This is a genomic window from Mesorhizobium sp. M0848, assembly GCF_040319805.1.
Taxonomy (GTDB): Bacteria; Pseudomonadota; Alphaproteobacteria; order Rhizobiales; family Rhizobiaceae; genus Mesorhizobium.
In genome coordinates, this window is the sequence record NZ_JAMYOM010000016.1 from 113,136 (window position 1) to 167,834 (window position 54,699).

Here is a 54,699-nt window from a genome sequence, read left to right on the forward strand (position 1 = left end):
GGTCGGTGAACAGCGTCTTGCCGAAGCGGCCCTCATTGTGGGCTATGAGGTGGGAGGCGGCCCCCAGTATGTGCGCGGTCGAGCGGTAGTTGCGCTCCAGCCGGATGATGGTGGCGCCGGGAAAATCCTTGTCGAAGCGCAGGATGTTGTCGACCTCGGCGCCGCGCCAGCCATAGATGGATTGGTCGTCATCGCCGACGCAGCATATATTCACGCTCACGGGCTGTTCCGCGCCTGCCGGCGCGGGCCCTCCGCGGGGGCCTCGCAACGGCTCGGACGGACGGTCGTCCTTGCGGCCTTCGGCCGATTGGAGATTAGTCGCCGAAGGCTTGCGCCCGGCATCCGGCCTTTGCGCCAGGAGCCGCAGCCACATGTACTGGGCGGTGTTGGTGTCCTGGTACTCGTCGACGAGGATGTATTTGAAGCGCTTATGGTATTCCTTGAGCACGTCCGGATTGGCGCGGAAGATGCGGATCGGGTGGCAGAGCAGGTCGCCGAAATCGCATGCGTTCAGCGTCTTCAGCCGCTCCTGATAGGCCTTGTAGAGCTCGCGGCCCTTGCCGTTGGCGAAGGCGCGCGCATCGCCCTCGGCGATGTCGGCCGGGCCTTGCCCCTTGTTCTTCCAGCCGTCGATCATCTGGGCGAACTGCTTGGCCGGCCAGCGCTTGTCGTCCAGACCTTCGGCCTGGATCAGCTGCTTGATCAGCCGCACGACGTCGTCGGTGTCGAGGATGGTGAAATCGGAGCGCAAACCGGCGAGTTCAGCATGGCGGCGAAGCAGCTTCACTCCAATCGAGTGGAAGGTGCCGAGCCATGGCATGCCCTCGACATTGCCTTCGCCGATCAGCACGCCGATGCGGATCTTCATCTCGCGCGCGGCCTTGTTGGTAAAGGTCACCGCGAGGATCTGCGACGGGAACGCCTTGCCGGTGGCGAGGATGTGAGCGATGCGCGTGGTGAGCACGCGGGTCTTGCCGGTGCCGGCTCCGGCCAGCACCAGAACCGGGCCTTCGGTGGTTTCCACCGCCAGCCGTTGCTCGGGGTTCAGCCCCTTGAGATAGTCGGGCGCGTTGTTGTGGCCGCTGCGGGCAGCCATGGCGCGCGCGGCGATGCCCGACGGGGCCGTGGGCCGCGCATTGGGTTCGTCGAAAAAGGGCATGTCTTCGGAAAAGCCGGACATTGCCCCGAATGTAGTGATTCGGTGGGGAAAGACCAGAACTGTCTACGTTTTGTTCCGCTAAAGTGCCCGATTGCTGCCCCGCGCTCCCACTGCGGTCGATGTTATTCCAATTGCGATGGACCATTACCGCCTGCGCTTGAGGCCCGTGCTTGACAGGCGGGACCGTCAGGAGAAAGTTGTGCTTCGGGCAGCGACGCAATGCCGGGTTGCCATGGCCGCGCCGCGAAGCGCAACAGTCGAAGGAGTATCATCTTGGCTGTCACCATCACATCCCTCATTCTTTTCCTCATCGGCCTGGCACTCGGCGGCGGCGGCATCCGCCTGGCGATGCTGGGCGGCAGCTGGTACTATGTCGTTGCCGGCCTTGCCTTCCTGATCGCCGCCTGGCTGCTCTACCGGCGCCGGTCCACCGCACTGTGGCTCTACGCGGTGATCGTGCTCGGCACGTTGGCCTGGGCGGTCTGGGAAACCGGCTTCGACTGGTGGGAACTTGGACCGCGCGGCGGCATCATCGTGCTTCTCGCTTTGTGGCTGCTGACGCCGTGGGCGAGGCGGGGTCTTGTCGGCCCTGACGCACGCGCGCCGCTGATCCTTGCCGTGCTGGCCTCGCTGGCCGTCGCCGGTTATTCGATGACTTCAGATCCGAAGGACATTGCCGGCGAACTTGGCACTGACAAGGTGGTCGCCAACGCCAATCTTGGCAATGATGTGCCGGCCGGCGAGTGGCACTATTACGGACGTACGCAGTTCGGCCAGCGCTATTCGCCGCTCGACCAGATCACACCGGACAATGTCGCCAAGCTGCAGCCTGCCTGGACCTACCAGACCGGCGACGTGAAGGGTCCGGACGATGTCGGCGAGACCACCTATCAGGTGACGCCGCTGAAGATCGGCGACACGCTCTACATCTGCACGCCGCACAATTTCGCCATCGCCATCGATGCCGCGAGCGGCAAGGAGAAATGGCGCTTCGATCCCAAGGTCAAGCTCGACAAGGACCGCCAGCACCAGACCTGCCGCGGCGTGGCCTATTATGCCGATGCCGCCGGCGCCGCCGGGCAGCCCTGTGCGACCCGCGTCTACCTGCCGACCTCGGACGCGCGGCTGATCGCGCTCGACGCCGCCAACGGGCAGGTCTGCCCGGCTTTCGCCGAGGGCGGCACGCTGAACCTTCTGACCAACATGCCCTATCCGAAGTCGGGCTATTACTACTCGACCTCGGCCCCGCTGATATCAGGCGGCAAGATCATTGTCGGCGGCGCGGTCAACGACAATTATTCGACGCAGGAGCCGTCCGGTGTCATCCGCGCCTACGACGCTGCCACCGGCGCGCTGGTGTGGAACTGGGATTCCGGCAATCCGGACCAGACGACGCCGCTGCCGGCCGGCCAGACCTATACCGCCAACTCGCCCAACATGTGGTCGACGCCGAGCGCCGACGAGAAGCTCGGCCTGCTCTACGTGCCGCTCGGCAACCAGACGCCGGACCAGCTCGGCGCCGGGCGCAGTTCCAATGTCGAGAAGTTCTCGTCGTCGATCACCGCGCTCGACCTCAACACCGGTCAGGTGCGATGGGTGCGGCAGACCGTGCACCACGATCTCTGGGACATGGACGTACCGGCACAGCCGAGCCTGATCGACATCACCAAACCCGACGGCACGGTGGTGCCGGCGCTGGTCGGACCGACCAAGCAGGGCGACCTCTATGTGCTCGACCGCCGCACCGGCGAGCCGGTCATTGCGGTCAACGAAGTGCCGGCGCCGGGCGGCGCGATCGAAGGCGACCACACATCGCCGACGCAGCCGGTCTCCGATCTCACCTTCATGCCGAAGCCGCTCACCGGCGCCGACATGTGGGGCCTAACCATGTTCGACCAGTTGGCCTGCCGGATCGAATTCCAGGGCCTGCGCTATGAGGGTCGCTATACGCCGCCTTCCGTCCAGGGGTCGCTGATCTACCCCGGCAACTTCGGCACCTTCAACTGGGGCGGCGTCGCCGTCGATCCGGTCCGGCAGGTGCTGTTCGGCATGCCGACCTACCTGGCGTTCAAATCGCAGTTGATCCCGCGCGATCAGGTGCCGCCGCCGGACGAAGGGCGCGGCAGCGAGCAGGGGCTGAACCGCAACGAGGGCGCGCCCTATGCGGTGGTGATGGGACCGTTCCTGTCGCCGCTCGGCATTCCTTGCCAGGCGCCGCCCTGGGGCTATGTCGCCGGCGCCGATCTCAGGACCGGCAAGATCGCCTACAAGCACCGCAACGGCACCGTCTACGATATGACGCCGCTGCCGCTGCCCCTGAAAGTCGGGGTGCCGGGCATCGGCGGGCCGATGATCACGGCTGGCGGCGTCGCCTTCCTGGGGGCCGCGGTCGACGACTATCTGCGCGCCTACGACCTGACATCGGGCAAGCAGCTGTGGCAGGCGCGGCTGCCGGCCGGCGGGCAATCGACGCCGATGACCTATACGGTCGCCGACGGCCGCCAGTTCGTGGTCATTGTCGCCGGCGGCCACGGTTCGGTCGGCACCAAGCCTGGGGACTATGTGATGGCCTACGCGCTGCCGAAGTAGGCGACAGGGTAACGCGATCTTTCAGAGGTCGCGCCGCCCCTCATCTGTGCCGGTGTCTTTCCCCGTATAGTGACGGGGAGAAGTGCCCGACTGGGCGATGAGGGGCGGCAAATCTTCCGATCGACCCGTTGTCGATCAGCCAATCCCTAGATGACCCTTCAGGCTGGGCACCGAGCCGAGCACCTTGTTGGTCAGGTCGGGGCCGGCGGCGGCTTCGGCCTGCTGGATCAGCGTTGCACCGGCCTTCTGGATTTGCGCCATATCGAGCCCGGATGCTTTGAGCGCGGCGATGCCGTTGATCAGCGCGCCGGCCTTCTCGCCGAGAACGCCGCCAAGCGCGCCCTGCAACGACGACAGAAAACCGCCACCGCCGGCCGGAGCGGCGGCCATGACGTCATATTGATGGGCGAGGTCGTCGGCGCCGGGGATCTTGGCGAAGAACGCCGAGGCGCTTGTGCCTTCCGCCTCGTGTTCGAGCACCGAGAAAATGGTGCCGACGACTTTCTCCGTCGTCGCCTGGTCGAGGCCGGCCTTCTGCGAAACGGTGTTGACGATGTCCTGGACGTTCATAGCGTCACCTCAACCCTGGTTTTTCGTGTTGCGGTTCCGCTCAGCGCGGACCCTGATCAACGATCGTCTGCCTGCGTTCAGAACCATCGAGCACAGGGCCAAAGCGACGGCCGCCGCAAGGACGAGCGCGCTGGCGAGGATCGGGGAAGGCATGGTCATGGTCATCGCTTCCTTCTGGGTTTGACGTGTAGGCACGCGGTCAAGATACCGTCGATAGCCACCTTCCCTCACGATTGTGGCAGCGCCAGCAGGATTTATCGCCAATGACCAAAAAGTGATGACACGGCCGTGCATGGCACCGGCTTTACTGCCGGGACGCGGCCAGCGGCCTACGCCCTGAGGCAATCGGCGGCCGCGATGAGTGCTCGACTGGACCATGCCGGCTTGGTCCCTATGTAGCTGGCAATTAAAGCCCGAAGCAGAGGACCCGATCCATGACGAAACCCGACGCCAAGCCCGCCATCACCCAGGCGATGATCGACGCCTATGACGAATATACGCATCTGACGCTCGATCGCCGCCGGTTCATGGAGCAGTTGACCCGGCTTGCCGGATCGGGTGCGGCGGCCGCCGCGATCGCCCCGCTTCTGGCGGCAAATTCGGCGCAAGCGGCTGTTGTCGCCGACAACGATCCGCGGGTGAAGGGCGAGGACATCAGCTATCCCGGCGGCAGCGGCGAAATGAAGGGCTATCTGGTCAAGCCGGTGGACAAGGCGGGCAAGCTCGGCACGGTGATCGTCGTGCATGAGAACAGGGGGCTCAACCCGCATATCCGCGATGTGACGCGACGCGTGGCGCTGGAGGGGTTCGTGGCGCTGGCGCCGGATTTTCTGTCGCCGCTCGGCGGAACACCAACCGATGAAGACAAGGCGCGCGACATGTTCGCCAAGCTCGATCCGGCGCAGACCATCGCCGACGGTGTCGCGACCGTCGCTTTCCTCAAGAGCGACAAGGACGGCAACGGCAAGGTCGGCGCCATCGGCTTCTGCTGGGGTAGCGGCACGGTCAACATGCTGGCCATCAACGCCCCCGATCTCAGTGCCGGCGTTGCCTATTACGGCATGCAGCCGAAGGCCGCCGATATGTCCAAGATCAAGGCGGCCTTGCTGCTGCACTATGGCGGACTGGACGAGCGCATCAATGCCGGCATCGACGCCTTCAAGAAGGAACTCGACGCGGCGCATGTCGAATACACGGTCTATGTCTATGAAGGCGCCAACCATGCCTTCAACAACGACACGTCGGCAGCGCGCTACGACAAGAAGGCGGCCGACCTGGCCTGGGGCAGAACGATCGCCTTCCTCAAGCAGAAACTGGCATAGGGGCGTCCGTCTAATCCGTGTTCGCCGGCTTGTGGAAGGCGACGCCGGCGGCCACAAGCGCAATGCCGAGGCAATCGGTAAAGCTTGGAATCTGGCGCAGCACGACGACGCCGATCAGCGTCGCGGTGACGGGCAGCAGCGACAGCATCAGCGCGAAGCTCGCGCGTGGCAGCCGCGACATGGCGAGCTGGTCGCAGATGTAGGGGATAACCGACGAGCAGATGCCGACGCCGATGGCGGCGAGCAGCAGCGGCGGCGAGAAAAAGGCCGGCAGCGCATCGGTGAAGCCGATCGGCAGCACGACCACGAAAGCGATCGCCATGGCGGCACCCAGGCCGGCAATGCCGCTGCCTGCGCCCGAAGCGGCGACGCGGTGGCCGAGCACGATGTAGCCGACAAACAGCGCGCCGTTGAGGAAGGCCCAGAACAGCCCGATGGGATCATCGGACCATCTGACGTCGATGAGCAGCAAGGTGCCGGTCACCGCGACGGCAAGGGCGGCAAGATTGCGCGAGCTCCTGAGGCCGACCACCGCGACCCCGATGGTGCCGACGAATTCGATCGCCGCCACCAGCGAGATAGGCAGGCGGTCGAGCGCCAGGTAGAACGAACAGTTCATCACCGCCAGACAGGCGCCGAAGGCCAGCAACAGCAGCCTTGTCGAGCGATCGGCGCGGGCGAAGCTTCGCCATGGACGGGTCAGGGGTGCGAAGATGAGTGCTGCCGTGGCGATGCGCAGCCACGCCATGCCGAGCACGCCGACATGCGGGAAAAGCAGCACGGCGAAAGCCGGCCCGAGATAGTGGAAGACGGCGCTGACGCCGAACCAGACATGCGGCGGCAATTTTTCCGTCAGCCTGGCGAGGGTGGGATTGCCGGGGGCAGGGTCTGCTGTAAGAGCTTGCGTTTGATCATCCATCGGATCAGTATCGCAGGCATATTTGCCGGTTTATATGAGTGATGATGGGCTCGTCTGGCGAGAGTTCTCTCGGAAGCAAGGAATTTCCTATGAAGCGCCTTCGAACTGAAAGTGCCGATCTCGATGCCGCCGACATGAAGATCCTGCGTCTGCTGGAGAAGGACGCGCGCACCAGCACGGCGGAGCTGGCACGCTCGGTTGGCCTGTCGGCGCCGAGCGTGGCAGAGCGCATCAAGCGGCTGCAGGAAAGTGGCGTCATCGAGGCCTATTCGGTCAGGATCAACCCGGCGGCACTCGGCCTGCCGCTGTCGGCATGGCTGCGCATCCGGCCGGTGCCGGGGCAACTGGCCGTCGTGGCCGAGATCATCCGCGAACTGCCGGAGATCGTGCAATGCGATCGCGTGACCGGAGAGGATTGTTTCGTCGCGCTGGCGCATGTCGGCTCGGTGGCCGACCTCGAGCGGGTGATCGACCGCATTATTCCTTATGCGATGACCAATACGGCGATCATCCAGTCGTCGCCGGTGGTGGCGCGCTCGGCCCTGGCGGCATTGAGGCGCCAGGCTTGACGTACAGGGAGAGGACCTATGCGTGGCCGCGCTTCATGCGCGCCTGCTTCAGGATGGCGCGCCAGCGGATCATGTCGAACGGGATCGGCTCGTTGTTGTTGGCGATGTGGAAGATCTCGTTGTTGACGTTCTTGAGCGAGCGCCAGAAATCATAGTCGGTGATGCGCGGATCGGCAGCCAGCCTGTCCACCTCGACCTTGATGTCGGTTTTCATGCACTTTCCTCGAACCGGCGCCGCGCCGCCCGTGTCGCTACCTCGATGCGGATCGTTTTCGACCGACCCGCTGAGTCGCGCAACGGCTCAAATGGCTTGTTCCCGTTAAAACCTTGGTAAGGTTAACGTGGCCGCCAAGCCGCTTCAAGCACTGGTGTCGGTGGATTTGAAGGTCCCGCGATTTTGGGTTGCAGGTGTGGCTTTGAGGTCCGATCGTCGCCCTATTTGCGTTTGATGCCGATCGAGCGGCCGGCCCGTTCCGGCATCGGCAGTGCCGAATGGGCGGCGCGCATGGCTTCGACCCTGGCCAGCACATCGGTGGGGAAGGGCGCCACCTTCGGCCCGGACATGTCGACATGCAGCGACAGCGATTCGGACGTCGCGGCCAGCCAGCCGTCGACATGGCGGATTTCCTGATAGGCCCGCAGCCGCTTGTCGTCGTGGTCGATGAGTTGGAAAGAGACCGTGACCTTATGCTCGAGATGCAGCTCCTGCACGTAGCAGACATGGACTTCGGCCGTGTAGATGGTGAGGCGACGATCCCTGGCATAGTTCGGTCCCATGCCCATTGCCTCGAAGGCGTCGTCCGAGCAGCGGTCGAACAGCACGTTGTAATAGGCCATGTTGAGATGGCCGTTGTAGTCGATCCAGTCCTTCTCGATGTCCATGGGTTTTGAGACGAAGGGAGTGGGGATGGGCATCGAAACTTCCTTGTTCTGGTGCTGGACAGAGCGTGGCTCCGGAGACTACGCATCCATAGACGCATAACAAGCGTGGACGCTGGTCCATTCGCGGAGGAATTCATGGCTCTGAGCGACCTCAACCCGGTCGAACGCAACGAGGAGGGCATCGCCGCCGTGCTAGGCATCCTCAAGCAGCAGCTTGGCGAGCGATTCCAGACCGGCCAGGCGACCCGCTCGCAGCATGCCCACACCACCACCTATATTCCGACGCAGGCGCCGGACGGCGTCGCGTTTCCCGAGACGGCCGCCGAGGTGCAGGAGATCGTGCGGGCCTGTGCCGCGCACCGCGTGCCGGTGATCGCCTTCGGCGTCGGCTCCTCGCTGGAGGGTCACACCAACGCACCGGGCGGCGGCATATCGGTCGACACGTCGCGCATGAACCGCATCCTGGCGGTCAATCCGCAGGACCTCGACTGTACGGTCGAACCCGGCGTCACCCGCGAGGACCTTAATCGGCATCTGCGCGACACCGGCCTGTTCTTTCCGATCGATCCGGGCGCCAATGCCTCGCTCGGCGGCATGGCGGCGACGCGGGCGTCCGGCACCAATGCCGTGCGCTACGGCACGATGCGCGAGAACGTGCTGTCACTGACCGCCGTGATGGCCGACGGCGAGACGGTGACGACCGGCAAGCGCGCGAAAAAGAGCTCGGCCGGCTATGATCTGACGCGGCTGCTGGTCGGCTCGGAAGGCACGCTCGGCATCATCACCTCGCTGACGCTGAAGCTGCAAGGCATCCCGCAGGCGATCTCTGGCGGCGTCTGCCCGTTTCCGAGCGTCGAGGCGGCCTGCAACGCGGTCATCGCGACGATCCAGATGGGCATCCCGGTGGCGCGCATCGAACTGGTCAACGCGCTGCAGATGCGGGCGATGAAGAACTATTCGAAGCTCGACTATCCCGAAAGCCCGTGCCTGTTCGTCGAGTTTCACGGCAGCGATGCCGGCGTTGCCGAACAGGCCGAGACCTTTGGCATGATCGCGGAGGAGAATGGCGGCGGGCCGTTCCTATGGACCAGCGTCGCCGAGGAGCGCACAAAACTGTGGAAGGCCAGGCACGACGCCTACTGGTCGTCGCTGACACTGCGGCCGGGCGCCAAGGGGCTGTCGACCGATGTCTGCGTGCCGATCTCGCGCTTTGCCGAATGCGTCATGGAAACCGAAGCCGACATAGCCGAGATGGGTCTGATCGCGCCGATCGTCGGCCACGCCGGCGACGGCAATTTTCACGTGCTGGTGCTGATGGATGTCAACGATCCCAAGGAGATCGCATTGTCGGAAAAGTTCGTCGCGCGGCTCAACATGCGGGCGATCGCCATGGACGGCACCTGCACCGGCGAGCACGGCATAGGCCAGGGAAAGATCGGCTTCCTGCGCCATGAACTCGGCCACGGCGTCGACATCATGCGCACGATCAAGCAGGCCCTGGATCCGCTTGATATCATGAACCCGGGCAAGGTTTTGCCGGGGGACTAGGCGAATCCTCCAGCGCAAGGCCGCAGGCGGCTCGTCTTGACCATGCCACCATTCGGGCCGAGACTTCGCCGAGCAGCGAGGCCTGAAACAGACAGGCGTGCCAGCGGAGGAGAAGCGTCATGGCGATTTCACGCAAGGAAGAGGCGCGGGCGCTGAGCGCCGACGAACAGGAATTGGTGGAGAAATCGCACCATCCTTCGGTGCAGGAGCTTTCCGACGCCGATCTTGCCGGTCTGGTCAAGCTGTTGCGGGACCGGCGCGACAAGGCGCAGACCGAGGCGCATCGGCGCCGCCGCGAAATGCGGGGCAAGGGAGCGCCGAAAGGTGCTGCGCCCTCAAAGTCCGATGGCGGTTCGCAGGTAAAGCTGGCGGTGCTGGCCATGGCGATGCGGCGGCTGAATGGCGAGGCCGAGCGGCGCCGGCAACTGGCGGCCAGCGTTTCGCTGGTTGGGAATGCGCGCAAGGTGCTGGCCATGAAGCAAAATGCGCCGGCGGACGGTCCCGCGCTCAATTCGCGGACGGCTCACAAGGGCATGCGCGCCGTGGCTAGCAAGCGGGCGCCGAAGCTGGTCCGGCCGGCGGAACTCGGCCGGCAGCGCAAGGCGGGCAAGGTGGCACAAGCGAAGCGCGACGCACGCTGATCTTCGCCGATAGAGGCCGTCAGCCGTTCTTTACCGGGCGGCGGGAAGCTTCTCCTGCGCGCCCTCGACAAGCGCCTGCAGCATGGGGCGGGTTGGCGCGAAGAACGTTGTGCCGGTCTGCGGCGTCGAGAAATCGAGCAGGCGGTCGTAGGCGCCCGGCGGGTCGCCGATATACATGCGCTGCAGCATCTTCTCGATCACCCAAAGATATCTGGAATAGCCGATGAAATAGGTGCCGAACTCGTTTTGTCCGGGCCTGCCGAACGGCATGTTGTCGCGCAATATGTCGTACTCGTTGCCATCGGCATCCTCGATGGTGGCCAGCGACTTGTGTGATTTGCGCGGCGCGTCGTCATCGTCGATTTCGATGTTGTCGATCTTGGTGCGGCCGATGATTTCTTCCTGGAGAGGCGTCGGCGTCCGCCCCCATGCCTGGAGATCGTGCAGGTACTTCTGGACGACGACATAGCTGCCGCCAGCGAAGTCGGCGTCTTCATCGCCGACGAGCGCAGAGGCGGGCAAATCGAGGCCGGTCGGGTTGGCGGTGCCGTCGATGAAGCCGAGCAGGTCGCGCGCATCGAAATAGCGAAAGCCGGAAACCTCGTCGACGACGCTCACGCCGTCGCCGAGATTGTCGAGCAGAATGCGCTCGAACTCGAAGCACATGTCGGGGCGTTCGGAGCGGATGTGGAAGAGAAGATCGCCAGCGGTCGAGGGCGCCGAATGAACGGATCCCTTGATCGGCGCAAACGGTTTCAGTTCCAGCGGCCGCCGATCTGGAGAAAGACGATCCCAGAGATCGCGGCCGATGCCGGCAATGCACGAAAGCCGCCCGGAAAGATCGCGGAACCCGACGGTTTTGACGAGATCGTCGAGCCCACCAAGCACGGAGGCCACCTTGGCGAGCGCGGTCTGCTCGCCGGCGACGGTGACGACAAGAAAGACCGCCGAAAGCGACAGCGGAGCGTCGACGCTTTGCGCGTCGATCGGCACGCGATCCCAGTTCTTCCCAGACATCCGAATTCTCCGCTTTGCGAGGATTTGTTTCAGATCATCCGGGATCGCGCAACACTGGATGAATTGCCTCTTTATCGACACGCGGATGCGGGTAGAGTGCGGCAGAATTTCAATCAACCCATTCGGAGCTGATGCTCGCACGCCTGTTCGTGATCTTTGGTGGCCTGTTCGTGCTGGTGCTATGTGCGGCGCTGGTGGTGCCGTATTTTGTCGACTGGACAGGCTACCGCGCCCAATTCGAGCGCGAGGCGAGCGCCATTCTCGGCCGCAAGGTGACTGTGCAGGGCGACGCCACGGCAAGGTTGTTGCCGTTCCCCTCGGTGACCTTCTCGAATGTCGCTGTCGCCGGCGGCCCCAATGGCCAGCCGGCCATGACCGTCGAGACGTTTTCGATGGATGCGGAACTGGCGCCCTTCCTGCGTGGCGAAGTGCTGATCTTCGACATGCGGCTGGTGCGGCCGAAAGCGACCATCGACATCGCCAACAATGGCACGGTCGACTGGGCGATGCGGCCGTCCTCGCCCTTCGACCTCAACCAGATCTCGATCGAGAAGCTGACGGTGACGGAAGGGCAGATCGAACTGCGCCATGCCGCCGGCGGGCGCAGCCATCTGTTTTCCGAGATCAATTCAACTATCTCGGCCAAATCGCTGGCCGGGCCATGGCGCATGGACGGCACGCTGCGGCTGGACGGGTTGCGCACCGCGGTCACCGCGTCCACCGGCAAGGCTGAAGGCAACGGGCAGATGCGGCTGCGGCTGAAGGCCGATCCGGACGCCTATCCGCTGGTCATCGAAGCCGACGGCAATGCTGGCATTGTCAATGGCGCTGCCGTCTATTCCGGCCAATTCAAAATCTCCGGTGCGGACAAGAACAGCGCCGAGCTGCGCAGCACCGACGGTGAGACGGTGAAGGTTTCCGCCGGCAAGCCCGATCCGGGCTTTCGGCTGAACGGCAAGTTTTCGCTCGACCACCAGAAGTTGGGCGTCGACGAATTCCGCTTCGAGACCGGGCCGCTCGACAACCCCTACACCGCCGATGGCAAGGCTTCTGTCGATCTCGGGCTGAAACCGAGTTTCGCCATCGAGGCCAATGGCGCGCAGGTGCAGTTCGACGAGGCGGTGGGCGCCGAGGCCGGCGCCGGCCTGACGCTGGACCAGCGCATCGCGGCGTTTGAGCAGGCGCTGCTCGACATGCCGAAGCCGACTATCCCCGGCACCGTCGAGGTCAAGCTGCCGGCGGTGGTGGCCGGCGACACCACGGTGCGCGACGTGCATCTTTCCGCCGAGCCGGTCGATGGCGGCTGGTCGGTGAAATCTCTTGCCGCGACCTTGCCCGGCCGCACCACGCTGGAAGCCGATGGCATGCTCGTGCTCAATTTGGAGGGTCATTTCGGCTTCAACGGCTCGCTGCTGCTGGCCGTGGCGCAACCCTCCGGCTTTGCCGCCTGGCTGTCGAAGGATGTCGACGAGGCGATCCGCCGTCTGCCTGCCGCCGGCTTCAAGGCCAAGGTCGACCTCTCGCAGAAGCGCCAGGCCTTCAGCGATCTCGAATTGATCCTGGGTAAGGCGAGGTTTTCCGGCCGCATCGATTCCAGCCAGCCCGACGATGCCAAGCCCTCAGTGCTGATGCGTCTCGAAGGGGGCGACCTCGATGTCGACGGGCTGGCGGCCTTCGCCTCGATCTTCGTCAGCGACAAGGGCGCCAATCGCTTTGCCGACCGCGACCTCGATTTCCAGATCAAGGCAGGGCCGGTCAACGCTGGCGGGTTGACCGCGGATACCGTCGACACGGCGCTCAGGCTGCGCGACGGGCTGCTCGAAATCGACCGGCTGTCGGTGGGCGGGCTGGCCGGCGCCTCGATCAGCGCCACCGGCAGGATCAAGGATTTCCCGGCGAGCCCGACCGGCAAGCTCGATGCGTCGGTGGTTGCCGTCGACCTGAAGCCGCTGGTCGACGTCGCCGCCCAGCACTATCCCGACAGTGCCGTGCTGAAAGGGCTGGCGAGCCGCGCCGCTGCCTATCCCGAGCTGTTCCAGGATGCGCGTGTCGACCTGGTGGCGAGTGCGGCCGACAATGGCGACGGCACCACCGGCCTGGCGGTGAGCGGACAAGGCAAGGCCGGCGGCTCGGCCTTTTCCGCATCGCTGTCGGGGAAGGGGGTGGTGGACAAGCTTCTCGAAGCGCCGGTGGCGCTTACCTTCAACGCCAAGAACCCTGACGCCACCGCGCTGCTGGCCCTTTACGGCCTGCCGGCGCTGCCGCTCGGCATGCTGGGCGAGGCAAGCACCGACATTCAGGCCAAGGGAACGCTGGGTGGCGGCCTGGCGACGAATTTCAGCCTTGCCGGCAACGACTTCAAGGCTGGTTTCGAAGGCACGATCGCCGATACGCCGCAGGGCTTCGCCGCCAAGGGCAAGCTCAGCCTCGATGCCGCCGACATCGAGCCATGGCTGATGACGTCAGGCATCGGTCTGCCCGGCATGGGGGCGGGCATGTCGACGTCGCTCGCCGCGCAGGGCGACTATGGCAACGGTCTGCTGGTGCTGGACGAACTCAGCGGCGCCATCAACGAAGCGGCGGTGTCCGGCGACGTCAATATCGATGTAAAGAACGGCGTGCCGCATCTGGCTGGGGCGCTGGCGCTCGACGAACTCGACCTCGATCCCATGGCGGTGGCGCTGTTCGGCGATTCCGCCTTTCTTGCCGACAAAGACGGGACCGACAAGGATGGGGCAGGCAAGGGTGGCGTGTGGCCGGCGACACCGTTCAGCCAGAAATCCAGCCTGCCTTTCACCGCCGACCTCGACCTGACCACGGCAGCACTTGCCGCCGGGCGGTTCGCCACGGCCTATGACGCCGCTTTTTCGCTCAAGCTCGACCAGGAAGGCATCCGCGTTTCGGATCTCAAGGCGAAATTGCTTGGCGGGGCGCTCAGCGGCCTGTTCGAGCTGAAGAACAATGACGGCACCGGGCTGTTCACTGGCCAGATGAAACTGGCGGGCGCCGATCTGGCGACCGTGCTGCCGGATGCCGGCATCAGCGGCATCGGCGACTTCTCGACAGCGCTGTCAAGCAGCGGCAAATCGGTCGAAGGGATGGTGGCCGCCTTATCAGGCTCCGGCACTGCGGCGTTGAAGGGCGTGAAAGTTGCTGGCGTCAATCCAGATGCGTTCAGTGCGTTCCTCGTCAAGGCGGATGCGATCGGGCGTGACATCGATGCGGCCAAGACTGCCGGCTTCGCGCCTGACATCGCCGCTGATGGCAGTCTAGCCGCCAAGGACACCGACATAGCCTTCACGGTTGCCGGCGGCACGCTGCGGGCGCCGCCGGTCAGCCTGGAAAATCCGGCGGCTACCTTGTCCGCCGACGTCACGGCGGATCTCAACGCGGCCACGGTGTCGGCCAAGGGTGCGATCACCTATCGGCCTGGCGACGAGGCGCTGGTCGGCTCCGAGCCGGTCGTGAATTTCACCGCCGAGGGGCCGTTCGGCGCGGTAAAACGAGCATTCGACAGTGAGCCGCTGGCGCAGTTCCTGACCCAACGCGCGCTGGAAAAGGAACAGCAGCGCGTCGAGGCGATGCAGGCCGCGCTGCTCGAAAAGCAGCGGCTTCGGCGCGAGGTCCGCTACTACGCGGCGCTGCAGGATGCTCGCGACAAGGCGGCCGAAGAACTGCGCAAGCAGCAGGAAGCGGCGCGGCTGAAAGCCGAGGCGGACGCCAAGGTAAAGGCGGAAGCGGATGCCCAGGCCAAGGCTGAGGCGGACGCAAAGGCCAAGGCCGATGCCGATGCGAAGGCGGCTGCCGAAAAGCAGGCCGCCGACGAGGCGGCCAAAGCGCAGGCCGAGCAGGAGCGGCAGAAGGCGGAAGAGGCGGTGCGCATCGCGGCGCAGGAAAAGGCAAGGCTCGAGGCCGAGCGCAAGGCCGCGCGCCAGGCTCCCAAGGTGGAGCGTGCGCCGCTGCCGCAGGCCAACGACAATCCGCCGCCGACCAAGCCGAAGTCCAATCCGTTCACGATCGACAATCTGCTGAAGTCGCTGCAGTAGGCCAAACGCCTTCCTGACCGGCGATCCGCAGATTCAGAGGACGAGCAGTTGCGCGCTCTCTGCCGCATAGCGGGCGTGGCGAAAATCCCGGATGGTCAATAGTTTGCTGTCCTGCCAGGCCAGCAGGATGAAATAGGAAGGCCGCGCCGCCGGATCATCGCTGTCACGGACGAGCACTGCTGGCCTGTCTTCGACGAAGCCCGGCACGAAACGCCAATCCTGCACCCGGGAATAGTTGCCGAAATAGGTACCCACTTCCTTGCGGCCATTGAGCCGTGTCCTGGCCACCAGCTCCAGCCGGACTTCATCCGCCAGCATGTCGCGCACCGCGTCGAAGTCGCGGGCATTGAAGCGATCGATGTAAGCATTGAGCAGCAGACGCTCCGCCGCACTCAGTCTCGGAACAGGACGGTCGTCCGGTTCGTCCGCAAGATCGCGCAGCCGGTGGCGACCACGATGGAGCGCCGCCTTGACCGCGGGAATGCTGGTGTCGAGCGTGGCGCTGATTTCCTGCAACGAATAGCCCAGAACGTCCATCATGATGACGCTACTTCGCTGCGCGACGGGAAGGCGCATGAAGGTATGCAGGCCGGCCGCCGCTGTCTGGCGATCGACGGTGGGGTTTGCAGGGTCGACGATCATGTCCGGGTCCGCATCGGAAAAGTCCCTTTCACGGGCTCGCCGGCGCAGAAAGTCGAGCGCAGCATTGTGGGCAATGCGAAACAGCCAGCCCTCCGGATTGGCGATCGGGCCGGCGTTGGGCAGCGCCTCGAACGCCTTGGTCAGGGCTTCCTGCAGCACGTCCTCACCGTCGATGACCGAGCCCGTCATGCGGGCGCAGTAGCCGTGCAGCTTGGGGCGCATCTCACCAAACAGGCGATCAAAAGGCTCGCGGATCTGGCCGGGAATGTTCATGCGCCTCTGATCGCCATTACTGGTCGAGCATACGGTAGCTGCCCACCACAGTCATTTCCTCGCGTTGCGGACGCTCGATCAAGCGATCCCTGATGCCATTCTGAAAGGCCTCGAATGCCGTCAGCCCGGTGATGATGTCGGCATGGGCTTCGGTTTCCGTCTCGACCAGATGCACAAAGGTCCCGTCGTCGGACCGCCACGTCATGTAGCGAACGCCGTCCGGCGATTTTTCCCGCAACTCCTGGAACACGGCCTTGACCAGCCGTTCGTTCTCGTCGGCCCGTTCCGGTTTCGTCTTGTATCGTATCAAATGGCGTTTCATCGTGGTCATTCCTCTTTGTTGCCTTGCGCCCTGCGGGCCGCTCATTTCCGAGACGTTGCGGCGAACCAAAAGGATTCGGGCTGCCGGCAAAATAGTTCGACCCGATCCCGTGCAACCCCCGGAACGTCACGCATGGTCCCGATCGAGCAGCCGCCGCAGCATCGGTTCGATGCGTGACAGCTCGTCGAGATGCGCCGCCGACAGCTCGGCCAGACAATCGTCGGCGCGCTCGGTCAGTTGCAGCAGCACGCGACGGTGGTCGTCCTTGTCCTGATCCCTTGTGACCAGCCCCGCCTCGCCGAGGCGGTTGACCAGTTCGACGGCGCTGTGGTGGCGGATACGCAGGCGTTCCGCGAGATCGCCAACCGTCACCGGGCCGCCGCCGGGGAATCCCTTGATCGCAAGCAGCGCCTGATGCTGGCGCGGGGTCAGGCCGGCGTCTTCCGCCTGGACCTGGCTGAATTCGAGGAAGCGGCGGATCAGGTAGCGAAACTCCGATAGCCGCTGGTAATCGGCTTGGCTGATGGCGGGGCGTGATTTTTGTGGCTGCGACATATCAGACATGTGTTCGTTTTCCGGCGAAAGCTCAAACGGATTTCGGGCGAAACCGGCTTGAATATTTATATCGTGTTACGATACATATCCACCAACAAGCCCGGCTGGCCGCTTCGACCGTGCCGCATCTCAGACATACGGCGCGCCGCCAGGAAGCAAACTGCCATGAAGACCCCTCACTCGAACCCGGAGCATCTGCGCGATTTCACCACGGATGCCAGGGTGCTGTTCGTCGCCGCCATTGCCGTGGTGGTGGCGACAGCTGGACTGGTTGCCGGCATCGCGCTTTTGAAGCTGATCCGGCTGGCCACCAACATCGCCTATTTTGGCCAGTTCACGCTCGCCGATCTGAAGCTCGAGGACACGCCGCTGGGCTATGCCTCCGTCATCGTCCCTGTGATCGGTGCGCTGATCATCGGCCTGATGGCGCGCTTCGGCAGCGAGAAGATCCGCGGTCACGGCATTCCCGAAGCCATAGAGGCGATTCTGCTCGGGCGTTCCAGACTCGACGCCAAGGTGGCGATCCTGAAGCCGCTGTCGTCGGCGATCTCGATCGGCTCCGGCGGACCGTTCGGCGCCGAGGGCCCGATCATCATGACCGGCGGCGCGATCGGTTCGCTGATCGCGCAGATGCTGCCGGTCAGCGACAACGAACGCAAGACGCTGCTGGTGGCCGGTGCTGCGGCGGGCATGACCACGGTGTTCGGAACCCCGATCGCCGCCATCATGCTTGCGGTCGAACTGCTGCTTTTCGAATGGACCCCGCGCAGCTTCATCCCGGTGGCGGTCGCGGCTGTTATCGCCGAGGTGGAGCGCACCATGCTGCATCTGCCCGGACCGATCTTTCCGTTTCAGGGCGGCATGGAGGTGTCCTTTGTCGGCCTTGCCGGCTGGGTGGCGATCGGCGTTTGTGCAGGACTTTTGTCGGGGCTGCTGACGCAGATGGTCTATGCCTGCGAGGACGGTTTTCAGAAGCTGCCGATCCACTGGATGTGGTGGCCGATGCTTGGCGGACTGGTGGTCGGCATCGGCGGGCTGATCGAGCCGCACGCGCTCGGCGTCGGCTATGACAACATCACTGACATGCTGGACGGCCGCACCGTCGCGACGGCAGCACTCCTCCTGCTGGTGGTGAAGGCGATCATCTGGTCGGTAGCGCTCGGCTCGGGAACGTCGGGAGGTGTGCTGGCGCCGCTGTTGATCATGGGCGGGGCCATGGGCGCTGTGCTCGCCGGCGTTCTGCCTGCCGCGGATCCGGGTTTCTGGGCGCTGCTGGCGATGGCCGCCACGATGGGCGGCACGATGCGTGCGCCGCTGACCGCCACGTTCTTCGCCGTCGAACTGACCGGCAACACGCATATGCTGGTGCCGCTGATTGCTGCCTGCGCTGCGGCGCACGCCGTCACCGTGCTTCTGATGAAGCGATCGATCCTGACCGAAAAGATCGCCAGAAGGGGACATCATCTGGTTCGCGAATACCGCGTCGACCCTTTCGCCCTGACCAGGGTGCGCGAGGTGATGACGTCACAAGTCGAAAGCGTGCCGGCGACGATGACGCTGCATGGCGCGGCAGCGTTCCTGACAGCGCCGGAAACACGGCATCCGAGTTTCCCGGTGGTCGATGAGCGCGGCCATGTGCTGGGCCTCATCGATCCGCCGGCGATATTGCGCTGGAGACGCGCCGGCACGCACCGCACCACCACGCTTGGCGAACTGCTGGCCGGCAGCAAGGTGACGCTGGCCTATCCGGACGAATATCTCGAAGGCCTCTCCGACAAACTGCTGCTGGCCAACGTCTCTCATCTGCCCGTCGTCACTCGCGAAGGCTCGTTGCTGGTCGGCTATGTCGGCTGGAAGGATTTGATGCGCGTGCGGTCCAGGAAACAGGCCGAGGAGCGCGAGCGTTCGACCTTGCTTGGCTTCGGCACCAGACACACGAAAAAGAACGACGCCGTCGAAAGCCTTTAGATTCTCTCTGCGTGCTTCGCCCATTCCAGCACATGGAGCCTCAACGCCGAGGACAGGTTGGTGTCGCGGGGCCTTGTCTCGTCGACTTCGGCGACAAGAGCGGCGAGCGTCAGCTTTCTGGTCGCCGCGATCGCGACGAGGTCGTCATAGAAGGGCTTTTCAAGCGAGTAGCTGGTGCGGTGGCCGCGAATGGTCACGGAACGCTTTTCGACCGGGCTCATTGACGGTCGGGGTCGCCGAGCTTTTCACGACGATGCCCGGCAACGAATTTTTCGCTCTTGTCGGCGACGCTGCGGTCGCGTTCTTTTTCGGCCTTGGAGCGACCGTACAGTGCCCGGTTCTGTTCGGCGACGCGCACTTTCTCGTCCCGCGCCTTTTGCTTGCGGGCCTGGCGGAGATTGACGATTTCGGCCATGCCGCCGGTCTATTTCTTACGGAAGGCGTCGAGCGAGACTACTTCGGCGCCCTTGGTGCTGGCGTCCGCAGCTACGGGCTTCTTCTCCGCCTCGGCGGCGGCCTTCTTCTCGGCCTTCGGTTTTTTCTCGGAGACGATGGTCAACGGCTCCGGAGTTGGCGCAGCCGGTTCCTCGGCTGCCGCGCCATCCGTCTTGACGTCGAATTCGAGCTCGAAATTGACCGACGGATCATAGAAGCCGCGCACGGCCGAGAACGGGATTTCGAGTTTTTCCGGCACATCGGAAAAGGACAGGCCAACCTCGAAGCCGGTGTCGGTCACCTTCAGGTCCCAATACTGGAACTGGATGACGATGGTCATCTGCTCGGGATAGCGCTCGCGCAGCCGCGAAGACACGCGTACGCCCGGCGCGCCGGTCAGGAAGGTGATGAAGAAGTGGTGGTTGCCGGGGAGGCCGGTGCGCGCGACCTCGGCCAGGACCTTGCGCATGACGCCGCGCAACGCCTCCTGGGCCAGAATGTCGTAGCGGATGTGGTCGTCGGCCATGTGGCGGTCGGGTTCCGTTGAATCGTCCGCATAGCTGTAATCAAGCTTGAGGGCGGCGTAAACCGCATATAGATCACCCTCGCGCGGAAGCGAAGACTATTGCCAGCGATTTGATCGCTCAGGCGCTGGCGAGCGCGCTTTGCTTTTCGGACGATGCCGCGGACCGGCGCTTGCCGAAGGCGCGCAGGAAGGTGCGCACGCCATTGGTCGCGGATTGCAGCACCTCGTCCTCGCGCGGCGAGCCGCCAAGCATGAAGGTGGTCTGCAGTTCGGCGTTGACGAGGCCAAGAAACTGGCGTGCCGCCACGTCGGGATCCTCGATCGTGAGATAGCCGCCATAGGCGAGGCGGGCGAAGCGGGCGGCGATTGCCGGCCATGTCCTGCCCGGACCCTGTTCGCGCCATTCGGCAAACAGTTCGGGATAGCGCTCGCCTTCGGTCTGGATCAGCTTGCGCAGGAATTTTCCGTCGCGGTTGCAGATGCAATTCTGGTTCAAGCGCACGGCAAAGCCGATCAGATCGGCTTCGAGATCCCCCGGCTGGTCGGGGAAGGTGGCAATGGTGGCGAAGATGCCGGCATTGCAGCGTTCGGTGAGGTCGCGGACCACGGCGACGAACAGTTTCTCCTTGTCGCCATGATGGTTGTAGATCGTCTGGCGCGAAACGCCGGCTTCGGCCGCGATCAGATCGATGTTGGCGCCGGCGAAACCTTCGCGGCAAAACACGGCAGCCGCGGAATCGACAATCGAGAGGCGCTTGGCCTCATGGCCGCGTGGCGGGAAAATGTCAGGAGAAACGTGCAGCTTCATAAAAAACTATATAGAGGTGATTGACGATTTAGACAAGAGTGTCTAAATTTGTGGACACAAGATAAAGAGATTTCGCGCGAGAGAGACGAATGGAATTCGCTCTTGAGGTGTCGGAATCTCACGGGATGGAACGTCCTAGGTTAGACGTCGCCTGGCGGCGGCAACCAGATTTGAAAGAAGCCTTTATCATGAGTCCCAAATTCCTCCGCATCGCGGTCGTGCTCGGCTTGTTGTCCGCCATCGGCCCGTTCGCCATCGACATGTATCTGCCCGCGCTGCCGTCGATCGGCGCGGATCTGCATGCCAGCACCGCTGCGGTGCAGATGAGCCTGTTGATCTTCTTCCTGTCGATGGGGTTTGGCCAGATCGTCGTCGGGCCGATTTCCGACATGGTCGGCCGCAAGCTGCCGCTTTATGGCGGCCTTGCGCTGTTCATGGTCGGCGGCATCGGTTCGGCAATGGCGCCGACCATCGAATGGCTGATCGCTTTCCGTTTCCTGCAAGGGCTTGGCGCCAGCGCCGGCATGGCCGTTCCGCGCGCCATCGTGCGCGACCTGCACACCGGTAATGAGGCCGCCAAGCTGATGTCCTTGCTGATGCTGGTGTTTTCGGTGTCGCCGATCCTGGCGCCGCTGACCGGCAGCGTGGTCATCGAGAATTTCGGCTGGCGCGCCGTGTTCTGGACGGTGACGGGCGCGGCTCTGCTGGCCACCATCCTTCTGGCGACTTCGCTCAAGGAGACGCGGCCGGTGGAAGATCGCGCCGGGTCCTCCTTCGGCACAGCGCTGTCGGCCTACCGCTTCCTGATGGGTGATCGCAACTTCCTTGGTCTGACGGCGATCGCCGGCTTCGGCATTGCCAGCTTCTTCGTCTATCTGTCGAGTTCGTCGTTCATCCTGATCGACCATTACGGGCTGTCGCCTTCGGTCTACAGCGTGTTCTTCTCGATCAACGCGGTCGCCTTCATCGGCATGTCGCAGATGACGGGGCTGCTGGCCGAGCGCTTCGGCCTGAGGCGCGTGGTGCGCGTCGCGGTGACCGGCTATGCGACGACGATGGTGGTGCTGTTCGCGGTGATGGCGACGGGTATCGACCGGCTCGACGTGATGGCGGCGCTGCTGTTCGTCGGCTACGGCTTCCTCGGCCTGGTCATCCCGACCACCTCGGTGCTGGCCATGGAAGAACATGGCGAGATCGCCGGTACGGCGTCGGCGCTGATGGGCACGCTGCATTTCGCCATCGGTGCGCTCGCCATGGGTGTCGCAGGCGTGTTCTTCGACGGTACGCCGCTGCCGATGGTGGCCGGCATCACGCTGTGTGCGGTGATTTCCTTCACGCTGGCCAAGGTCACGCTCGGCCGCTCGCGCGAGGTTGCCGAGGCACCGGCGGAATAAGCAAACAAATCCCAATCCTGCCTCGATCAGCACGAAGCGCATCCGCTCCTCGACCGTCGCCAAAGGCAGCGGGACGAGTTCATAGCCCAACTCCCTGTAAACGCCGACCAGCGCATGGTGGGTACGCTCGGCCTCCTCAAGCGTCTGCTTTCTCTCCTCATCCTGCGCGAAGATCTCCGGCCAAAGCGGGGCGACGAAGACGCGCTGATGATAGCGGAAGCGCTTGGCTGCGGCGCGGGCGTGTTCGGGTAGCGGCAGGCCGCTCAGCCTGAGGTAAGCGCGTCCGGAACGCCGCGATCGAAAAAAACAGGACGCCCGGTCTGTTTTCGCGCAATTTGATACGAGCGCATCTCCCATGCCAGCATCAACTCGGCGAACAGGGCGCGATCACGCCAGGGCAAAGCGGATCCGCCAATGGCGGACTGGTCGCGGATAATGCCGCGCCCGGCTTCCACCGAGGTGGCAAAGCCTGCGTGGCGCAGGGCTTCGATCAGGGTGGTCTTGCCGGATCCGGGACCACCGGTCAGCACGAAGAATCGATCGGAATCGTTTTGCATGTTTTGTCCATAGAGACGGGCACGCGGCGGTGCGCCTTCGCGGCTCATAGCCGTTGGACGGACCGGCCAGCGGGAGCTGCCGTTGTGCGTAGCGCATGTTGAGGAGGGGAGAAGTGGAGGTTTCTGTTGCCAGGTACCTCCGAACCCCGCCTAGAAGTGCGAACCTCTAGGGCTTGATTTGAAGCTGTCGCACCGCTTACGCGGCGAGACGTGCTTCCGCATAGTTGTCATTTGCAACTACAGGTTTAGCCCGATGACGGTGGTACCATGCCGGGCAAAAGTACGATCTTTACACCTTCGTCGATCCTATTTCGCCCCCAGCAAAAACCGCTCTGTCATCAGCAGCGGCTTTTGGTGGAGGCGCCGGGTACCGCCCCCGGGTCCGAACGGCTTATTTCATCGCCCATTTATCGCCATAGTCGGTCAAGCCGACAAACCGAATATAGGGGGCCATCGCAAGAAATGGAAGGCCGCAATGGCACTTTGTCCCCCTGACAAAACCGCAAGTCCAAAGGGTTGACTTGGGCGCGGTCTCAACCGAAGCTTTGCCCCGGTGAGGAGTTACCGACCTAGCGCACATGTTGCAGCAGCGCGCCACAGCCCTCATCGATCGGATCCGTGGCGCCGACGAGGGGAATTTTGATGGCCGACTATCTTGCAGACGTGAAGAAATACGATGCCGGCGCCAGTGCTGATGCGGTTGAAAAGATCGTCAAGCACCTGGGCATCGCGCTCAGGAACCGCGATTCCTCGCTGGTATCCTGCACCGACCCGAAGGAACTCGGGCGTGTCAGGGACAACTGGGTCGCCAAGAAGCTCGGCATCAGCGATGCAGCGAAGGCCGATGCATCCATCGAGAAGACTTGCAAGGCAATGGCTGCCGACAACACCAAGAGCCGGGTGACTTTCTACTACCTCGTCGCGAAGGACCTGGGCAAGCTCGGCTCCCTCTGACGACCGCGCTTCAATTCGCAGGGCTGGCGCGGTCCATGCGCCAGCCCTGATGTTGTTGGGGACTGGCGGGCTTCGGGCAGGGCTTGCGCTGCTTTGTGGTGTTCGATTGCCTGTCCGTAAGCTATGATGGCTGGACAACCGAATCGAGCCGGAACCGATGCGCCAGTATCTCGACCTCCTGCAGCACGTGCTGGACAACGGCGCCGATCGCGGCGACCGCACCGGCACCGGAACCCGCTCCGTCTTCGGCTACCAGATGCGTTTCGACCTGGCGCGCGGCTTTCCCGTCACCACGACCAAGAAGTTGCATCTCAAGTCGATCATCCATGAGCTTCTGTGGTTCCTGGCCGGCGATACCAACATCAAATACCTCACCGACCATGGCGTTTCGATCTGGGACGAATGGGCCGACGAGAATGGCGATCTCGGCCCGGTCTACGGCAAGCAGTGGCGTTCCTGGCCGGATGGCCATGGCGGCTCGATCGATCAGATCGCGAATCTCCTCAAGGAGATACGCAAAAACCCTCAATCGCGGCGGCTGATCGTTTCGGCATGGAATCCAGCCGAGGTGGAAGCGATGGCGCTGCCACCCTGCCACTGCCTGTTCCAGTTCTACGTTTCGGAAGGGCGGCTCTCCTGTCAGCTTTACCAGCGGTCGGCCGATATCTTTCTCGGCGTGCCGTTCAACATCGCGTCCTATGCCCTGCTGACCCTGATGGTGGCGCAGGTCACCGGGCTGAAACCCGGCGATTTCGTCCACACGCTTGGCGATGCGCATCTCTACTCGAACCATTTCGAGCAGGCGCGCGAACAGCTGCGGCGCACGCCGAGGGCGCTGCCGACGATGTGGATCAACCCCGAGGTGAAGGACCTGTTCGCCTTCCGCTTCGAGGATTTCCGGCTGGAAAACTACGTCGCCGATGCATCGATCAAGGCGCCGATAGCGGTATGACGCTAGAGCGGACCGCGCTTCAAGCCATAGCCAATGCGAAGCTGCAAGACGCAGAACTTTTGTTTCAGAACGAACGCTATTCGAATGCTTACTATCTTTTCGGGTACGCTGCGGAAATTGCCATCAAGTCACGAATTTCGCGGCTTTTTCAGCCGGATACCATTCCTGATAAGAAATTCGTCCAAGACATTTACAGCCATGACCTCAACCGGCTTGTGGCGTTGGCTGGCTTGTCTGTGGATCTTACCGAAAGCCGGACGGCGTCGCCTGTATTCGATGGCCATTGGTCGGCGGTCTCAGATTGGAATGAAGCTTCGCGTTACGATATGATAGATGTGTTCGAGGCGACGGCCATGCGAAACGCGATGGTCGACGAAGAGCAAGGAATATTCAGATGGCTTCAGGATCGTTGGTAAGGATCGACATCGACGCCGGCATCAACCTAATTCGTGCTCTTGATGAAAAGGGATTCGGAGTTGCAGCTGCACTATGGTTGTACAACAGTGACGTCGACAATTGGCGCATGATTATCGCCTATCGCGGCCCACGAAAGGATCTCGAAAAAAAATATCTCGATGCGGCAACCATTGCTGCTGACTGGCGCAAGGCACGTCCACAAGAGCCTATTTTAGATCTTAGCAAGGTGAAGATCACATCAGCGGACGACCGGCTCATCGCCGGCTTGGGTATCGCCATGCGGGTTGATGGTCTAGGTGAGGTGCGATTTTCTCACAACACCATCAATGGCATCTATGTCGAAGATGCCTTGATCCATAGGCTTGCGGCCTAAGCCCAATAAATTAGGACAGGCCCTAGTCGATGCCTACCATCACGTCCGAGGCCTTGACCACGGCATAGGCCTGCTTGCCCTTTTCGAGCTTGAGATCGGCGACGGCCTCGTTGGTGATCGAGGTGGTGACGATGGCCGCCGCCAACGCCGATCATGACATGCGAGGTGGTGGCTCCCTTCCAAGGTTTCTTTGCCGGTCTTACCGAACAATCGGTGTCGTACAGACGCTTTCAGGAGGCGCCAGGCCTTCCCTTGTTATATTCATGCGGATATATCGGTTGGGAGGCTTCGGGCCGCCAGAATTCAATCAGGGAGAGTTTCCATGACGCGAAAAGGTTTTGGATCAAGGGCGATCGCCATTGGGGGTTTTGCGGTCATGTTGATGGCGGCGGTGCCTGCAGCACATGCTGAAGACAAGGTGGTGGTGTTTGCCGCGGCCAGCCTCAAGGACGCGCTCGACGCCGTGAACAAGGCCTGCGAGGCCGATGTCGGCGAGGCGGCGACTGTCTCTTATGCCGCGAGCTCGGCGCTGGCCAAACAGATCGAGGGCGGGGCGCCTGCCGACGTCTTCATCTCGGCCGACGTCGACTGGATGAGATATCTCTCCGACAAGAAGCTGACCAAGCCGGACACCGAAGTGAAGCTGCTGGGCAATCAGATCGTGCTGGTGGCGCCGAAGGACTCGGCGGTCGACACCAGGATCGAGAAGGGTTTTGACCTCGCCAAGCTGATCGGCGACGGCAAGCTCGCCATGGGCGATTTCAAGGCGGTGCCGGCCGGCAAATACGGCAAGGCCGCACTTGAATCGCTCGGCGTCTGGTCCACGGTCGAAGGCAAGGTGGCGCAGGCCGAAAACGTGCGCGCGGCGCTGAAGCTGGTTTCGACGGGCGAAGCCGCCCTTGGCATTGTCTATGCCACCGACGCGCATGCCGAAAAGGGCGTCAAGGTGGTCGGCACCTTCCCGGAGGATTCGCATCCGTCGATCATCTATCCGATTGCCCAGACCGCCGATTCGAAGGACAAGGACACGCCGGCTTTCCTGAAATGCCTGCAGTCGGCCAAGGCGGCCGCGCTGTTCAAGGATCAGGGATTTACCGTGCTCGCGCCGAGCAACTGAGTTCCAGGGGCTTCATCTGACATTATGAACTGGCTGCTGGACCTCACTCCCGACGAATGGAATGCGGTCCGGCTGTCCATCAAGGTGGCAACGGTGGCGATGCTCGCCAGCCTGCCGCCAGGCATCTTGGTTGCGCTGCTGCTTGCCCGGGGACAGTTCTGGGGCAAGACCGTTCTCAACGGGCTGGTGCATCTGCCGCTGATCCTGCCGCCCGTGGTGACCGGCTACCTGCTGCTGCTCACCTTCGGCCGGCGTGGCCCGGCCGGCGCTTTCCTGGCAGAGCATTTCGGCATTGTCTTCTCCTTCCGCTGGACAGGTGCGGCGCTGGCCTGCGGCGTCATGGGCTTTCCGCTGATGGTGCGGGCGATCCGATTGTCGATCGAGGCGGTGGACCGCAAGATGGAAGCGGCGGCGGGAACGCTCGGCGCCAATTCGCTCTGGGTTTTTGCCACCATCACGCTGCCGTTGATCCTGCCCGGGCTGATCGCCGGCGCCATCCTCGCCTTCGCCAAGGCGATGGGCGAGTTCGGCGCCACCATCACCTTCGTCTCCAACATTCCCAATGAGACGCAGACATTGCCGTCGGCGATCTACACATTCACGCAGGTGCCGGGTGGCGATGAAGGGGCGCTCCGCCTGACGCTGATCTCCATCGTCATCTCCATGGCCGCGCTGGTGGCCTCGGAGGTGCTGGCGCGGCGTGTCGGCCGGCGACTGGACATCGAATGAGCGTTCTCGTCGACATCAGTCATCGGCTCGGCGGTTTCGCCATCGACGCCCGCTTCGAAAGCGCTGGGCGGCTGACGGCGCTGTTCGGAGCGTCTGGGTCGGGCAAGACGACGCTGATCGACATGATTGCCGGGCTGATCCGGCCCGACAAGGGACGCATCGAGGTCGACGGCCGTGTGCTGGTCGATACCGGTGCCGGCATTTTCGTGCCGAAGCACAAGCGCCGCATCGGCATGGTGTTCCAGGATGCGCGGCTGTTTCCGCATTTGAGCGTTGCCGGCAATCTTCGCTACGGCCGCTGGTTCACGCCGCCGGCGGAGCGCTACGCCGATATCGATGCCGTCGTCGACCTGCTCGGCATCGGGCCGCTCATGAACAGGCGGCCGGCAAAGCTCTCGGGCGGCGAGAAACAGCGCGTGGCGATCGGCCGGGCACTGCTTGCCAGCCCCAGACTGCTGCTCATGGACGAACCGCTGGCCTCGCTCGACGAAGCGCGCAAGGCCGAAATTCTGCCCTATGTCGAAAGGCTGCGCGACGAGACGAAAATCCCGATCGTCTATGTCAGTCATTCAGTCGCCGAAGTGGCGAGGCTGGCCAGCGACGTGGTGATGCTGGCGCAGGGCAATGTCGTTGCCAGCGGGCCGACCGAGGCGGTGATGCAAAGGCTCGACCTGTTGCCGGCGGAGGAGCGCGGCGAGGGCGGCGCCGTGCTGGACACCAGGGTGCTGCGTCACGACGAGACTTTCGGCATGACCGTGCTCGGCTCGGCCGCGGGCGAGCTCCGGGTGCCACAGCTGGCGATGAAGACAGGTACGCCGGTGCGCATCCGTATTCGCGCCCGCGATGTGATGATCGCCACCGAAAAGCCGAGGGGTCTCAGCGCGCTCAACATCCTGCCGGGGACCATTACCGCGATGAGCCCCGGCGAAGGGCCCGCGGTTGAGGTCGGTATCGACTGCAGTGGTGCAACCGTGCTTGCCCGCATCACCGAACAGTCGCGGCAGGCGCTGAAGCTCCATCTTGGCGGCAAGGTTTTCGCGGTGATCAAGACGGTGAGCTTCGATCGGGCGAACACCGGCGCCGGCCTGCCCGCAGAGGCGGATGGGTGATCCCGCTATGTCTTTTTGGAATAGCGGTTTCGCCAGGGAGCTTCTAGTATGAGGTTGGACCGCGGAGAGTAATGATGCCGTCGCTGAGCTTGCGGATAAATCTCGACCCCGACGGGCGCATCGGGCCGGGCAAGATCGAACTCCTGGAACAGATCGCCGCCTTCGGCTCCATTTCGGCCGCCGCGCGCGGCATGGAGATGTCCTACAAGCACGCCTGGGACCTGGTCGAGGACATGAACCGGGTATTCGGCAAGCCGCTGGTGGCGGCACAGACCGGCGGCCGCAAGGGCGGCGGCGCGCAACTGACGGCTGTGGGGCTGGCGGTGGTCAGCCGTTTTCGCGCCATCGAGCGTGCGGCGGCTGCGGCGGCGGCGACGCATATGGAGGCGCTGCAGGCGGAGATTGATGCGGGATAGGGTAGGCAGTAGGCAGTAGGCAGTACGGCCTATTCCTCTTCCCTGGGCTTTCGCAGCAGGTACGTATCCATGATCCAGCCTTTCATTCGGCGGGCGTAGTCGCGAACCTTTTCGATCTCCGCACCGACATCGCCGAGACGGCCCGAAATGAGGAGCTCGTCTGGTGTGCCGAGATAGGCGCCCCAGTGGATGATCAGATCCTTGTCGTCCAGCGTGTTGAAGGCGCATTTGCCGTCGAGCAGGACGACCGCGCTGCCGGCATTGTCCGGCATGCCTTCCTCGGTCAGGCGGCGGCCTGTGGTGATGAGAACGGAATCGCCGATGCGGTTCAGCGCCATCTTGTGGCTGGCGGCAAGCGCCTGGACAGCGGTGATGCCGGGGATCACCTCAAGCTCGAACGCCACATTTCCTCGCAGGCGCACGCGCTCGAGGATGCGTAACGCGCTGTCATAGAGCGAAGGATCGCCCCAGATCAGGAAGGCGCCGCAGCCGTCGCCTGCAATCTCGTCGCGGATCAGGCCTTCGTAAATGGCGGCGATGGCTTCATGCCAGTCATCGACGGTCGAGCGGTAGGAGGGGGCCGGCCCATCTTCTACTGGCCCATCTTCCATTGGCAGGTCGCGCAACGGCACGTCGAATTCGACACGGCGTGATTTCGGGTTGGTGACGAAGCGGTCGCATATCCGGCGGCGCAGTTCGGCCAGTTCATTTTTTTTCGCGCCCTTGTCGGGAATGAACAGCACATCCGCCTGGTTCAGGCCTGATATGGCCTGAACGGTCATGTGGTCGGGATTGCCGGCGCCGATGCCGATGACGAGAAGCTTGCGCATGGGCGAACTCCTGCCCGATCGGAACCTGTTAGTCCAGACCGAGCTGGCGCGTGTCCAGATCGCGCTGGCGCGTGTCCAGACCCCTGCTGGGTGTCCAGACCGCTTGCTCCAGACCCTTTTTGGTGCGCTAGCGGATGCGGAAGGGCTTTGAAACGCCACATTGAAACGGCTAGGGTCCTGCAAGCATTCTAGCCGAGGGGGCTTCCATGTTGCGATATGTTCTGACCGCCGTGCTGGCCCTGTCGGCTGCGCCCGTATTTGCCAATGATTCGGTTGCCGAACTTGGCACTGGCGGCCTGATCCTGTCGCGCAGCGATGCCGTGGCGATGCAAAGCGAGGACCTTTTCATCTCGCCTGAAAAGGTCACGGTCGACTATGTCTTCCACAACAACACCGATCGCGATGTCGAGGCCATCGTCGCCTTCCCGATGCCCGAAATATCGGGCAATCCCGAAGAAATCCCGGCGATTCCCGAAAACCAGAGCGACAATTTCCTCGGCTTCGAGGTGACGATCGACGGTGCCGCCGTCAAGCCGCAGCTCGAGCAGAAGGTGTTGGCGCTAGGCATCGACATCAGCGCAGAGCTGAAGGCGCAAAACGTGCCGTTCTATCCATTCGGCGATGCGGCGAAGGCGGCGCTGGCCAAGTTGCCGCAAGCGGTTGTCGATGACTGGGTCAACCGCGGCATCATCATCGAGGACACCGGCAGCGACGGCACCGAGACGACCAAGGTCTACACGCCGTTCTGGCAATTGCGTTCGACCTACTGGTGGCGCTCGACCTTTCCAGCCAACAAGGACGTTCATGTTTCCCACCATTACAAGCCGAGCGTCGGCGGCACGTCTTCAGTCAGCTTCTTCTACGACGGCAAATTCCAGGGTCAGTATGCGGCCTACAAGGCCCGCTATTGCATGGACGACACATTCGAAAATGCGGTGCGCAAGGCGGCCAAGGACGACCCTGACGGCTACCCCAAATATGTCGAGAACCGCATCGCCTATATCCTGACCACCGGCGGCAACTGGGCCACCGGCACGATCGGCAAGTTCAAGCTGACGATCGACAAGGGCAACCCGAAAGCCCTGGTCTCGTTCTGCGGCGACAATGTCAAAAAGACCGGACCGACGACCTTCGAGATGACGGCGGGTGATTTCTACCCTGAGCGCGACATCGACATCCTGATCCTCGAGCCAACGGACGACAATTGATGCATGTCGCAATCTACGTTGCCATCGCCGAGAACGGCGTGATCGGGCGGGACGGCGGGCTCCCGTGGCGGCTCTCCACCGATCTCAAGCGCTTCAAGGCCGATACGATGGGCAAGCCCATCATCATGGGCCGCAAGACCTATGAGGGCATCGGCCGGCCGCTGCCGGGCAGGTTGAACATCATCGTCACCCGCGACAAGACCTGGCGCGCCGAGGGCGTAGAGATGGCACATTCGCTCGAAGCCGCGATCCAACTGGCGACGGAGCGCGGGCGCCGCATGGTCGGTGTGGACGAGGTGTGCGTCATCGGCGGCGGCGAAATCTATGCCCAGGCCATGCTTCTGGCCGATCGGCTGCATGTCACCCATGTGCTGGCAGCGGTCGAAGGCGACGCGCATTTCCCGCCGATCGATCCTGATTCCTGGCGTATTGTCAGCTCGCACGACGTCCCGGCCGGGGAAAAGGACAGCCACCCGACGCGCTATTCGGTTTACGAGCGGCGTCGAGAGAGACATTGACTGAAAAAGGGGCATTGAAGGGGCATTGAAGGAAGACAAAGGGTCGCGACCGGACAAATCGGACGAAGTCGGCAGCGCATCGCGTTGAAAGCGCCTCGTGGCGTCCCTATAGAAGAACAATACTGGATTTTGCGCCGTAATACCGGCGCTTGAGGGAATTCCAAGCGAAAGGACATTCATGCCCTGGAACGACAAAAGCGGCGGTGGCGGCGGCCCATGGGGTGGCGGCGGCAACAATCAGGGACCCTGGGGGCAGGGTCCAAAGGGACCCAGCGGGCCACAGGGCTCGCCTCCAGATCTCGAAGACATCATCCGCCGCGGCCAGGACCGGCTGCGGCGCGCTCTTCCGGGTGGCGGCGGCGCGAGCCCGGCTATCTTCGCCCTGATCGCGGCTGCACTTGTGGTGCTGTGGGCGTTCAAGGCGGTTTATACCGTGCAGCCCGACGAGGTCGCGGTCGAATTGCGCTTCGGCAAGCCGAAGACCGAACTGTCGCAGCCTGGCCTGCATTTCCATTGGTGGCCGCTCGAAACCGTCGAGACGGCCAAGATTTCCGAGCAGCTCGTCGATATCGGCGGCGGCGGCGCGACAAGTGGCAACACGTCCGGGCTGATGCTTACCGGCGACCAGAACATCGTCAACGTCCAGTTCTCGGTCGCCTATCAGGTCTCCGACCCGAGCGCGTATCTGTTCGATGTGTCCGATCCCGACGGCATGCTGCGGCAGGTTGCCGAAAGCGCCATGCGTGAAGCCGTCGGCCGCCGGCCGGCGCAGGACATCTTCCGCGACGACCGCCAGGGCATTGCCGCCTCGGTGCGTGAAATCATCCAGACGACGCTGGACGGCTACAAGGCCGGTCTCAACGTCAACGCCGTCTCGATCGAGGATGCGGCACCGCCACGTGAAGTGGCCGATGCGTTCGACGAAGTGCAGCGCGCCGAGCAGGACGAGGACAAGTTCGTCGAGCAGGCCAACCAGTACTCCAACCAGAAGCTCGGGCAGGCGCGCGGCGAGGCCGCACAGATCCGCGAAGACGCGGCCGCCTACAAGAACCGGGTCGTGCAGGAAGCCGAGGGTGAGGCGCAGCGCTTCATCTCGGTCTATGACGAATATGCCAAGGCGCCCGATGTAACGCGCAAGCGCCTCTACCTGGAAACCATGGAGAAGGTTCTGAAGGATTCGAGCAAGGTCATCGTCGAGCAGGGCAACGGGCAAGGGGTCGTTCCCTATCTGCCGCTGCCGGCATTGCAGCCGAAAGCGCCGGCACCCGCTGCGCCCAGTGGCGTTACGGGAGGTAACCAGTGATGGCCAACCGTCTTCCCATCATCGTCGTCGCAGCAGCGGTTATCCTGTTCCTGCTCTATTCGTCGGTCTTCGTGGTCAATGCGCGTCAGCAGGCGCTGGTGCTCAGGTTCGGCGAGATCGTCGACGTCAAGAGCGAACCCGGCATCTACTTCAAGGCGCCGTTCTCGTTCTTCGACGCCGATACGGTGCAGCTGATCGAGAACCGGGTGCTGCGCTTCGACCTCGACAACATCCGCGTCCAGGTCTCGGGCGGCAAGTTCTATGAGGTCGATGCCTTCATCGCCTACCGCATCTCGGATCCGCGGGTCTTCCGCTCCGCCGTGTCCGGTCAGATCGAATTGGCCGAGGCCCGGCTCAGGACGCGTCTCGACGCTGCCTTGCGCCGTGTCTACGGTCTGCGTGATTTCGAGGCAGCACTCTCCGAAGAGCGCGGCGTGATGATGCGCGAAGTCCGCGACCAGCTCAGGCCCGATGCCACATCGCTCGGCCTGCAGATCGAGGATGTCCGCATTCGCCGCACCGATCTCACGGCCGAAGTCTCGCAGCAGACCTTCGACCGCATGAAGGCGGAACGCCTGGCGGAAGCTGCCCGGCTAAGGGCACGCGGCAATGAAGCGGCGCAACGCATCACGGCCCGCGCCGATCGCGAAGTGGTCGAGATTGTCGCCGAAGCGCAAAAAGAGTCGGAAATCCTGCGCGGCGAGGGCGAAGCCCAGCGCAGCGCCACCTTCGCGGGAGCCTATCAGCGCGATCCGGCCTTCTTCGACTTCTACCGGTCGATGAATGCCTATGGCACGGCGCTGGACAACACCGGAACGACGATGGTGCTGTCGCCGAACTCGGAGTTCTTCCGTTTCTTCCGCAACCCCGACGGCAGCGAGGGGCCGGCAAAGCCGGCTTCGCCTGCGCCAAACGCTCCGGCGACGGCACCCGCCGCGCCGGCACAGCCCAGCACCGGCCAGTAGCGGCCGGTGCAGGATTTTCTTGCCGCCATGGGCCTGGTCCTTGTCATAGAGGGTCTGGTCTATGGCGGTTTTCCCGGCCTGGCCAGGAAACTTGCCACCGAAGTGCTGTCGCTGCCCGAGAACGCGCTGCGGATCGCCGGGCTGGCGGCGATCGTGATCGGCGTCGGCATCGTCTGGCTGGTACGAGGCGCATGACGGCTGCGATGATTTATCCTCTGCCGATAGTCATAGCCGCAAACGTGCCGTATTTTTTGCCAACATGGCGTGACGCGGCGTTTTCGTCGAAGCGCTTTTCTTTTCAAGGATACCGGGAGGCTTCTCGATGACATCCAATACAATTCTGTGCGCGGCTCGGCGGACATTCATCGCCGGCGCGGCGGCACTTCTTGTCAGCGCCGTCGCTGTCCCCTCCTTCGTGACGCCGACATTTGCCGCCGATGGGCCCGCTTCGGTCGCCGATCTGGCGCAAGGCCTGCTCGGCGCGGTGGTCAACATATCGACTTCGCAGACGGTCAAGGGTACCGAAGGCCCGGGCGCCGTGCCGATGCCGCAATTGCCCGAGGGGTCGCCCTTCCAGGATTTCTTCGACGATTTCTTCAAGAACCGCGGCGGTGACAAGGACAACGGCTCGCAGAAGGTGCAGTCGCTGGGCTCCGGCTTCGTCATCGATGCCGAGCAAGGCATCGTCGTCACCAACAACCATGTCATTGCCGATGCCGACGACATCGAGGTCAATTTCTCCGATGGTGTCACCTTGAAGGCGACGCTGGTCGGCACCGACACCAAGACCGATGTCGCCGTGCTCAAGGTCGATCCGAAAGGCCACAAGCTGACGGCGGTGAAGTTCGGCGATTCCACCAAGATGCGCGTCGGCGACTGGGTGATGGCGATCGGCAATCCGTTCGGCCTCGGCGGCACGGTGACGGTCGGCATCGTCTCTGCCCGCAACCGCGACATCAATTCCGGCCCCTATGATGACTTCATCCAGACCGATGCCGCGATCAACCGTGGCAATTCCGGCGGACCGCTGTTCAACAGCGCCGGCGAAGTCATCGGCATCAACACGGCGATCATTTCGCCTTCCGGCGGTTCGATCGGCATCGGCTTCTCCATCCCCTCGCAGCTCGCGTCCGGCGTCGTCGACCAGTTGCGCCAGTTCGGCGAGACGCGGCGCGGCTGGCTGGGCGTGCGCATCCAGCCGGTGACCGACGACATCGCCGAAAGCCTCGGCATGGCGACCGCCAAGGGCGCGCTGGTCGCCGGCGTGATCAAGGGCGGCCCGGTCGACAATGGCACCATCCAGGCGGGCGATGTCGTCATCAAGTTCGACGGCAAGGACATCCATGAGATGCGCGATCTGCCGCGCGTCGTCGCCGAAAGCCCGGTTGGCAAGGCGGTCGATGTGCTCATCGTGCGCAAGGGTGTCGAGCAGACCGTGAAAGTAACGCTCGGCCGGCTCGAGGACGGCGAAAAACTCGCCAGCGGCGAGGAGGGCAGCAACACCGATCAGGACAAGGGTGACAAGGCTCCAGCCGTTTCCACTGCTTCGGTGCTCGGCATGACGGTCGGCGAACTGAACGACGAGACACGCAAGAAGTTCAGCATCGCGGCCGATGTTTCGGGCGTCGTCATCACCGACGTCACCAAGGACTCGGCAGCCGCCGAACGCGGCATCCAGCCCGGCGAGGTGATCACCGAGATCGCACAGGAATCGGTTGCCACCCCCAAGGATGTCATGGACCGCATCGGCGCCTTGAAGGAACAGGGGCGCAAGAATGCGCTCTTGATGCTGGCATCGAAGACCGGTGAGCTCAGGTTCGTGACGATCCGGATGGACTGAAGTCAGCAGCCCGCAGGCATATTGTAACATCCTATGGGATGTACTATTTTGCCTTGTGAAGCGGATCGTACTGGACACAAACGTTCTGACGGCAGGTTTGCGAAGCAGGAATGGTGCATCGTTCGCTATCTTGCAACTGGTTGCGGACCGGCGGGTTTGCCCATTGGTGACGACAGCGCTGTTTCTTGAATACGAAACCGTTCTGTCCCGACCCGAGCAAATGGCGATTCACGGGTTGTCCACTACGGATTTAGATGGACTGTTGGCCGGCTTTGCGGCCTTGGCCGAGCCGGTCGAACTGCACTTTCTCTGGCGTCCGCAATTGAGCGATCCGAAGGATGAGATGGTGCTGGAAGCGGCGATCAACGGTCGGGCGGATGCGTTGGTGACTCACAATCGCCGGGATTTTGTGGCTGGGGCAGGCCGTTTCGATGTCCAAGTCGTAAGCCCGGCTGAGTTCCTGGAAGGATTTCGAACATGAGCAAAGCGACTTATCCGTTGAAACTCCCGCTTTCGGTCAAGGAGGCGGCCATGCGCTTGGCAAAGGCCGATGGCGTGTCGCTCAATCAGTGGATCGCTTCGGCCGTGGCGCAGAAAGTTGGGGCAATGGAAACAGCGGCCGAGTTCCTGCGTCGTCGGACAGGCGATGCGTCCGCTGACGATTTTGGAAAGCTGCTTGAGCGGGTTGCTGCCGGACCTCCGCAACCTGGCGATGAGCTTCCGCCTGATCGACATTGATCAGCGACATTTCTTTCGCCAATTCTTGGCAGTCAGCCGGTAGAACACATGTCGCTTGAGCGCGGGATGGCTGTCGGGAATGCCGGGGTGGTCGAAGTCGGCGGACGGATCGGCGGTCATGGCGAGGCGTTGCATGACGGCGTGGAGCGGTGGTTGTCATAGACCGCGAAAGACACGATCTCGCCAAGGCCGAGGGTTTCGAAGTCGTGGGCCAGCCAGGCTTCCGAGGCTTCAGTGACATAGCCTTTGCCCCAGAATTCAGGCGCCAGCCGCCAGCCGATCTCGACGGTGCCGGCCGGCAGGAACGGCATATGCTCGGTTCCGGTGATGCCGACAAAGCCGATGCATTCACCGGTGGCGATGATCTCGGCGGCGGCAAAGCCATAGCCGTCGCGGTCGGTCACGCCTCGCAACTCGTCCATCTTGGCATCCGCCTGGGCGCGGTCGCGGCGGAACGGAAAGAACTCCATCACCTGTTCGTCGGAGTTGATGCGGTGGAACAGGTCGCGGTCGCGATCTTCCCAGTTGCGCAGGATCAGGCGCTCGGTACGCATTGGTTTCATTGCACAAACTCCTGCTGCCTGTAGCCTTGCACATAAAGCAGCGCGGTCAGGTCGCCATGATCGATGCGGACCTTGGCCTGTGCCGCCACCGTCGGCTTGGCGTGGAGCGCGACACCGGTACCGGCCAGGCGGATCATGTCGAGATCATTGGCGCCGTCGCCGACGGCGATGGCGTCGGCGGGCGTCAGGCCGAGGCGCGCTGAAATTTCGATCAGCGCGTCCGCCTTGGCGGCGCGGCCGAGGATCGGCTCGCCGACAAGGCCGGTGAAGCGGCCATCCTGTTCGAGCAGGCGATTGGCACGGTTCTCCTGGAAGCCGAGCATGGCGGCGATGCGCGTCGTGAACACCTCGAACCCGCCAGACACGAGTGCCGTCCAGGCGCCGTTGGCGCGCATGGTCCGGACCAGAACACGGCCGCCCGCGGCCAGCGTCAGGCGATTGGCGACGATGCGATCAACCACGGCGGCGTCGAGGCCCTTGAGCAACGCCACCCGTTCACGCAAAGCCGGTTCGAAGGCGATCTCACCATTCATGGATCGCGCGGTAATCGTGGCAACCCGATCCTTGACGCCAATCTCATCGGCCAGCTCGTCGATGCATTCCTGGTCGATCATGGTCGAATCCATGTCGGCGATCAGGATTTTCTTGCGGCGGGTTTCTGCCTCTTGGACGATCACGTCGACCGCCTCGCTGGCGAGTGCCGTGCGCAAGACGGCGCTCGTGACGGCGTCGTCGGCTGCCTCAGGCAGGACGAGATCGCAGGCAATACCTTCGGCCAGCCAGACAACAGCGCTTGCGCCGACCGACCGTGAGGCCATATTCGCAAGCGACAGCGACAAAGCGCGCTCAGTGGGACGGGAAACAAGCGTGGCGATGAGCGGCATGAAACATTCCGGCGGGCAGGCGGGCGAGGGCCGCGTGAAGAACGCGATCCTGATAGCCGGGCCGACCGCCAGCGGCAAGTCGGCGCTTGCGCTCGATCTGGCCGAGCGCAAGGGTGGTGTGATCGTCAACACCGATTCCATGCAGGGCTATTCGGTGCTCGACGTGCTGACCGCCCGGCCTGAGGCGGCCGACCTCGCCCGCGCACCGCATTATCTTTATGGCCATGTCCAACCGGCCACCGCCTATTCCACCGGCGCCTGGCTGCGCGACGTGAGGAAGTTGATCGACGACGGCACATTCTTCGAACGGGCAGTGATTTTCGTCGGCGGTACCGGGCTCTACTTCCGCGCGCTGGCCGAGGGCATTTCGGAAATGCCCGACATTCCGCAGCGGGTCCGCGACCGCTGGCGCTATGAGTTGAAGGAGCAGGGCGCCGTCAAGCTGCACAGCTTGCTGCTGCGCGAGGATTCGGCGGCCGCCATGATGCTCAAGCCAACCGACAGCCAGCGCATCGTGCGCGCATTGGAGGTTCTCGATGCGTCTGGCCGTTCGATCCTGGAATGGCAGGCGGAACGCGGCCAGCCGCTCATCGACAGGGAAAGCGCGCGTTTCCTGGTGATCGATCCGGATCGGGCGGCGTTGGTCGCTCGCATCGACAAACGCTTCGACCAGATGCTGGACAAGGGCGCGCTGGACGAGGTCAAGCGGCTTGCAGCACTTGGTCTCGATCCCGAATTGCCGGCGATGAAAGCGATCGGCGTTCGCGAACTGCAGGCAGCGATGGCCGGAGAGATTGGCTTTCCCGAGGCAATCGAACGCGCCAAGATCGCGACCAGGCAATATTCCAAGCGGCAAACCACCTGGTTCAGGCATCAATTGGGGCCGGAATGGCTGAGGTTGCGCCCCGGTGATGATCTGGAAACCACGATCTCAGCGCTTGCTTCCGATGCAACCTGAAAAGTTTACCTGCAAGGAAAGGTTCCCGTTGTGGTTGTCCAAATTAACCCTCCGTAAGCCCGCCCATGCCATAAGATCAGTGGGCACTTTTCCAACGGGGAGCAGATGCGTTTCCACAAGGCGGAATCAGCATTTTTCGTCTTTATATTCGTGATCCTGGCCGCCGGCCTGGTGACGCTGCATGCTTACGGACTTCTGCAGTCCTTCGCCGACGAGTTGCATACGGCTTCGGGTCTGGACAAGGTCATCTATCTCAACAAGCTCTTGTTCGCGACCGGCGTGCTCCTGGCCACCGCGCTGTTCTTCGGCATTTTCTTCATCTATCCGCTGATCCGCAAACAGGCGACGGAGGAAGGCAAGCTGCGCGCCATGACGGTCTCGCTCAGCGCGCGCTCGGAAACACTTGAGCATGCGGCGCTGACCGACGGCCTGACCGGCATGCAGAACCGGCGCTATTTCGATGATGCGCTGAAGGAGTATCTCGAGGAGTTCCGGCGCATCGAAAAGCCCGTCGGTCTGATGATCCTCGATCTCGACCATTTCAAGCAGGTCAACGACACCCACGGCCATGACGTCGGCGACGAAGTGCTCAAGGCCGTCGCGAACTGTCTCAAGGACATGACGCGCTACCACGATGTGGTAGCGCGATTGGGCGGCGAGGAGTTCGCCGTGGTCACGCCCAATATGGACGCCGAGCTTCTGGGCAAGTTTGCCGAGCGCATCCGCAAGGCGATCGCCAACATGTCGGTGCTGTCAGGCAATGTCCGCCTCAAGATCACCACCAGCGTCGGGCTCGCCGTCTGGGACCGCAAGGAAACAGCGGAAGAGTTCTATCGCCGCGCCGACCGCCAGCTTTACGAAGCGAAGAGGCAAGGCCGCAACCGCGTCTGCGCCTAAATCCCGAAGAAGAATTCATGAGGCCGGTCGCCTGACGCGGTTTTCTCGACTTCCGGTGCTCACGGACTAAATGTCCGCTCCGCTCCGGCTTCTCGAAAGCCACGTCATTCAACTCGGCCTGATGAATTCCCTTTCGGGATTTACCCAGGCTTTTCGAACGAAGCAGAGCCAATCGAAGTTTGGTGCGGATTCTCGGGATTATCGGCAGATGGACTTGTCGCAAACTCAATCGTTTTGCGGGCGCAGGCCGAAGGTTGCGGGCTTTAGGCCGTAGCGCATGTCGAAATCGTCGTCCGATGGCGCGCGTGCGGCGGGTGGCTTGCGGTAGTCGGGATCGCCGGCCTGGCGGCCTGAATCGACGACCTCGGCGAAGGCCATCGCCTGCTGCGTTGATTTCGGCACGTTGCGCAGTCGTTCCACGATCGCCACCAGATCGACATCGTCGCCGGCTTTCGACGAGGCGGCTTCTTCGCGCTTGGCGGTGCCAGGAAGCAGGTGGCTCGGCAGTTTTTCGAACTTCAGCCGCATGGTCGTCGCTACGCCTTCGCCAAAGGCGATGGCTTCGCGCTGGCCCATGGAGGACAGGAAGGCAAGCGTCGAGGCGGAAGAATCGGCAATCGCCGAGCGGATGATCGCCTGGTCCTGCTCATTGGCAAGCCGCATGGCGAAAAAAGTCGAGCATTGCGACAGGATGGTCGGGTCGAGCTCGCCAGGGCGCTGGGTGACGACGCCGAGATAGCAGCCATATTTGCGGCCTTCCTTGGCGATGCGCGACAGCGCGTGCCTTGTCGGCGCGAAGCCGAGGCGCGGGTCGGCCGGCATATAGCGGTGCGCTTCTTCGCACAAAAACAGAAGCTGCAGCTTGCCCTCGCTCCACAGAGCGAGGTCGAAGGCCAGGCGCGCCAGCACCGAGCAGACCGAATTGACCACTTCCGACGGCATGCCGGCCATTTCGAAGCAGGTTACCGGGCGGCCATGATGCGGCACGCGGAAGATGTTGCCGATCGTCTCGTGGATGGTGTCCTCGATCAGGCGCGAGTTGAACATGAAGCGATAACGTGGATCGGCCGCCGCCGATTCGATGCGCGTCTTCAGCGATTTGAGCGTCGGGCGATCGGTCTTGCTTTCGAGCATGCCCATGCGCTCATCGATCTGCTTGAGCAGGTCGGCGATGCGGTAAGGCACCGGCGTATCGGCGGTCAGCGCATCGCTGCCGCGCCTGATATAGGAGCCCGAATTCGGGTTGCGGTAGAGATTCTTGGCGGCCGGAATGAGGTCGCGCAAGGCGTCGATTTCTTCCGGCTCGGTCTCGCGGCCCCGGAACAGCACCTCGGCGAATTCCTCCAGCGTGAACATCCAGAACGGAAGATCCAGGGTTTTGGAATCGACCCTGACGCAGTATTCGGGCAGCGATGCAGCGAACTCGTTGTGCGGGTCGAGGATCAGGATGCGCAGATCCGGCCGTGCCGCGATCGACTTGCGTAGCAGCAGCGAGACGGCGGTGGATTTGCCGACGCCGGTGGTGCCGACAATGGCGAAGTGACGCGCCAGCGTATCGTCGATGGCGATGTTGGCGGCGATCGTCTCGTCCTGCGCGAGCGTGCCGATCGTGATCGAATGACGCCCCGCGAGGTCATAGACCGCCTGCAGGTCGCGGGTGCGGATGCGATGCGCAACGGCGCCGATATGCGGATAGGTGGTGATGCCGCGGTCGAAGACCGGTTTGGCGCCGGGCTCTGCTCCGTCACGGACTTCGCCGATCAGCTCGATGCTGACCTCGATGGCGTTCTGGCCCTCATTGCTCCACGCGCGGTCCGACTTGCCGATTGCGTAGACCAGGCCGACGGTTCGCGTCGATCCGAGATTGATGGAAATCATCTTGCCGACCGTCCACAGGCCGGTCACCGCGCCGTCGGCGTCGTTCGCGTAGGCGCTGATGGTGGCGCGCGCGCCATCGCATTGCACGACATTGCCGAGGATGCGCTTGTCGTTCTGCTCTGCGTCGCGGCGCTCCTGCGATGTCGGTTCTCCAACGGAGGCTTCGCGTTCGACATACATGGACAGGCCAATCCCCATTTCCCCTGGAGCATCGATGCTACCCGAATGGGGTTAAGGCCCGATGAGGTCGGATGGTGTAGAGAGCATTAAGGGGCTCGTGGAAATTGTAGCAAGGCGGCTCTTCTCCGGCGTCTATTTTTCGCTATAATAGACATATGGATGATATAGCGAACGACATTTCCTCGACGATCGGCCGCAGGATACACGCCGAAAGGATGGTGCGCGACTGGTCCCTGGCCGAACTCGCGGAGCGTTCCGGCGTCTCGAAGGCGATGCTCAGCACGATCGAGCGGGGCAAGACCAGCCCGACGGCGGCGCTTCTGGTGCGCATCGCGTCGGCCTTCGGCATGACGCTGTCGACCTTGATCGCGCGCGCGGAATTGCAGGGCGGCGGGCTGTTGCGCGAAGCCGACCAGCCGGTGTGGCGCGATCCCGACACCGGCTATGTCAGGCGGCATCTTTCGCCGGCTGGCGATATGCCGCTGGAACTGATCAAGGTGCATCTGCCGGCGGGCGCCAAGGTCAGTTTTCCGGCCGCTTCATACGCCTTCATCAAGCAGCAGATATGGCTGATCTCCGGGCGGCTCGAATTCATCGAAGGTGAGACAGTGCACAAGCTTGTATCAGGCGACTGCCTGGCGCTTGGGGCGCCGTCGGACTGCACCTTCCATGCCCTGGAGCCCGGCGCCGACTATCTCGTCGCGCTGGTCAGGGGCTGACACAATGGCAAGAAGACCAAAGCGCTCCCATAATGGGGGGCCGCCTCTCGATGAGTACAACGGCCCGCCATGGGGCAAGGGCGATCCCTACATCTTTCTTGCCTGGCAGGCAGCGTACGCCAAGGCGTGGAAGGCGCCGAGCCACGAGGTGATGCTGCTGCGCATGGACAGAGCCGAGCGGCTTGGCCTGACCTATGAGGAGTACACGCTCGAGATCCTCGAGCGCGGGCGGCATCTCGGGCACGAAGACGCCGACCGCATCAGCGCCATCAAGGCGGCGCGTAAGCGACGCCGCGCGCGCCATCTGGAGTGACAGCAATGCGCCCGCTTCTATCGCAATCACAGGATATCCTGCACATGAACTCGATCGAGATCGCAACCCTGAACCCGGCTGCCGAGACGCAGGACATGCTGGCCGAATTGCTGGTCGCAACGGTGGCGGCCGGCGGTTCGGTCAGCTTCATGCATCCGTTGGCGCCGCAGGCGGCAAGGGCGTTCTGGGAAAAATCGCTGGCCGCGGCGGCAAGGGGCGAAAGATCGGTGCTTGGCGCCTGGGATGGCAAAAACCTGGTCGGCACCGTGACCTTGCTGCTCGATTGTCCGCCCAACCAGCCGCACCGGGCCGAGATCGCCAAGCTGATGACATCAGTCGATTACCGGGGCAGGGGTGTGGGAACGCGCCTGATGCGGGCCGCCGAGAGCCTTGCCATCGAGAGGGGCCGCACGCTGCTGGTTCTGGACACGGCGACCGAGGAGGGCGCCTCAGGCCTCTATGAGCGGCTGGGCTTCACGCTGGCCGGTGAGATACCGGACTATGCCCTGAAGCCGCATGGCGGGCTGACCGGCACGCTGATTTACTGGAAGCGGATCGGGCCAATCTCGTAACCGGTCATGCCGGCGCGGAGAGGCGTGACAGCAGCCACTGGCGAAAATCCTGTTCGGCACCGGTCAGGCGTGCTGTCGACGCCTTGGTCAGGAAATGCCCCGATGTGCTGGAAAGTTCATAGTCGGAAAGCCTGACCAGCGTCTTGCTGTCGAGCGCCGCATCGACCAGCGGCCGCGAGCCCAAAAGCACGCCGGCGCCGGCGCTCGCCGCCTCCATGGCGGTGACGAAACTGTCGAAGCGGTGCGATCGTCTGGGATGGCCAGCCAGTCCAGCGGCGGCGAACCATTCCGCCCACATTTCGCGCGCGCCGGCGACCAGAAGCAGCGGCAGGGAGGTCCAGTCGGGGTTGCCGGCGAGCACTGGCGCCGCCACCGGCACGAGCCGCTCTGCGGTCAGCCTGTCGGCTTCACGGCCGGGAAAGGATCTGTTGCCAAAACGGATGTCGAGCACCGAGCCCGGCAGGTCGTAGTCAGCAGGGCGATGGATCGTCACCAGATCGAGCTGGATGCGCGGCAGCGCCTTCGCCAGATCGGGCAGCGCCGGGGCGAGCATCAGCAAGGCAAAGGAGATTGGCGCGCGGATCGAGACGGTCTGGATGGCGCGCGGCTCGAACAGTTCCGCGGTGCTGTTGCCGATGGTGGCGAAGGCCGACTGGATGTGGGGCAGGTAAGCCGCACCCTCTGGCGACAGCGCGACGCCGCGCGCCAGCCGCGAAAACAGGCGCGTCTTCAGCCATTCCTCGAGAAGCCGGATGTGCTGGCTGACGGCGGCCTGGGTAAGGCCGAGCTCGGCTGCCGCCGCGGTGAAATTCGACAGCCGCGCCGCCGCCTCGAAACTGCGCAGCCAGTCCAGAGGCGGCACCGGTGTATTTGTACGAGCCATTAGTATTCTGCGGTCATTGGCTAAAAAATGATAATTTGAGTTATGTCTGTCGCGCGATCAACATGCAATCGAAACCCTGCGGATCAGGCTGCGGGGGACGCAATGGACAGGAACGGATCTCCATGCTCACCCAGGCGCGGATCGGCGACGAAGGCAGAACAATCGACCTTGGCTGGCAGGACGGGTCGCGCAGCCGTTTTCACGCCATGTGGCTGCGCGACAATGCGCTGGACGACAAGACGCGCAGCGCCGGCAATGGTCAACGGCTCATCACCATTCTCGACATTCCCGCCGACACCAGGATCGGCGCCGCGTCGATCAAAGGCGGCGCCCTGGAAGTCAGCTTCGTGCCCGAGCAGAAGACGGTCAGCTTTCCCGCGGCATGGCTGAGCGCCAATGCCTATGATCGTGACGCAGGCCGCCAGCCCGGCTGGACAGGCGAGGCCACCGTGCGATGGACCAAGGCCTCGATGCAGAATTCGGTGCCGCGCGCCGGCTATGTTGCGGCCAGCCGCGATCGCGCTGTGCTGGGGCAATGGCTGTCGGCGGTGAAAACCTGTGGCTTCGCGGTGATGGACGATCTGCCGACCGAATCCGGGGCACTGTGCAAAGTGTCCGATCTTTTCGGCTACATCAGGGAAACCAATTACGGGCGCTGGTTCGAAGTGCGCGCCGAGGTCAATCCGAACAATCTCGCCTACACGAATCTCGGCCTCCAGGCGCACACCGACAATCCCTATCGCGACCCTGTGCCGACGCTGCAGATCCTGTCCTGCATCGAGAATACGGTTGAGGGCGGCGAGTCCAGTGTCGTCGATGGGTTTGCAGTCGCGGCTGCGCTGCAGGCTGAGAACCCGGAAGGCTTCCGGCTGCTGAGCTCATGCCCGGCGCGCTTCGAGTATGCCGGCTCTTCCGGCGTGCGGCTGCAGGCGAAGCGGCCGATGATCGAGCTCGGGCCCGATGGCGAGCTGATTTGCATCCGCTTCAACAACCGCTCGCTGGCGCCGACGGTCGACGTGCCGTTCAGCGATATGGAAGCGTACTACGCCGCCTATCGCCGGTTTGCGGAACTGATCGAGGATCCATCCTTCGAGGTGACGTTCAAGCTCGAAGCGGGGCAAGCGTTCATCGTCGACAACACCCGCGTCATGCATGCCCGCAAGGCGTTTTCCGGTACCGGTAAGCGCTGGCTGCAGGGTTGCTACGCAGACAAGGACGGTCTGCTGTCGACGCTCGCGGCAATCGAGCACGGGTTCAAGGAGGCCGCGGAATGAGCGGCCAGGATTTGAACGCGGACACCATCGTCGAGTTCATCGCCGACATCTTCGAGCGCCGGGGCGCCGAATCCTATCTCGGCGAACCCGTCACCATGTCGGAGCACATGCTGCAGGGTGCCTGGTTCGCTGAAAAGGACGGCGCGCCGGACGAACTGGTGGCGGCGGCGCTGCTGCACGACATCGGCCATTACACCAGCGAGTTCGGCACCTATTCGCCCGAGGATGTCGAGGACAAGCATCATGACGAGGCCGGCGGCGAGGTGCTGGCGCCGTTCTTTCCACCTGTCATCGTCGAATGCGTCAGGCTGCATGTCGCCGCCAAGCGCTATCTCTGCGCCACCGACCCGACCTATTTCGGCAGGCTTTCGCAGGCCTCGGTGCACACGCTGTCGCTGCAGGGCGGGCCGATGAATGCCGAGGAGGTCGCCGAGTTCCGCAAGAACCCCTTCCATGAGGAAGCGGTCCGGGTCCGCATCTGGGACGAGAGCGGCAAGATCGCCAACATGAAGACACGGACATTTCGCGATTACGTGCCGCTGCTGCAGCGGGTGGTGACGCAGTTCGCGGCGGGCAAGCCGGCGTAAATTCCCCAGGGAAGGAGGCAGGGTGCAAGCCGTGCCTCCTTTCTTCCGGCTTCACCGGAATGGCGCTCGCCTACCCCTTGTGGTGCACCTGCTGCAGGCCGTAGACCGGCGTCGCGATGCCTTCATGCCGCGCCTTCAATTGCAGCGACAGGAACTGCGAATAGTGGCGTGACTGGTGCAGATTGCCGCCGTGGAACCATAGCGCCTCCTGTTGCGTCGGCTTCCACATGTTGCGCAACTCGCCTTCCCACGGGCCGGGGTCCTTGGTGGTGTTCGAGCCGAGGCCCCAGCATTTGCCAACGTTGTCGGCGGTTTCACGGGATATCAGATCGGCGGCCCAGCCGTTCATCGAGCCGTAGCCGGTGGCGTAGACGATGAGGTCCGCAGGCAATTCCGACCCGTCGCTGAGCAGAACCGAGTGCTGCTTGATCTCTTCGACGTCGACGCCGCTCTTCAGCTTGATCGAACCATTGATGATCAGCTGCGAGGCGCCAACATCGATGTAATAGCCGGAGCCGCGCCTGAGGTACTTCATGAACAGGCCGGATTCGTCGTCGCCCCAGTCGAGCATGAAACCGGCCTTCTCCAGCCCCTTGTAGAATGTCGCGTCGCGTTTCTTCATTTCGGCATAGGCCGGGATCTGGAACTCGTGCAGGATTTTGTAGGGCAGCGAAGCGAAGATGAGATCGGCCTTGGCGGTGGTGATGCCATTCTGCAGCGCCTGCTCCGAATAGAGCGAACCCAGTCCGATTTCCATCAACGTGTCGGACCTGGAGATATGGGTACTCGAGCGCTGCACCATGGTGACGTCCGCGCCGGCTTCCCAAAGTGCCGCTGCGATGTCATGGGCGGAATTGTTGGATCCGATGACAACGGCCTTTTTGCCGGCATAGGCGTCGGGACCCGGATGCTTCGACGAGTGGTGCTGGTCGCCCTTGAAGGTCTCCATGCCCTTGAATTTCGGCAGATTGGCCTTGCCGGACTGTCCGGTTGCCAGCACCAACTGCTTGGGCTTCAGCGTGATGTCCTTGCCGTCGCGGTGGACGACAACGGTCCATTCCTTTTTCTTGTCGTCATAGGAAGCGCTTTTGGCCTCGGTCGAGGACCAGTAATTCAGCTCCATCACCTTGGTATACATTTCCAGCCAGTCGCCGATCTTGTCCTTGGGCGAGAAAACCGGCCAGTTCTTCGGGAAATCGATATAGGGCAGATGGTCGTACCAGACCGGGTCATGCAGGCAGAGCGACTTGTAGCGCTTGCGCCAGCTGTCGCCGGCCCGCTCGTTCTTCTCGATGATGATGGTCGGCACGCCAAGCTGCCGCAGCCGCGCGCCGAGCGCGATACCGCCCTGGCCACCACCGATGATCACCGTATAGGGCTGCGTCTTGAAGCCGAGCTCGGCGGTTTCCCTCTCGCGTTCTTCTTTCCATGTCGGACGGTTCTTGCCCGAGCCGTGCCTGGCGCCCATCGGCCGCGCAAAGCCTGCCGGCTCCTCGTGGCCTTTCAGTTCGGCCATGGTGGTCAGCAGCGTCCAGATCTTGCCGTCCTTCAGCCTGACATGGCCGAAGCCGCGTGCCACCTCCGTCTCGAAGCTGATCCAGCCTTCGATCAACCCGTCGCTCTCCGTCGCGTCCTCGCCCTTGGCGATGGCGAAGTGTGACGGCCTGGTCTTCGACAATTGGCTTTTCAGCATGTCGCGGACCTGGTCGCGGCCTTCCATGGTCTTGATGTTCCAGGTGAAGGTGACGAGGTCGCGCCAGTAGCAATCCTCTTGAAAGCAATCGACCGCTTTCTCGATGTCATTGGCGGCAAGCGCGGCGCCGAATCGATCGAGCAGGTCGGACAGTTTCTTGCTAGGGGCCGTGTTCTTGCTAGAGGGCTTGTCGAGCATCAGGTTTCCTCCCGTGAAATCCAGATCGTCATGGTGGTGGCTCCGCCGGGCTCGCCGCCGGACGATCAAGTATCGTCAGAGATGGCGGCCCTCGTCACGCCCCACCATAGTTTCCAGCGATTTCAATGGTCTATCCTATAAGTGAGATCGCCGGACAGTTTCGGAATCGCTCGGGCGCCGGAAACGAACGTCCCATTTGTGAATGCCGCGCCGGTCGCGCAAAATTGATGGTCAAATGCCGCAATGCGGTCACCGAGGCCGATGACAACCGATCGGTGAGAAGCCGGGAAGCGGTGGCGGGCAACAGGACGGTTCCCGGGATTTTCTGGATGCGGAACTCTGGAGCCCGTTATGATCATCATACCTTTTATCCAAGCGTCTTCATGTCGCTCCCTTGGCCGGCGTGGACGCGCAGCGGCAATGGCCGCGGTCATGGCCTTGAGCGCGACCCTGACCGGCCCGCTGGTGCTGCCCGGAACGCAGGCGCATGCGGCGGAAATTGCCGTTACCGTCCGCGAAAGGCTTTCGAACTATGGCGGATGGCGAACCTCCAGCCGCTTCGGCGATGTCTGGGTTCCCTCGGTCCGTACCGAATGGCGGCCCTACACCGAAGGCAGGTGGGTCTGGACCGACGATGGCTGGTACTGGCAGTCCACCGAGCCATTCGGCGATGTCGTCTATCACTATGGCCGCTGGGCCTACGATCCCGATTTCGGCTGGGTGTGGATCGCCGGCGATCAATGGGCGCCAGCCTGGGTGGTGTGGCGCCAGGGCGGCAATGACGTCGGTTGGGCTCCAGCGCCGCCCAACGTCGGTGTCGCCTTCGACGACGCCTGGTGGTGTTTCGTGCCTGTGGCGGCGATCGGCGCGGTCGATCTGGTCAGGGTGGTGCGGCCGGTGCAGGAAAACGTCGTCCTCATGCGCAACACGACGATCATCAACCAGACGGTCCTGGTCAACAATGCGCCGCACGTGCGGCTTGGCAATCAGGTGGTTGCAATCAATGCCGGACCCCGGCTGCAGCAACTCCCGAAGCCCGTCATCGAGTCGATCAAGGCGGCAAAATTGGTTCCTCCGCGCAAAGGCGTGTTTGCCAGTGCACGGCTCGATGCTTCCAGGGGCGCCGAGATCAAGAGACTTGCCGGCAATACAAAGGGGAACGGGCAAATCGTGGCGGGCTCCAAGACTGCGATCGGCGGCAAGGCCATTTCCCCCGGCGCGGTGGCTGCCAGCAATCCGGCCGTCGTGAAGCCTGGCGACTCCGTGCGCAAGCGGATGGTCGCCGGCAACGGCGCGAAGGCCGATGCGCTCAAGCTGCATGTCGACAGGACCGCGGGCGACGGACGCATCGTTGTCAAATCGTCGCCCAAACCGGTTTCGCCCAAGCCGGTTTCGGGGCAGCGTCTTGCACTCGGTGGCGGGCAACAAAAGCCGCATCAGCAGGCGCTGGCAATGCACATGCCCCAGCACCATGGCCCGGCAAGGGTGGCACCCCACCATCCGCCAGCGAAGATGCAGGCCAGGAAGGCGTCCAAATGCGATCCACGCGTTTCCCGCTGCAAAGCGCCGGGCTGACCACCTCGATCGTGCCGGCACGCTGTGCGCGCCGGCGCGATTTTTCCCGTTGACAGGCTGCCTTGCCCGCCCTTAGTGTCCGCCACCATGAAAACGGCACTCATTCTCGTAGGAAAGCGCGTGGGCAAGGCGGTGTAACCGCCGGGCGAAAACCCCCCATGCGCAAGACACAGGCTCCCTCGGGGGCCTTTTTTATTGCCTGAAACACGACTAAACGACCAGCAAACGCCCAATGGCGACAGTACGGGACCAGACCGATGAGCAACGGACAGAACGAGCGGCGCGAGATGACAGGTGCCGAAATGGTGGTGCAGGCGCTGAAGGACAATGGCGTCAAGCATGTCTTCGGCTATCCCGGCGGCGCTGTCCTTCCGATATATGACGAGATCTTCCAGCAGGACGATGTCGAGCACATACTGGTGCGCCACGAGCAGGGCGCCGGCCATGCGGCCGAAGGCTATGCGCGCTCCACCGGCAAGGCCGGCGTGATGCTGGTGACCTCCGGCCCCGGCGCCACCAATGCGGTGACGCCGCTGCAGGACGCCTTGATGGATTCGATCCCGCTGGTCTGCCTGACGGGGCAGGTGCCGACCTCGCTGATCGGCTCCGACGCTTTTCAGGAATGCGACACGGTCGGCATTACCCGCCCCTGCACCAAGCACAACTGGCTGGTGAAGGACGTCAACGAACTCGCCGCGACCATCCACGAGGCCTTCCATGTCGCGACCACCGGCCGTCCGGGTCCGGTCGTCGTCGACATCCCGAAGGACGTGCAGTTCGCCAGGGGATTCTACGTCCCGCCGCAGATCGCGCCGCGCACCAGCTACCAGCCCAAGGTCCAGGGCGACCTGGAGAAGATCAAGGCGGCGGTCGAGCTGATGGCCGGCGCCAAGAAGCCGATCATCTACAGCGGCGGCGGCGTCATCAATTCCGGCCCGGAAGCGAGCCATCTGCTGCGCGAACTGGTCGATCTCACCGGTTTCCCGATCACCTCGACGCTGATGGGCCTCGGCGCCTATCCGGCATCGGGCAAGAACTGGATGGGCATGCTCGGCATGCACGGCACCTATGAAGCCAACATGGCCATGCATGACTGCGACGTGATGATCTGCATCGGCGCGCGCTTCGACGACCGCATCACCGGGCGGCTGACCGCGTTCTCGCCGAACTCGAAGAAGATCCACATCGACATCGATCCGTCGTCGATCAACAAGAACGTCCACACCGAGGTGCCGATCATCGGCGATGTCGGCCGGGTGCTGGAGGATATGGTGCGGCTGTGGCGTGCGAGCGCCAAGGCCGACAAGAAGGCGCTCTACCCCTGGTGGGAGCAGATCGCCAAATGGCGTGCGCGCGACTCGCTCGCCTACAAGATGAACAACGACGTGATCATGCCGCAATACGCCATCGAGCGGCTCTACGAACTGACCAAGGGTCTGGACACCTACATCACCACCGAGGTCGGCCAGCACCAGATGTGGGCGGCGCAGCACTATCATTTCGAGAAGCCGAACCGCTGGATGACGTCGGGAGGGCTGGGCACGATGGGTTACGGCCTGCCGGCGGCACTCGGCGTGCAGATCGCGCATCCAGGCGCGCTGGTCATCGACATTGCCGGCGACGCCTCCGTGCAGATGACGATGCAGGAGATGAGCGCGGCCGTGCAGCACGACGCGCCGATCAAGATCTTTATCTTGAACAACCAGTATATGGGGATGGTGCGGCAGTGGCAGCAGTTGCTGCACGGCAACCGGCTGTCGCATTCCTACACCGAGGCGATGCCGGACTTCGTCAAGCTGGCCGAGGCCTATGGCGGCCACGGAATTCGCTGCGAGAAGCCGGACGAGCTGGACGACGCGATCAAGGAGATGATCTCGGTCAGGAAGCCGGTGCTGTTCGACTGCCGCGTGGCGACGCTCGCCAACTGCTTCCCGATGATTCCGTCGGGCAAGGCGCACAATGAGATGCTCTTGCCCGACGAGGCGACCGACGAGGCGGTGGCCAATGCCATCGACGCCAAGGGCAGGGAACTGGTGTAGCCGGCAGAACCAAGGCAGGGCTGTCGCAAGAAAGCCCTGCGCAAACAGAGAATTAGCTCAAGAGCTTGAAAAACGAGATTCATGTCATGAACGCACAGCTACAACCGACCGGCTCCGCCTATTTCATCGCCAAGGAGACGGAAAAGCCGGAAAACCACACGCTTTCCGTGCTGGTCGACAACGAGCCGGGCGTGCTTGCCAGGGTCATCGGCCTGTTTTCCGGGCGTGGCTACAACATCGAGAGCCTGACCGTCTCCGAGACCGAGCATGAAAAACACCTGTCGCGCATCACCATCGTGACGCGCGGCACGCCGCATGTGCTGGAGCAGATCAAGCACCAGCTCGAGCGCATCGTGCCGGTTCACCGCGTCGTCGACCTGACCGTGCGTTCGCATGTATCCGGCCAGGAGCGGCCGCTGGAGCGCGAACTGGCGCTGGTCAAAGTCGCGGGCACCGGCGAGGCCCGCGTTGAGGCGTTGCGGCTGGCCGATGCGTTCCGCGCCAGCGTCATCGACGCCAACACCGAGCATTTCATCTTCGAGATCACCGGCAAAGGCTCCAAGATCGACCAGTTCATCGCCATCATGAAACCGCTCGGCCTGGTCGAAATCTGCCGCACCGGCGTGGCAGCGTTGAACCGCGGCCCGCAGGCGATGTAGGACTTCGGCGGGGCTGGCGTCGAACGCGTCAGCCAGTTTCCATGGTGAGGCCGTCCGTAGCCTTTGCGGGGTCGCCGAGAAGAGACAAGATGCTGACTTGTCAGGGAAGATATCCATGTCGCTCGACGCATTCCTTGCCCTGCTTGTCTACGCCTTCGTGACGTCGATCACGCCGGGGCCAAACAATCTCATGCTTTTGGCATCGGGCGTGAATTTCGGCCTCGTCAGAACCGTTCCGCACATGCTGGGCATCAGCATGGGTTTCCTCGTGCTGCTGCTTGCCGTCGGTCTTGGCCTCGGCGCTGTGTTGACGGCGTTTCCGGCGCTGCATACGGCGCTCAAGATCGCTGGCGGCGCCTATCTTTTGTACCTCGCCTGGAAGATCGCCATGTCGCGCACGCTGACCGGCAAAGGCGAGACGAAAGCGCGGCCCATGCGCTTCATCGAGGCAGCCGCATTCCAGTGGGTCAATCCCAAGGCGTGGGTGATGGCGATCACCGCCATGGCCGTCTATGCCAATGCCGAGCACCCGTTCCTGTCGGTGGTGTTGATCGCCGTGGCTTTCACCATCGTCAATTTGCCGAGCGTCTCGGTGTGGGCCGGGTTCGGCACCGCACTGCGCGGTTTCCTGTCGGACCCGGTGCGGCTGAAATGGTTCAACATCGTCATGGGCGTGCTGCTGGCGGCGACGCTTTGGCCGATGCTCAGGTAGGCCGTGGGGCGCACCATCTGATCGTAGGGGCACCCGGACGCTCGGCGGACCGCCCCCGGATCGGGAGCCGCCCCGTGTTGCACATCCATTGTGCAGTGCACATTAAATCTTCGTAATGCCGCCTTTTGGCCCTTTTCCGACAAAGGCGTGTCCTATCTATTCGGCGAAATCGCGGCAACGGGCCGCGTTGGAATAGAACCATCGGACCACGACGTGTCGGGTGGAGAGGGCCTTTGACCATGCGTGGAAAAGTCATTCTTTCGTTGCTGGCCGTCGCCTGCCTGGGTGCGGCCGGGTGGCTCTATGTTTCGCCTGACGCGCTGGGCAAGGTGCAACAGCTCGTCGGCGTGAAGCAGATGGCGGCGTCGGACAAACCGGCTGCGGGTTCGGACAAGAAAGACGCCAGTGCGGCCCGCTCGGCCTCGATCCTCTCGGCCGTCGCCTCGACAGCCGATTTCCCGATCCGGCGCTACGCGATCGGCTTCGTCTCCTCTCCCGCCGTCGTCAACATCAATGCGCGCGTGTCCAGCCAGATCGTGTCCATCGACGTCAAGGACGGGCAGATGGTCAAGACCGGCGATCTGCTGTTTTCGCTCGATGACCGGGCGCTGAAGGCGCAGCTTGCCAAGGATCAAGCGGCGCTGGCCAAGGATCAGGCGATGCTCGCCAGCTCGCAGTCCGATCTCCAGCGCGCCAAGGATCTGGTCGCCAAGCAGGCCGGCACGCAGCAGACCTACGACCAGGCCGTCGCCGCGCAGAAGGCTGCCGCAGCGACTGTCGATGCCGACAAGGCGACAATCGACGCCGACAATGTCCAGCTTGGCTTCGCCACGATCACGGCGCCGATTTCCGGCAGGCTGGGCGCAGTCAGCGTCGCCGTCGGCGATCTCGTCACCGTCAGCAATGGCAACAGCAGCACGGCCACTCCGCTGGTGACCATCACCCAGATGGACCCGCTGCAGGTCAACTTCAATCTTCCCGAGAGCAATCTGGCCCTGCTGCACAAGGCGCTCGCCAACCCGCAGCAGGACGCGGTGACACTGACCAAGGATGGCGACCCGACGCCGATCGGCAAGGGTACGCTCGATTTCGTCGACTCCAGCGTCGACACCGCGTCGGGCACGATTGCCACGCGGGCAAGCATTCCCAATGCCGATCTTTCGCTATGGCCCGGCCAGTATGTGAATGTCGTGCTCGACGCCGGCATCATGCCGCAGATGACATCGGTTCCCACGGTCGCGGTGCAGCCAAGCCAGAAGGGGCCGTTCGTCTATGTGGTCAAGCCGGACAACACGGTCGAGATGCGGCCGGTGCAGGTGGCGCTGACCGAAGGCGACAACAGCGCCATCAGCCAGGGGCTGAAAAGCGGTGAGATGGTCGTCACCGAAGGCCAGACGAGGCTGAAGGACGGCGCGGCGGTGCATGAGGGCAAGGCCACGGCGAATGCTGCTCCCAAGGTGGCCGAGGCGACCAACGCCGGCGAGGCGGCCCAATGATCTCCGAATTCTGCATACGCCGACCCGTCGCCACCCTTCTGATGTCGTTCGCCCTCGTGCTGGGCGGGCTGTTCGCCTACAAGTTCCTCCCGGTGGCCGCACTGCCCAGCGCGGAATTCCCGGTGGTCAATGTCTCGGCCTCGCTGCCGGGCGCCTCGCCGGAAACCATGGCGACATCGGTGGCGACGCCACTGATCAAGCAGTTCGCCACCATCGCCGGCATCGATTCGATCTCGACCACGAACTCGCTTGGCCAGACCTCGATCGCCATCCAGTTCGTGCTCAACCGCGACATCGACGCGGCAGCAGCCGATGTGCAGGCGGCGATCGCGCGCACGCAGAAATCACTGCCGCCGCAGATGACGGCGCCGCCGAGCTATCGCAAGGTCAATCCGGCCGACGCGCCGA

56 protein-coding genes, 1 other RNA gene and 3 pseudogenes (2 of these 60 running past the window's edge) are annotated in these 54,699 nt (G+C 63.2%); 37 read left to right on the forward strand and 23 right to left on the reverse strand.

Annotated elements, in window-relative coordinates:
* On the reverse strand, window positions 1-1,180 hold the beginning of the coding sequence (locus NKH95_RS19485; protein ID WP_352611242.1) for an ATP-dependent helicase. The gene continues 1,484 nt to the left of window position 1, outside the view; 1,180 of the gene's 2,664 nt are visible here — the first part of the coding sequence; it begins with the start codon at window positions 1,178-1,180; its stop codon lies off the left edge, out of view.
* 252 nt (window positions 1,181-1,432) lie between these two features.
* Between NKH95_RS19485 and NKH95_RS19490 the strand changes: the two genes are divergently transcribed.
* Window positions 1,433-3,748, forward strand: a complete 2,316-nt coding sequence (locus tag NKH95_RS19490) for a glucose/quinate/shikimate family membrane-bound PQQ-dependent dehydrogenase (RefSeq protein ID WP_352776023.1) — start codon at window positions 1,433-1,435, stop codon at window positions 3,746-3,748.
* Between the two features lie 135 nt (window positions 3,749-3,883).
* Here NKH95_RS19490 and NKH95_RS19495 read toward each other — a convergent pair whose 3' ends face one another.
* Window positions 3,884-4,318 carry a hypothetical protein gene (locus tag NKH95_RS19495; protein WP_013530999.1) on the reverse strand — a complete coding sequence of 145 codons (435 nt, stop codon included), beginning with the start codon at window positions 4,316-4,318 and terminating at the stop codon, window positions 3,884-3,886.
* Window positions 4,319-4,752: 434 nt separating this feature from the next.
* On the opposite strand from NKH95_RS19495, the gene NKH95_RS19500 reads away from it, so the two are divergent.
* Window positions 4,753-5,640 carry a dienelactone hydrolase family protein gene (locus NKH95_RS19500; protein ID WP_352892577.1) on the forward strand — a complete coding sequence of 296 codons (888 nt, stop codon included), beginning with the start codon at window positions 4,753-4,755 and terminating at the stop codon, window positions 5,638-5,640.
* A 10-nt stretch (window positions 5,641-5,650) separates the two neighbouring features.
* Here NKH95_RS19500 and NKH95_RS19505 read toward each other — a convergent pair whose 3' ends face one another.
* Window positions 5,651-6,559: an EamA family transporter gene (locus tag NKH95_RS19505; RefSeq protein WP_352892579.1), complete on the reverse strand. Its 909-nt coding sequence runs from the start codon at window positions 6,557-6,559 to the stop codon at window positions 5,651-5,653.
* An 89-nt stretch (window positions 6,560-6,648) separates the two neighbouring features.
* Here NKH95_RS19505 and NKH95_RS19510 point away from each other — a divergent pair, with 89 nt between their 5' ends.
* Window positions 6,649-7,128, forward strand: a complete 480-nt coding sequence (locus tag NKH95_RS19510) for an Lrp/AsnC family transcriptional regulator (RefSeq protein ID WP_352442261.1) — start codon at window positions 6,649-6,651, stop codon at window positions 7,126-7,128.
* 16 nt (window positions 7,129-7,144) lie between these two features.
* Here the strand turns inward: NKH95_RS19510 and NKH95_RS19515 are convergent, their stop codons facing one another.
* A complete protein-coding gene (locus NKH95_RS19515; RefSeq protein WP_013531006.1) occupies window positions 7,145-7,342 on the reverse strand; it encodes a hypothetical protein in 198 nt (65 codons plus the stop codon).
* 221 nt (window positions 7,343-7,563) lie between these two features.
* On the reverse strand, window positions 7,564-8,043 hold the full coding sequence (locus tag NKH95_RS19520; RefSeq protein ID WP_352761659.1) for a thioesterase family protein: 480 nt from the start codon (window positions 8,041-8,043) through the stop codon (window positions 7,564-7,566).
* A gap of 102 nt (window positions 8,044-8,145) precedes the next feature.
* Here NKH95_RS19520 and NKH95_RS19525 point away from each other — a divergent pair, with 102 nt between their 5' ends.
* Entirely contained in the window at window positions 8,146-9,558 is a 1,413-nt protein-coding gene (locus NKH95_RS19525; RefSeq protein ID WP_352892581.1) for an FAD-binding oxidoreductase, read from the forward strand.
* A gap of 119 nt (window positions 9,559-9,677) precedes the next feature.
* On the forward strand, window positions 9,678-10,199 hold the full coding sequence (locus NKH95_RS19530) for a hypothetical protein (protein ID WP_352442263.1): 522 nt from the start codon (window positions 9,678-9,680) through the stop codon (window positions 10,197-10,199).
* A 30-nt stretch (window positions 10,200-10,229) separates the two neighbouring features.
* Here NKH95_RS19530 and NKH95_RS19535 read toward each other — a convergent pair whose 3' ends face one another.
* Window positions 10,230-11,216: a Dyp-type peroxidase gene (locus tag NKH95_RS19535; protein ID WP_352892582.1), complete on the reverse strand. Its 987-nt coding sequence runs from the start codon at window positions 11,214-11,216 to the stop codon at window positions 10,230-10,232.
* Between the two features lie 131 nt (window positions 11,217-11,347).
* Between NKH95_RS19535 and NKH95_RS19540 the strand changes: the two genes are divergently transcribed.
* Window positions 11,348-15,262, forward strand: coding sequence for an AsmA family protein (locus NKH95_RS19540; protein ID WP_352892583.1), 3,915 nt, complete (start codon window positions 11,348-11,350; stop codon window positions 15,260-15,262).
* Window positions 15,263-15,295: 33 nt separating this feature from the next.
* Here the strand turns inward: NKH95_RS19540 and NKH95_RS19545 are convergent, their stop codons facing one another.
* The 3 genes from NKH95_RS19545 to NKH95_RS19555 all read right to left on the reverse strand — a co-directional run bounded on the left by NKH95_RS19545 (window position 15,296) and on the right by NKH95_RS19555 (window position 17,063).
* A complete protein-coding gene (locus tag NKH95_RS19545) occupies window positions 15,296-16,177 on the reverse strand; it encodes a sigma-70 family RNA polymerase sigma factor (RefSeq protein ID WP_352551844.1) in 882 nt (293 codons plus the stop codon).
* 16 nt (window positions 16,178-16,193) lie between these two features.
* Window positions 16,194-16,499 (reverse strand): hypothetical protein, encoded by a 306-nt coding sequence (locus tag NKH95_RS19550; RefSeq protein WP_352551846.1) that lies wholly within the window; start codon window positions 16,497-16,499, stop codon window positions 16,194-16,196.
* A gap of 126 nt (window positions 16,500-16,625) precedes the next feature.
* A complete protein-coding gene (locus NKH95_RS19555) occupies window positions 16,626-17,063 on the reverse strand; it encodes a MarR family winged helix-turn-helix transcriptional regulator (RefSeq protein ID WP_352551848.1) in 438 nt (145 codons plus the stop codon).
* Window positions 17,064-17,219: 156 nt separating this feature from the next.
* On the opposite strand from NKH95_RS19555, the gene NKH95_RS19560 reads away from it, so the two are divergent.
* Complete coding sequence (locus NKH95_RS19560; protein WP_023813095.1) at window positions 17,220-19,022, forward strand: chloride channel protein; 1,803 nt, start codon at window positions 17,220-17,222, stop codon at window positions 19,020-19,022.
* Here NKH95_RS19560 and NKH95_RS19565 read toward each other — a convergent pair.
* From NKH95_RS19565 to NKH95_RS19580, 4 genes are all read right to left on the reverse strand, one after another.
* Window positions 19,019-19,243 (reverse strand): ribbon-helix-helix domain-containing protein, encoded by a 225-nt coding sequence (locus NKH95_RS19565; protein WP_352892587.1) that lies wholly within the window; start codon window positions 19,241-19,243, stop codon window positions 19,019-19,021. The two genes, NKH95_RS19560 and NKH95_RS19565, sit on opposite strands and share 4 nt — an antisense overlap.
* Window positions 19,240-19,437 carry a DUF4169 family protein gene (locus tag NKH95_RS19570; RefSeq protein ID WP_352761671.1) on the reverse strand — a complete coding sequence of 66 codons (198 nt, stop codon included), beginning with the start codon at window positions 19,435-19,437 and terminating at the stop codon, window positions 19,240-19,242. The genes NKH95_RS19565 and NKH95_RS19570 overlap by 4 nt, the downstream gene beginning before the upstream one ends.
* Before the next feature lie 9 nt (window positions 19,438-19,446).
* Window positions 19,447-19,983, reverse strand: coding sequence for an SspB family protein (locus NKH95_RS19575; RefSeq protein WP_352892591.1), 537 nt, complete (start codon window positions 19,981-19,983; stop codon window positions 19,447-19,449).
* Between the two features lie 118 nt (window positions 19,984-20,101).
* Complete coding sequence (locus tag NKH95_RS19580; protein ID WP_352733505.1) at window positions 20,102-20,791, reverse strand: TetR/AcrR family transcriptional regulator; 690 nt, start codon at window positions 20,789-20,791, stop codon at window positions 20,102-20,104.
* A gap of 188 nt (window positions 20,792-20,979) precedes the next feature.
* Between NKH95_RS19580 and NKH95_RS19585 the strand changes: the two genes are divergently transcribed.
* Window positions 20,980-22,185, forward strand: a complete 1,206-nt coding sequence (locus tag NKH95_RS19585) for a multidrug effflux MFS transporter (RefSeq protein ID WP_352892594.1) — start codon at window positions 20,980-20,982, stop codon at window positions 22,183-22,185.
* 27 nt (window positions 22,186-22,212) lie between these two features.
* Here the strand turns inward: NKH95_RS19585 and NKH95_RS19590 are convergent.
* Window positions 22,213-22,742 (reverse strand): annotated as a pseudogene (locus tag NKH95_RS19590) (AAA family ATPase); the annotation flags it as partial.
* A 112-nt stretch (window positions 22,743-22,854) separates the two neighbouring features.
* Window positions 22,855-23,214: a transfer-messenger RNA gene (ssrA, locus tag NKH95_RS19595) on the reverse strand.
* Between the two features lie 170 nt (window positions 23,215-23,384).
* On the opposite strand from ssrA, the gene NKH95_RS19600 reads away from it, so the two are divergent.
* The 4 genes from NKH95_RS19600 to NKH95_RS19615 all read left to right on the forward strand — a co-directional run bounded on the left by NKH95_RS19600 (window position 23,385) and on the right by NKH95_RS19615 (window position 25,438).
* Complete coding sequence (locus NKH95_RS19600) at window positions 23,385-23,696, forward strand: DUF2853 family protein (protein WP_023813086.1); 312 nt, start codon at window positions 23,385-23,387, stop codon at window positions 23,694-23,696.
* A 157-nt stretch (window positions 23,697-23,853) separates the two neighbouring features.
* Window positions 23,854-24,648, forward strand: coding sequence for a thymidylate synthase (locus tag NKH95_RS19605; RefSeq protein ID WP_109668127.1), 795 nt, complete (start codon window positions 23,854-23,856; stop codon window positions 24,646-24,648).
* Complete coding sequence (locus NKH95_RS19610; protein ID WP_352723419.1) at window positions 24,645-25,064, forward strand: hypothetical protein; 420 nt, start codon at window positions 24,645-24,647, stop codon at window positions 25,062-25,064. Before NKH95_RS19605 ends, NKH95_RS19610 begins: the two co-directional genes overlap by 4 nt.
* Window positions 25,043-25,438: a hypothetical protein gene (locus tag NKH95_RS19615; RefSeq protein WP_155930600.1), complete on the forward strand. Its 396-nt coding sequence runs from the start codon at window positions 25,043-25,045 to the stop codon at window positions 25,436-25,438. Before NKH95_RS19610 ends, NKH95_RS19615 begins: the two co-directional genes overlap by 22 nt.
* A gap of 22 nt (window positions 25,439-25,460) precedes the next feature.
* Here the strand turns inward: NKH95_RS19615 and NKH95_RS19620 are convergent.
* Window positions 25,461-25,662 (reverse strand): annotated as a pseudogene (locus NKH95_RS19620) (TOBE domain-containing protein).
* 98 nt (window positions 25,663-25,760) lie between these two features.
* Between NKH95_RS19620 and modA the strand changes: the two are divergent.
* The 4 genes from modA to NKH95_RS19640 all read left to right on the forward strand — a co-directional run bounded on the left by modA (window position 25,761) and on the right by NKH95_RS19640 (window position 28,809).
* Window positions 25,761-26,555, forward strand: coding sequence for a molybdate ABC transporter substrate-binding protein (gene modA / locus NKH95_RS19625; RefSeq protein ID WP_352892596.1), 795 nt, complete (start codon window positions 25,761-25,763; stop codon window positions 26,553-26,555).
* Window positions 26,556-26,579: 24 nt separating this feature from the next.
* Window positions 26,580-27,284 carry a molybdate ABC transporter permease subunit gene (modB, locus tag NKH95_RS19630; RefSeq protein ID WP_023813081.1) on the forward strand — a complete coding sequence of 235 codons (705 nt, stop codon included), beginning with the start codon at window positions 26,580-26,582 and terminating at the stop codon, window positions 27,282-27,284.
* Window positions 27,281-28,393, forward strand: a complete 1,113-nt coding sequence (gene modC / locus NKH95_RS19635; protein ID WP_352892598.1) for a molybdenum ABC transporter ATP-binding protein — start codon at window positions 27,281-27,283, stop codon at window positions 28,391-28,393. Before modB ends, modC begins: the two co-directional genes overlap by 4 nt.
* 74 nt (window positions 28,394-28,467) lie before the next feature.
* Window positions 28,468-28,809, forward strand: coding sequence for a winged helix-turn-helix domain-containing protein (locus tag NKH95_RS19640; RefSeq protein WP_095087111.1), 342 nt, complete (start codon window positions 28,468-28,470; stop codon window positions 28,807-28,809).
* Between the two features lie 29 nt (window positions 28,810-28,838).
* On the opposite strand, the gene cobF is transcribed toward NKH95_RS19640, so the two are convergent.
* Window positions 28,839-29,639, reverse strand: a complete 801-nt coding sequence (cobF, locus tag NKH95_RS19645) for a precorrin-6A synthase (deacetylating) (RefSeq protein WP_352892602.1) — start codon at window positions 29,637-29,639, stop codon at window positions 28,839-28,841.
* 206 nt (window positions 29,640-29,845) lie between these two features.
* Here cobF and NKH95_RS19650 point away from each other — a divergent pair, with 206 nt between their 5' ends.
* From NKH95_RS19650 to NKH95_RS19685, 8 genes are all read left to right on the forward strand, one after another.
* Complete coding sequence (locus NKH95_RS19650; protein WP_352866784.1) at window positions 29,846-30,847, forward strand: DUF4424 domain-containing protein; 1,002 nt, start codon at window positions 29,846-29,848, stop codon at window positions 30,845-30,847.
* A complete protein-coding gene (locus tag NKH95_RS19655; protein ID WP_352442874.1) occupies window positions 30,847-31,365 on the forward strand; it encodes a dihydrofolate reductase in 519 nt (172 codons plus the stop codon). The genes NKH95_RS19650 and NKH95_RS19655 overlap by 1 nt, the downstream gene beginning before the upstream one ends.
* A gap of 178 nt (window positions 31,366-31,543) precedes the next feature.
* Window positions 31,544-32,668: an FtsH protease activity modulator HflK gene (gene hflK / locus NKH95_RS19660; RefSeq protein WP_023813074.1), complete on the forward strand. Its 1,125-nt coding sequence runs from the start codon at window positions 31,544-31,546 to the stop codon at window positions 32,666-32,668.
* Window positions 32,668-33,633 carry a protease modulator HflC gene (gene hflC, locus NKH95_RS19665; RefSeq protein WP_352442873.1) on the forward strand — a complete coding sequence of 322 codons (966 nt, stop codon included), beginning with the start codon at window positions 32,668-32,670 and terminating at the stop codon, window positions 33,631-33,633. The genes hflK and hflC overlap by 1 nt, the downstream gene beginning before the upstream one ends.
* Window positions 33,634-33,639: 6 nt before the next feature.
* Window positions 33,640-33,828, forward strand: a complete 189-nt coding sequence (locus tag NKH95_RS19670; RefSeq protein WP_023813072.1) for a DUF2065 domain-containing protein — start codon at window positions 33,640-33,642, stop codon at window positions 33,826-33,828.
* A 127-nt stretch (window positions 33,829-33,955) separates the two neighbouring features.
* A complete protein-coding gene (locus NKH95_RS19675; RefSeq protein ID WP_352442872.1) occupies window positions 33,956-35,473 on the forward strand; it encodes a DegQ family serine endoprotease in 1,518 nt (505 codons plus the stop codon).
* A 55-nt stretch (window positions 35,474-35,528) separates the two neighbouring features.
* Window positions 35,529-35,954 carry a putative toxin-antitoxin system toxin component, PIN family gene (locus NKH95_RS19680; protein WP_023813070.1) on the forward strand — a complete coding sequence of 142 codons (426 nt, stop codon included), beginning with the start codon at window positions 35,529-35,531 and terminating at the stop codon, window positions 35,952-35,954.
* Window positions 35,951-36,211 carry a hypothetical protein gene (locus NKH95_RS19685; RefSeq protein WP_023813069.1) on the forward strand — a complete coding sequence of 87 codons (261 nt, stop codon included), beginning with the start codon at window positions 35,951-35,953 and terminating at the stop codon, window positions 36,209-36,211. Before NKH95_RS19680 ends, NKH95_RS19685 begins: the two co-directional genes overlap by 4 nt.
* Here the strand turns inward: NKH95_RS19685 and NKH95_RS19690 are convergent.
* Window positions 36,212-36,774, reverse strand: a pseudogene (locus NKH95_RS19690) (GNAT family N-acetyltransferase).
* Entirely contained in the window at window positions 36,771-37,658 is an 888-nt protein-coding gene (gene serB / locus NKH95_RS19695) for a phosphoserine phosphatase SerB (protein WP_352892613.1), read from the reverse strand. The pseudogene NKH95_RS19690 and the gene serB overlap by 4 nt, the downstream one beginning before the upstream one ends.
* Here serB and miaA point away from each other — a divergent pair.
* Together miaA and NKH95_RS19705 are read left to right on the forward strand one after the other, a co-directional pair.
* On the forward strand, window positions 37,648-38,616 hold the full coding sequence (miaA, locus tag NKH95_RS19700; protein ID WP_352799590.1) for a tRNA (adenosine(37)-N6)-dimethylallyltransferase MiaA: 969 nt from the start codon (window positions 37,648-37,650) through the stop codon (window positions 38,614-38,616). The genes serB and miaA overlap by 11 nt on opposite strands.
* Before the next feature lie 105 nt (window positions 38,617-38,721).
* On the forward strand, window positions 38,722-39,513 hold the full coding sequence (locus NKH95_RS19705; protein WP_128305783.1) for a GGDEF domain-containing protein: 792 nt from the start codon (window positions 38,722-38,724) through the stop codon (window positions 39,511-39,513).
* Between the two features lie 225 nt (window positions 39,514-39,738).
* On the opposite strand, the gene NKH95_RS19710 is transcribed toward NKH95_RS19705, so the two are convergent.
* Window positions 39,739-41,571, reverse strand: coding sequence for an ATP-binding protein (locus tag NKH95_RS19710; RefSeq protein WP_023813065.1), 1,833 nt, complete (start codon window positions 41,569-41,571; stop codon window positions 39,739-39,741).
* Between the two features lie 155 nt (window positions 41,572-41,726).
* Between NKH95_RS19710 and NKH95_RS19715 the strand changes: the two genes are divergently transcribed.
* The 3 genes from NKH95_RS19715 to NKH95_RS19725 are packed head-to-tail and all read left to right on the forward strand — an operon-like array spanning window position 41,727 to window position 43,175.
* Window positions 41,727-42,290, forward strand: a complete 564-nt coding sequence (locus NKH95_RS19715; RefSeq protein ID WP_352892615.1) for a helix-turn-helix domain-containing protein — start codon at window positions 41,727-41,729, stop codon at window positions 42,288-42,290.
* 4 nt (window positions 42,291-42,294) lie between these two features.
* Window positions 42,295-42,603, forward strand: coding sequence for a hypothetical protein (locus NKH95_RS19720; RefSeq protein ID WP_023813063.1), 309 nt, complete (start codon window positions 42,295-42,297; stop codon window positions 42,601-42,603).
* A 44-nt stretch (window positions 42,604-42,647) separates the two neighbouring features.
* Window positions 42,648-43,175, forward strand: coding sequence for a GNAT family N-acetyltransferase (locus NKH95_RS19725; RefSeq protein ID WP_023813062.1), 528 nt, complete (start codon window positions 42,648-42,650; stop codon window positions 43,173-43,175).
* 4 nt (window positions 43,176-43,179) lie between these two features.
* Here the strand turns inward: NKH95_RS19725 and NKH95_RS19730 are convergent, their stop codons facing one another.
* Window positions 43,180-44,058, reverse strand: a complete 879-nt coding sequence (locus NKH95_RS19730) for a LysR family transcriptional regulator (RefSeq protein ID WP_352776207.1) — start codon at window positions 44,056-44,058, stop codon at window positions 43,180-43,182.
* 122 nt (window positions 44,059-44,180) lie between these two features.
* Here NKH95_RS19730 and tmpA point away from each other — a divergent pair, with 122 nt between their 5' ends.
* Together tmpA and tmpB are read left to right on the forward strand one after the other, a co-directional pair.
* Window positions 44,181-45,332: a 2-trimethylaminoethylphosphonate dioxygenase gene (gene tmpA / locus NKH95_RS19735; protein WP_023813060.1), complete on the forward strand. Its 1,152-nt coding sequence runs from the start codon at window positions 44,181-44,183 to the stop codon at window positions 45,330-45,332.
* Window positions 45,329-45,919 (forward strand): (R)-1-hydroxy-2-trimethylaminoethylphosphonate oxygenase, encoded by a 591-nt coding sequence (tmpB, locus tag NKH95_RS19740; protein ID WP_128305786.1) that lies wholly within the window; start codon window positions 45,329-45,331, stop codon window positions 45,917-45,919. Before tmpA ends, tmpB begins: the two co-directional genes overlap by 4 nt.
* Before the next feature lie 70 nt (window positions 45,920-45,989).
* Here tmpB and NKH95_RS19745 read toward each other — a convergent pair whose 3' ends face one another.
* Complete coding sequence (locus NKH95_RS19745; protein ID WP_128305787.1) at window positions 45,990-47,810, reverse strand: NAD(P)/FAD-dependent oxidoreductase; 1,821 nt, start codon at window positions 47,808-47,810, stop codon at window positions 45,990-45,992.
* A gap of 122 nt (window positions 47,811-47,932) precedes the next feature.
* Window positions 47,933-48,172 carry a hypothetical protein gene (locus NKH95_RS19750; RefSeq protein ID WP_352794671.1) on the reverse strand — a complete coding sequence of 80 codons (240 nt, stop codon included), beginning with the start codon at window positions 48,170-48,172 and terminating at the stop codon, window positions 47,933-47,935.
* A gap of 58 nt (window positions 48,173-48,230) precedes the next feature.
* Here NKH95_RS19750 and NKH95_RS19755 point away from each other — a divergent pair, with 58 nt between their 5' ends.
* The 6 genes from NKH95_RS19755 to NKH95_RS19780 form a co-directional block, all read left to right on the forward strand.
* Window positions 48,231-49,385, forward strand: coding sequence for a DUF6600 domain-containing protein (locus NKH95_RS19755; protein ID WP_352551884.1), 1,155 nt, complete (start codon window positions 48,231-48,233; stop codon window positions 49,383-49,385).
* Between the two features lie 257 nt (window positions 49,386-49,642).
* The gene (locus tag NKH95_RS19760) at window positions 49,643-51,424 is read left to right on the forward strand and encodes an acetolactate synthase 3 large subunit (RefSeq protein ID WP_081734942.1); all 1,782 of its coding nucleotides are present in this window, start codon (window positions 49,643-49,645) and stop codon (window positions 51,422-51,424) included.
* A gap of 86 nt (window positions 51,425-51,510) precedes the next feature.
* Entirely contained in the window at window positions 51,511-52,083 is a 573-nt protein-coding gene (ilvN, locus tag NKH95_RS19765; protein ID WP_352892620.1) for an acetolactate synthase small subunit, read from the forward strand.
* A 115-nt stretch (window positions 52,084-52,198) separates the two neighbouring features.
* Window positions 52,199-52,795, forward strand: coding sequence for a LysE family translocator (locus NKH95_RS19770; RefSeq protein ID WP_023813056.1), 597 nt, complete (start codon window positions 52,199-52,201; stop codon window positions 52,793-52,795).
* 239 nt (window positions 52,796-53,034) lie between these two features.
* Entirely contained in the window at window positions 53,035-54,291 is a 1,257-nt protein-coding gene (locus tag NKH95_RS19775; RefSeq protein ID WP_352892624.1) for an efflux RND transporter periplasmic adaptor subunit, read from the forward strand.
* Window positions 54,288-54,699, forward strand: the 5' end (the start) of a protein-coding gene (locus NKH95_RS19780; RefSeq protein WP_352892627.1) for an efflux RND transporter permease subunit. 2,750 nt of this gene lie beyond the right edge of the window; only the first 412 of its 3,162 coding nucleotides appear in the window; its start codon is at window positions 54,288-54,290; its stop codon lies beyond the right edge, outside the window. Before NKH95_RS19775 ends, NKH95_RS19780 begins: the two co-directional genes overlap by 4 nt.

Bases quoted from the DNA above. Each gene is read 5' to 3' on its own strand.
- NKH95_RS19495 (WP_013530999.1), bottom strand. From the start codon at position 4,318: ATGAACGTCCAGGACATCGTCAACACCGTTTCGCAGAAGGCCGGCCTC.
- NKH95_RS19500 (WP_352892577.1), top strand. From the start codon at position 4,753: ATGACGAAACCCGACGCCAAGCCCGCCATCACCCAGGCGATGATCGAC.
- NKH95_RS19505 (WP_352892579.1), bottom strand. From the start codon at position 6,559: ATGGATGATCAAACGCAAGCTCTTACAGCAGACCCTGCCCCCGGCAAT.
- NKH95_RS19510 (WP_352442261.1), top strand. From the start codon at position 6,649: ATGAAGCGCCTTCGAACTGAAAGTGCCGATCTCGATGCCGCCGACATG.
- NKH95_RS19515 (WP_013531006.1), bottom strand. From the start codon at position 7,342: ATGAAAACCGACATCAAGGTCGAGGTGGACAGGCTGGCTGCCGATCCG.
- NKH95_RS19520 (WP_352761659.1), bottom strand. From the start codon at position 8,043: ATGCCCATCCCCACTCCCTTCGTCTCAAAACCCATGGACATCGAGAAG.
- NKH95_RS19525 (WP_352892581.1), top strand. From the start codon at position 8,146: ATGGCTCTGAGCGACCTCAACCCGGTCGAACGCAACGAGGAGGGCATC.
- NKH95_RS19530 (WP_352442263.1), top strand. From the start codon at position 9,678: ATGGCGATTTCACGCAAGGAAGAGGCGCGGGCGCTGAGCGCCGACGAA.
- NKH95_RS19535 (WP_352892582.1), bottom strand. From the start codon at position 11,216: ATGTCTGGGAAGAACTGGGATCGCGTGCCGATCGACGCGCAAAGCGTC.
- NKH95_RS19540 (WP_352892583.1), top strand. From the start codon at position 11,348: ATGCTCGCACGCCTGTTCGTGATCTTTGGTGGCCTGTTCGTGCTGGTG.
- NKH95_RS19545 (WP_352551844.1), bottom strand. From the start codon at position 16,177: ATGAACATTCCCGGCCAGATCCGCGAGCCTTTTGATCGCCTGTTTGGT.
- NKH95_RS19550 (WP_352551846.1), bottom strand. From the start codon at position 16,499: ATGAAACGCCATTTGATACGATACAAGACGAAACCGGAACGGGCCGAC.
- NKH95_RS19555 (WP_352551848.1), bottom strand. From the start codon at position 17,063: ATGTCTGATATGTCGCAGCCACAAAAATCACGCCCCGCCATCAGCCAA.
- NKH95_RS19560 (WP_023813095.1), top strand. From the start codon at position 17,220: ATGAAGACCCCTCACTCGAACCCGGAGCATCTGCGCGATTTCACCACG.
- NKH95_RS19565 (WP_352892587.1), bottom strand. From the start codon at position 19,243: ATGAGCCCGGTCGAAAAGCGTTCCGTGACCATTCGCGGCCACCGCACC.
- NKH95_RS19570 (WP_352761671.1), bottom strand. From the start codon at position 19,437: ATGGCCGAAATCGTCAATCTCCGCCAGGCCCGCAAGCAAAAGGCGCGG.
- NKH95_RS19575 (WP_352892591.1), bottom strand. From the start codon at position 19,983: ATGGCCGACGACCACATCCGCTACGACATTCTGGCCCAGGAGGCGTTG.
- NKH95_RS19580 (WP_352733505.1), bottom strand. From the start codon at position 20,791: ATGAAGCTGCACGTTTCTCCTGACATTTTCCCGCCACGCGGCCATGAG.
- NKH95_RS19585 (WP_352892594.1), top strand. From the start codon at position 20,980: ATGAGTCCCAAATTCCTCCGCATCGCGGTCGTGCTCGGCTTGTTGTCC.
- NKH95_RS19600 (WP_023813086.1), top strand. From the start codon at position 23,385: ATGGCCGACTATCTTGCAGACGTGAAGAAATACGATGCCGGCGCCAGT.
- NKH95_RS19605 (WP_109668127.1), top strand. From the start codon at position 23,854: ATGCGCCAGTATCTCGACCTCCTGCAGCACGTGCTGGACAACGGCGCC.
- NKH95_RS19610 (WP_352723419.1), top strand. From the start codon at position 24,645: ATGACGCTAGAGCGGACCGCGCTTCAAGCCATAGCCAATGCGAAGCTG.
- NKH95_RS19615 (WP_155930600.1), top strand. From the start codon at position 25,043: ATGGCTTCAGGATCGTTGGTAAGGATCGACATCGACGCCGGCATCAAC.
- modA (WP_352892596.1), top strand. From the start codon at position 25,761: ATGACGCGAAAAGGTTTTGGATCAAGGGCGATCGCCATTGGGGGTTTT.
- modB (WP_023813081.1), top strand. From the start codon at position 26,580: ATGAACTGGCTGCTGGACCTCACTCCCGACGAATGGAATGCGGTCCGG.
- modC (WP_352892598.1), top strand. From the start codon at position 27,281: ATGAGCGTTCTCGTCGACATCAGTCATCGGCTCGGCGGTTTCGCCATC.
- NKH95_RS19640 (WP_095087111.1), top strand. From the start codon at position 28,468: ATGCCGTCGCTGAGCTTGCGGATAAATCTCGACCCCGACGGGCGCATC.
- cobF (WP_352892602.1), bottom strand. From the start codon at position 29,639: ATGCGCAAGCTTCTCGTCATCGGCATCGGCGCCGGCAATCCCGACCAC.
- NKH95_RS19650 (WP_352866784.1), top strand. From the start codon at position 29,846: ATGTTGCGATATGTTCTGACCGCCGTGCTGGCCCTGTCGGCTGCGCCC.
- NKH95_RS19655 (WP_352442874.1), top strand. From the start codon at position 30,847: ATGCATGTCGCAATCTACGTTGCCATCGCCGAGAACGGCGTGATCGGG.
- hflK (WP_023813074.1), top strand. From the start codon at position 31,544: ATGCCCTGGAACGACAAAAGCGGCGGTGGCGGCGGCCCATGGGGTGGC.
- hflC (WP_352442873.1), top strand. From the start codon at position 32,668: ATGGCCAACCGTCTTCCCATCATCGTCGTCGCAGCAGCGGTTATCCTG.
- NKH95_RS19675 (WP_352442872.1), top strand. From the start codon at position 33,956: ATGACATCCAATACAATTCTGTGCGCGGCTCGGCGGACATTCATCGCC.
- NKH95_RS19685 (WP_023813069.1), top strand. From the start codon at position 35,951: ATGAGCAAAGCGACTTATCCGTTGAAACTCCCGCTTTCGGTCAAGGAG.
- miaA (WP_352799590.1), top strand. From the start codon at position 37,648: ATGAGCGGCATGAAACATTCCGGCGGGCAGGCGGGCGAGGGCCGCGTG.
- serB (WP_352892613.1), bottom strand. From the start codon at position 37,658: ATGCCGCTCATCGCCACGCTTGTTTCCCGTCCCACTGAGCGCGCTTTG.
- NKH95_RS19705 (WP_128305783.1), top strand. From the start codon at position 38,722: ATGCGTTTCCACAAGGCGGAATCAGCATTTTTCGTCTTTATATTCGTG.
- NKH95_RS19710 (WP_023813065.1), bottom strand. From the start codon at position 41,571: ATGTATGTCGAACGCGAAGCCTCCGTTGGAGAACCGACATCGCAGGAG.
- NKH95_RS19715 (WP_352892615.1), top strand. From the start codon at position 41,727: ATGGATGATATAGCGAACGACATTTCCTCGACGATCGGCCGCAGGATA.
- NKH95_RS19720 (WP_023813063.1), top strand. From the start codon at position 42,295: ATGGCAAGAAGACCAAAGCGCTCCCATAATGGGGGGCCGCCTCTCGAT.
- NKH95_RS19725 (WP_023813062.1), top strand. From the start codon at position 42,648: ATGAACTCGATCGAGATCGCAACCCTGAACCCGGCTGCCGAGACGCAG.
- NKH95_RS19730 (WP_352776207.1), bottom strand. From the start codon at position 44,058: ATGGCTCGTACAAATACACCGGTGCCGCCTCTGGACTGGCTGCGCAGT.
- tmpA (WP_023813060.1), top strand. From the start codon at position 44,181: ATGCTCACCCAGGCGCGGATCGGCGACGAAGGCAGAACAATCGACCTT.
- tmpB (WP_128305786.1), top strand. From the start codon at position 45,329: ATGAGCGGCCAGGATTTGAACGCGGACACCATCGTCGAGTTCATCGCC.
- NKH95_RS19745 (WP_128305787.1), bottom strand. From the start codon at position 47,810: ATGCTCGACAAGCCCTCTAGCAAGAACACGGCCCCTAGCAAGAAACTG.
- NKH95_RS19750 (WP_352794671.1), bottom strand. From the start codon at position 48,172: ATGATGATCATAACGGGCTCCAGAGTTCCGCATCCAGAAAATCCCGGG.
- NKH95_RS19755 (WP_352551884.1), top strand. From the start codon at position 48,231: ATGGCCGCGGTCATGGCCTTGAGCGCGACCCTGACCGGCCCGCTGGTG.
- NKH95_RS19760 (WP_081734942.1), top strand. From the start codon at position 49,643: ATGAGCAACGGACAGAACGAGCGGCGCGAGATGACAGGTGCCGAAATG.
- ilvN (WP_352892620.1), top strand. From the start codon at position 51,511: ATGAACGCACAGCTACAACCGACCGGCTCCGCCTATTTCATCGCCAAG.
- NKH95_RS19770 (WP_023813056.1), top strand. From the start codon at position 52,199: ATGTCGCTCGACGCATTCCTTGCCCTGCTTGTCTACGCCTTCGTGACG.
- NKH95_RS19775 (WP_352892624.1), top strand. From the start codon at position 53,035: ATGCGTGGAAAAGTCATTCTTTCGTTGCTGGCCGTCGCCTGCCTGGGT.